This window comes from Pseudomonas sp. 2 (assembly GCF_056627435.1).
Map to the genome: position 1 here is coordinate 1 of NZ_JBWXNG010000027.1, position 43,863 is coordinate 43,863.

42 protein-coding genes and 1 tRNA gene are annotated in these 43,863 nt (G+C 58.1%); 23 read left to right on the forward strand and 20 right to left on the reverse strand.

Annotated elements, in window-relative coordinates; genetic code table 11:
• The first annotated feature begins 775 nt into the window (after positions 1-775).
• The 7 genes from AC1MEK_RS28850 (at position 776) to AC1MEK_RS28880 (ending at position 8,072) form a co-directional block, all read left to right on the forward strand.
• Positions 776-1,807: a ligase-associated DNA damage response exonuclease gene (locus tag AC1MEK_RS28850; protein ID WP_480399663.1), complete on the forward strand. Its 1,032-nt coding sequence runs from the start codon at positions 776-778 to the stop codon at positions 1,805-1,807.
• The gene (locus AC1MEK_RS28855; RefSeq protein ID WP_480399664.1) at positions 1,804-3,519 is read left to right on the forward strand and encodes an ATP-dependent DNA ligase; all 1,716 of its coding nucleotides are present in this window, start codon (positions 1,804-1,806) and stop codon (positions 3,517-3,519) included. The genes AC1MEK_RS28850 and AC1MEK_RS28855 overlap by 4 nt, the downstream gene beginning before the upstream one ends.
• A 344-nt stretch (positions 3,520-3,863) precedes the next feature.
• A complete protein-coding gene (locus AC1MEK_RS28860; RefSeq protein ID WP_480399665.1) occupies positions 3,864-4,646 on the forward strand; it encodes a transporter substrate-binding domain-containing protein in 783 nt (260 codons plus the stop codon).
• A gap of 85 nt (positions 4,647-4,731) precedes the next feature.
• Positions 4,732-5,460, forward strand: coding sequence for an ABC transporter permease (locus tag AC1MEK_RS28865; RefSeq protein ID WP_480399666.1), 729 nt, complete (start codon positions 4,732-4,734; stop codon positions 5,458-5,460).
• Positions 5,457-6,167, forward strand: coding sequence for an ABC transporter permease (locus AC1MEK_RS28870; protein ID WP_480399667.1), 711 nt, complete (start codon positions 5,457-5,459; stop codon positions 6,165-6,167). Before AC1MEK_RS28865 ends, AC1MEK_RS28870 begins: the two co-directional genes overlap by 4 nt.
• A gap of 9 nt (positions 6,168-6,176) precedes the next feature.
• A complete protein-coding gene (locus AC1MEK_RS28875) occupies positions 6,177-7,295 on the forward strand; it encodes a succinylglutamate desuccinylase/aspartoacylase family protein (protein ID WP_480399668.1) in 1,119 nt (372 codons plus the stop codon).
• A gap of 12 nt (positions 7,296-7,307) precedes the next feature.
• The gene (locus AC1MEK_RS28880; RefSeq protein WP_480399669.1) at positions 7,308-8,072 is read left to right on the forward strand and encodes an ABC transporter ATP-binding protein; all 765 of its coding nucleotides are present in this window, start codon (positions 7,308-7,310) and stop codon (positions 8,070-8,072) included.
• Positions 8,073-8,105: 33 nt separating this feature from the next.
• On the opposite strand, the gene AC1MEK_RS28885 is transcribed toward AC1MEK_RS28880, so the two are convergent.
• Positions 8,106-9,359, reverse strand: coding sequence for a hypothetical protein (locus AC1MEK_RS28885; protein ID WP_480399704.1), 1,254 nt, complete (start codon positions 9,357-9,359; stop codon positions 8,106-8,108).
• Positions 9,360-9,428: 69 nt separating this feature from the next.
• Positions 9,429-9,878 carry a YcgN family cysteine cluster protein gene (locus AC1MEK_RS28890; RefSeq protein ID WP_480399670.1) on the reverse strand — a complete coding sequence of 150 codons (450 nt, stop codon included), beginning with the start codon at positions 9,876-9,878 and terminating at the stop codon, positions 9,429-9,431.
• Positions 9,879-10,149: 271 nt separating this feature from the next.
• Between AC1MEK_RS28890 and AC1MEK_RS28895 the strand changes: the two genes are divergently transcribed.
• On the forward strand, positions 10,150-10,743 hold the full coding sequence (locus AC1MEK_RS28895) for a nitroreductase family protein (protein WP_480399671.1): 594 nt from the start codon (positions 10,150-10,152) through the stop codon (positions 10,741-10,743).
• Positions 10,744-10,898: 155 nt separating this feature from the next.
• Here the strand turns inward: AC1MEK_RS28895 and AC1MEK_RS28900 are convergent, their stop codons facing one another.
• The 5 genes from AC1MEK_RS28900 to AC1MEK_RS28920 form a co-directional block, all read right to left on the reverse strand.
• Entirely contained in the window at positions 10,899-11,831 is a 933-nt protein-coding gene (locus AC1MEK_RS28900; RefSeq protein ID WP_480399672.1) for a D-2-hydroxyacid dehydrogenase, read from the reverse strand.
• 135 nt (positions 11,832-11,966) lie between these two features.
• Complete coding sequence (locus AC1MEK_RS28905; protein WP_480399673.1) at positions 11,967-12,260, reverse strand: YcgL domain-containing protein; 294 nt, start codon at positions 12,258-12,260, stop codon at positions 11,967-11,969.
• The gene (rnd, locus tag AC1MEK_RS28910; RefSeq protein ID WP_480399674.1) at positions 12,257-13,390 is read right to left on the reverse strand and encodes a ribonuclease D; all 1,134 of its coding nucleotides are present in this window, start codon (positions 13,388-13,390) and stop codon (positions 12,257-12,259) included. The genes AC1MEK_RS28905 and rnd overlap by 4 nt, the downstream gene beginning before the upstream one ends.
• Before the next feature lie 137 nt (positions 13,391-13,527).
• On the reverse strand, positions 13,528-14,190 hold the full coding sequence (locus tag AC1MEK_RS28915) for a class I SAM-dependent methyltransferase (protein WP_480399675.1): 663 nt from the start codon (positions 14,188-14,190) through the stop codon (positions 13,528-13,530).
• Positions 14,183-15,832 (reverse strand): phosphoethanolamine transferase, encoded by a 1,650-nt coding sequence (locus tag AC1MEK_RS28920; RefSeq protein WP_480399676.1) that lies wholly within the window; start codon positions 15,830-15,832, stop codon positions 14,183-14,185. The genes AC1MEK_RS28915 and AC1MEK_RS28920 overlap by 8 nt, the downstream gene beginning before the upstream one ends.
• A gap of 281 nt (positions 15,833-16,113) precedes the next feature.
• On the opposite strand from AC1MEK_RS28920, the gene AC1MEK_RS28925 reads away from it, so the two are divergent.
• Positions 16,114-16,284 carry a hypothetical protein gene (locus AC1MEK_RS28925; RefSeq protein ID WP_480399677.1) on the forward strand — a complete coding sequence of 57 codons (171 nt, stop codon included), beginning with the start codon at positions 16,114-16,116 and terminating at the stop codon, positions 16,282-16,284.
• Between the two features lie 108 nt (positions 16,285-16,392).
• On the opposite strand, the gene AC1MEK_RS28930 is transcribed toward AC1MEK_RS28925, so the two are convergent.
• Together AC1MEK_RS28930 and AC1MEK_RS28935 are read right to left on the reverse strand one after the other, a co-directional pair.
• On the reverse strand, positions 16,393-18,045 hold the full coding sequence (locus tag AC1MEK_RS28930; RefSeq protein WP_480399678.1) for a GMC family oxidoreductase: 1,653 nt from the start codon (positions 18,043-18,045) through the stop codon (positions 16,393-16,395).
• A 211-nt stretch (positions 18,046-18,256) separates the two neighbouring features.
• The gene (locus AC1MEK_RS28935; RefSeq protein ID WP_480399679.1) at positions 18,257-19,945 is read right to left on the reverse strand and encodes an NAD-dependent malic enzyme; all 1,689 of its coding nucleotides are present in this window, start codon (positions 19,943-19,945) and stop codon (positions 18,257-18,259) included.
• Between AC1MEK_RS28935 and AC1MEK_RS28940 the strand changes: the two genes are divergently transcribed.
• From AC1MEK_RS28940 to AC1MEK_RS28950, 3 genes are read left to right on the forward strand one after another with little or no spacing between them, the layout of a single operon-like run.
• Positions 19,938-20,348 carry a hypothetical protein gene (locus AC1MEK_RS28940; protein WP_480399680.1) on the forward strand — a complete coding sequence of 137 codons (411 nt, stop codon included), beginning with the start codon at positions 19,938-19,940 and terminating at the stop codon, positions 20,346-20,348. The genes AC1MEK_RS28935 and AC1MEK_RS28940 overlap by 8 nt on opposite strands.
• Positions 20,345-21,442 carry a carboxynorspermidine decarboxylase gene (locus AC1MEK_RS28945; protein ID WP_480399681.1) on the forward strand — a complete coding sequence of 366 codons (1,098 nt, stop codon included), beginning with the start codon at positions 20,345-20,347 and terminating at the stop codon, positions 21,440-21,442. Before AC1MEK_RS28940 ends, AC1MEK_RS28945 begins: the two co-directional genes overlap by 4 nt.
• A gap of 28 nt (positions 21,443-21,470) precedes the next feature.
• Complete coding sequence (locus AC1MEK_RS28950; RefSeq protein WP_480399682.1) at positions 21,471-22,709, forward strand: saccharopine dehydrogenase family protein; 1,239 nt, start codon at positions 21,471-21,473, stop codon at positions 22,707-22,709.
• Between the two features lie 71 nt (positions 22,710-22,780).
• On the opposite strand, the gene AC1MEK_RS28955 is transcribed toward AC1MEK_RS28950, so the two are convergent.
• Positions 22,781-23,413 carry a TetR/AcrR family transcriptional regulator gene (locus AC1MEK_RS28955; RefSeq protein ID WP_480399683.1) on the reverse strand — a complete coding sequence of 211 codons (633 nt, stop codon included), beginning with the start codon at positions 23,411-23,413 and terminating at the stop codon, positions 22,781-22,783.
• A gap of 91 nt (positions 23,414-23,504) precedes the next feature.
• Here AC1MEK_RS28955 and AC1MEK_RS28960 point away from each other — a divergent pair, with 91 nt between their 5' ends.
• The 6 genes from AC1MEK_RS28960 (at position 23,505) to AC1MEK_RS28985 (ending at position 30,107) form a co-directional block, all read left to right on the forward strand.
• Positions 23,505-24,191, forward strand: a complete 687-nt coding sequence (locus AC1MEK_RS28960; protein WP_480399684.1) for an O-methyltransferase — start codon at positions 23,505-23,507, stop codon at positions 24,189-24,191.
• Positions 24,192-24,426: 235 nt separating this feature from the next.
• Positions 24,427-25,947, forward strand: coding sequence for a DUF6538 domain-containing protein (locus AC1MEK_RS28965; RefSeq protein ID WP_480399685.1), 1,521 nt, complete (start codon positions 24,427-24,429; stop codon positions 25,945-25,947).
• A gap of 1,487 nt (positions 25,948-27,434) precedes the next feature.
• Positions 27,435-27,596 (forward strand): hypothetical protein, encoded by a 162-nt coding sequence (locus AC1MEK_RS28970; protein WP_480399686.1) that lies wholly within the window; start codon positions 27,435-27,437, stop codon positions 27,594-27,596.
• 210 nt (positions 27,597-27,806) lie between these two features.
• Positions 27,807-29,054 carry a primase-helicase family protein gene (locus AC1MEK_RS28975; protein ID WP_480399687.1) on the forward strand — a complete coding sequence of 416 codons (1,248 nt, stop codon included), beginning with the start codon at positions 27,807-27,809 and terminating at the stop codon, positions 29,052-29,054.
• Positions 29,055-29,355: 301 nt separating this feature from the next.
• Positions 29,356-29,826 carry a hypothetical protein gene (locus AC1MEK_RS28980; protein WP_480399688.1) on the forward strand — a complete coding sequence of 157 codons (471 nt, stop codon included), beginning with the start codon at positions 29,356-29,358 and terminating at the stop codon, positions 29,824-29,826.
• On the forward strand, positions 29,826-30,107 hold the full coding sequence (locus AC1MEK_RS28985) for a hypothetical protein (protein ID WP_480399689.1): 282 nt from the start codon (positions 29,826-29,828) through the stop codon (positions 30,105-30,107). The genes AC1MEK_RS28980 and AC1MEK_RS28985 overlap by 1 nt, the downstream gene beginning before the upstream one ends.
• Positions 30,108-30,519: 412 nt before the next feature.
• On the opposite strand, the gene AC1MEK_RS28990 is transcribed toward AC1MEK_RS28985, so the two are convergent.
• Complete coding sequence (locus AC1MEK_RS28990; protein ID WP_480399690.1) at positions 30,520-32,133, reverse strand: restriction endonuclease; 1,614 nt, start codon at positions 32,131-32,133, stop codon at positions 30,520-30,522.
• A gap of 277 nt (positions 32,134-32,410) precedes the next feature.
• Between AC1MEK_RS28990 and AC1MEK_RS28995 the strand changes: the two genes are divergently transcribed.
• The gene (locus tag AC1MEK_RS28995; RefSeq protein WP_480399691.1) at positions 32,411-33,040 is read left to right on the forward strand and encodes a recombinase family protein; all 630 of its coding nucleotides are present in this window, start codon (positions 32,411-32,413) and stop codon (positions 33,038-33,040) included.
• A gap of 325 nt (positions 33,041-33,365) precedes the next feature.
• Here AC1MEK_RS28995 and AC1MEK_RS29000 read toward each other — a convergent pair whose 3' ends face one another.
• Complete coding sequence (locus tag AC1MEK_RS29000) at positions 33,366-33,659, reverse strand: hypothetical protein (RefSeq protein ID WP_480399692.1); 294 nt, start codon at positions 33,657-33,659, stop codon at positions 33,366-33,368.
• 316 nt (positions 33,660-33,975) lie between these two features.
• Between AC1MEK_RS29000 and AC1MEK_RS29005 the strand changes: the two genes are divergently transcribed.
• Entirely contained in the window at positions 33,976-34,167 is a 192-nt protein-coding gene (locus AC1MEK_RS29005; protein WP_480399693.1) for a DUF1508 domain-containing protein, read from the forward strand.
• An 84-nt stretch (positions 34,168-34,251) separates the two neighbouring features.
• On the opposite strand, the gene AC1MEK_RS29010 is transcribed toward AC1MEK_RS29005, so the two are convergent.
• From AC1MEK_RS29010 to dapA, 5 genes are all read right to left on the reverse strand, one after another.
• Positions 34,252-34,341, reverse strand: a tRNA-Ser gene (locus AC1MEK_RS29010).
• Between the two features lie 93 nt (positions 34,342-34,434).
• Positions 34,435-35,148 carry a phosphoribosylaminoimidazolesuccinocarboxamide synthase gene (gene purC / locus AC1MEK_RS29015; protein WP_480399694.1) on the reverse strand — a complete coding sequence of 238 codons (714 nt, stop codon included), beginning with the start codon at positions 35,146-35,148 and terminating at the stop codon, positions 34,435-34,437.
• A 57-nt stretch (positions 35,149-35,205) separates the two neighbouring features.
• Complete coding sequence (locus tag AC1MEK_RS29020; RefSeq protein ID WP_480399695.1) at positions 35,206-35,964, reverse strand: MBL fold metallo-hydrolase; 759 nt, start codon at positions 35,962-35,964, stop codon at positions 35,206-35,208.
• Positions 35,965-37,080: an outer membrane protein assembly factor BamC gene (gene bamC, locus AC1MEK_RS29025; protein WP_480399696.1), complete on the reverse strand. Its 1,116-nt coding sequence runs from the start codon at positions 37,078-37,080 to the stop codon at positions 35,965-35,967. It abuts the gene before it with no gap.
• 17 nt (positions 37,081-37,097) lie between these two features.
• The gene (gene dapA, locus AC1MEK_RS29030; protein WP_480399697.1) at positions 37,098-37,976 is read right to left on the reverse strand and encodes a 4-hydroxy-tetrahydrodipicolinate synthase; all 879 of its coding nucleotides are present in this window, start codon (positions 37,974-37,976) and stop codon (positions 37,098-37,100) included.
• A 326-nt stretch (positions 37,977-38,302) separates the two neighbouring features.
• Between dapA and AC1MEK_RS29035 the strand changes: the two genes are divergently transcribed.
• Complete coding sequence (locus tag AC1MEK_RS29035; protein ID WP_480399698.1) at positions 38,303-38,866, forward strand: glycine cleavage system transcriptional repressor; 564 nt, start codon at positions 38,303-38,305, stop codon at positions 38,864-38,866.
• 10 nt (positions 38,867-38,876) lie between these two features.
• Complete coding sequence (locus AC1MEK_RS29040) at positions 38,877-39,350, forward strand: peroxiredoxin (RefSeq protein WP_480399699.1); 474 nt, start codon at positions 38,877-38,879, stop codon at positions 39,348-39,350.
• A 43-nt stretch (positions 39,351-39,393) separates the two neighbouring features.
• On the opposite strand, the gene AC1MEK_RS29045 is transcribed toward AC1MEK_RS29040, so the two are convergent.
• Positions 39,394-40,464 (reverse strand): AI-2E family transporter, encoded by a 1,071-nt coding sequence (locus AC1MEK_RS29045; protein ID WP_480399700.1) that lies wholly within the window; start codon positions 40,462-40,464, stop codon positions 39,394-39,396.
• A 34-nt stretch (positions 40,465-40,498) separates the two neighbouring features.
• The gene (locus AC1MEK_RS29050) at positions 40,499-40,750 is read right to left on the reverse strand and encodes a sulfurtransferase TusA family protein (protein WP_480399701.1); all 252 of its coding nucleotides are present in this window, start codon (positions 40,748-40,750) and stop codon (positions 40,499-40,501) included.
• Positions 40,751-40,900: 150 nt separating this feature from the next.
• Here AC1MEK_RS29050 and AC1MEK_RS29055 point away from each other — a divergent pair, with 150 nt between their 5' ends.
• Positions 40,901-42,334 (forward strand): M48 family metalloprotease, encoded by a 1,434-nt coding sequence (locus AC1MEK_RS29055; protein ID WP_480399702.1) that lies wholly within the window; start codon positions 40,901-40,903, stop codon positions 42,332-42,334.
• 95 nt (positions 42,335-42,429) lie between these two features.
• On the opposite strand, the gene nadA is transcribed toward AC1MEK_RS29055, so the two are convergent.
• Positions 42,430-43,488 (reverse strand): quinolinate synthase NadA, encoded by a 1,059-nt coding sequence (gene nadA / locus AC1MEK_RS29060; protein WP_480399703.1) that lies wholly within the window; start codon positions 43,486-43,488, stop codon positions 42,430-42,432.
• Between the last annotated feature and the right edge of the window lie 375 nt (positions 43,489-43,863).

The window sequence follows — 43,863 nt, forward strand, 5'->3', positions numbered from 1 at the left end:
TGGGCCATCCATGGCCCCGCGCCTCGCGCGGCATCCTGCCGCTTGACCCACTCCACATCACCTCCGCTCGGCCTGCACCCAAGTCGCGTTTGGCGGCGTCTGGGCTATCGCGCATCAAGATCAAAAGCTTGAGGGCGATGCCCTCCGTAGCAGCACGGCTTGCCGGCGGTCTGGCGCGAAGCGGCAGTAAATCCGGTGCCCGCGGTGAATCTGACACGGCCAAGGCGCCCGATTTTACTGCCGCTGCGCGCCAGACCGCCGGCGAGCCGGGCTCCTACGCCTTTCGGGCAGAATCAAAAGCAGATCGCATAACATCATGCCGTTGCCGTTGCCGTTGCCGTTGCTTTTGATCTTCGTACGTAAATCTCACAGACACCACCAATCGCGACTTGGGTGCAGGCCGAACGCAGGTCTCGTGGAGTGGGCCAAGCGGCATGGATGCCGCGCGAGGCGCGGGGCCATGGATGGCCCATTCGCGCCGGGCCCACGGAGCGAGACCGGAGTGAGGGAACCTCGACGAAGTCGAGGCCAAACCAGGAGCAGGGCCTTTTTGGTTACTTTTTTGGCTCTTGAAAAAAGTGACCCGCCGTAAGGGCGGAACCATAAGCCGCCGTGACCGAAGAAACGGATATGCCCTCAACTCTGAGACTCAAAAAATATCTGCTCTTAACGTTAACGAACAAAGCAGCCAGCCTCACCACCACCCAATAAACCCCGAACTTCCCACCCCGAACAAAGCTCTACCTGACAAGCCCCCCAAAAGACCCGGTTAACCATGGATCTTGTCATCGCCCGTCCCGAAGGCCTGTACTGCCCGCCCGGAGACTTCTATATCGACCCGTGGCGCCCGGTCGAGCGCTCGGTCATCACCCATGGCCATGGCGACCACGCCCGCACCGGCAACCAGCACTACCTGGCCGCCGCCCCCGGCGAAGGCATCCTGCGCTCACGGCTGGGCCAGGACATCAACCTGCAAACCCTCGAATACGGCGAATCCATTACCCACCACGGCGTGAAACTGAGCCTGCACCCCGCCGGACACGTCCTGGGTTCAGCCCAGGTCCGCCTCGAATACCAAGGCGAAGTCTGGGTCGCGTCCGGCGACTACAAAGTCGAACCCGACGGCACCTGCGCGCCGTTCGAACCCGTGCGCTGCCACACCTTCATCACCGAATCCACCTTCGGCCTGCCCATCTACCGCTGGCAACCACAGACCGAAATCTTCACCGGCATCAACGACTGGTGGCGGGCCAACGCCGCCGTGGGCAAGGCCAGCGTGCTGTTCGCCTACTCGTTCGGCAAGGCCCAACGCATCCTCCACGGCATCGACCCGAGCATCGGCCCGATCCTGGTTCACGGGGCGGTCGAGCCGCTCAACCGCGTCTACCGCGCCGCCGGGGTGCGGATTCCCGAAACGCACTACGCCGGAGATTTCAAGAAAACCGACCCGACCCTGCGTCAGGCGTTGATCGTCGCCCCGCCTTCAGCCGGAGGCAGTACCTGGATGCGCCGCTTCGGCGATTTCAGCGACGCCTTTGCCAGCGGCTGGATGCTGCTGCGTGGCACGCGGCGGCGGCGTGGCGTGGATCGCGGCTTTGCGCTGTCCGACCACGCCGACTGGCCGGGGCTGTTGTGGGCGATCGAGAACACTGGCGCCGAACGGGTGATGGTCACCCACGGTTCGGTCGCGGTGCTGGTGCGCTATTTACGAGAAAACGGACTGGATGCCCAGGGCTTCACCACCGAATACGGCGATGAAGAAGACGATGCGCCAGCACCGAAAAGCGAGCAGGAGGCCACCTCATGAAGGCCTTCGCCGAGCTGTACGCGCAACTCGACGCCACCACTTCCAGCAACGCCAAGCTCGCGGCGATGCAGCACTACTTCGCCCACGCCGCCCCCGAAGATGCCGCCTGGGCGGTGTACTTTCTCGCTGGAGGTCGCCCTCGCCAACTGGTGCCGACACGTCTTTTGAGGGAACAGGCCATGCAGCTTTCGGCGCTACCCGAGTGGCTGTTCGAGGAAAGCTATCAGGCCGTAGGGGATCTTGCGGAAACCCTGTCGTTACTGTTGCCAGAGGCGCAACACAGCTCCGACGAAGGCCTGGCCAGCTGGATGGAAAACCGGCTGTTACCTCTGCGCGGCCTGCCGCCGGAGGTGTTGCAGGAGCGCTTGCCCACATTCTGGGCGCAACTGGATCGCCAGTCGCTGATGGTCTGCCTGAAGCTGATCACCGGTAGTTTTCGCGTCGGCGTGTCGAAGCTGCTGGTGACCCGCGCGCTGGCGGCCTTGGCGGATCTGGACAGCAAGCGCGTGGCCCAGCGGCTGGTGGGTTACACCGACCTCTCTCATCGCCCCAGTGCCGAGGGCTATCTGAGGCTGATCGCGGAAGAATCCGACGACGAACATGCGCAGCGCGGCGGCCACCCTTATCCGTTTTTTCTGGCCCACGCGCTGCAACAGCCGGTCGATCAACTCGAAACCCTGCTGGGCCCCGCCGACAACTGGCAGGTGGAGTGGAAGTGGGATGGCATTCGCGCCCAGGTGGTCAAGCGCGACGGACGGCTGTGGATCTGGTCGCGGGGCGAAGAACTGGTCACCGACCGCTTCCCCGAATTGCACAGCCTGACCCAGTCCCTGCCCGATGGCACCGTCATCGATGGCGAAATCGTCGTGTGGAAAGTCTCGGATCCTGCGCCGCAATCGGAAAATACCTTCGCCCTCACCACGCCCTCTCCTACAGAACAGAAAGAGTCCTCAGCCTCGGTGCAGCCCTTCGCCCTGCTGCAACAGCGGATCGGCCGCAAGACCCTGGGCAAGAAGATTCTCGAAGAAGTGCCTGTGGTGATCCTCGCTTATGACCTGCTCGAATGGCAGGGCCACGACTGGCGAACCCGGCCGCAGCATGAGCGGCGCACTCAACTGGAGCAGGTCATCGTCAAGGCCAGTGACCCGGTGCTGATGCCGTCGAAAGTGCTCAGCGGCAAGGATTGGTTCGATCTGGCAGAGCAACGTGAGGCGTCCCGCAGCCTGGGCGTGGAAGGCATGATGCTCAAGGCGCGGGACGCGATGTACGGCGTGGGCCGGACTAAGGACATGGGCGTGTGGTGGAAATGGAAGATCGACCCGCTGAGCGTCGATGCAGTGCTGATCTACGCCCAGCGCGGCCACGGGCGCCGGGCGAACCTGTACAGCGATTACACCTTTGCCGTGTGGGACGGCCCGCCGCAGTCGAGCGAGCGCACGCTGGTGCCGTTCGCCAAGGCCTATTCGGGGCTGACCGACGAAGAAATGCGCAAGGTCGATGCAATCATCCGCAAGACCACGGTTGAGAAGTTCGGCCCGGTGAGAAGTGTTACCCCGACCCTGGTGTTCGAGTTGGGTTTCGAGGGCATTGCGCTGTCCAAACGCCACAAGAGCGGGATCGCGGTGAGGTTTCCAAGGATGCTCAGGTGGCGGCTGGACAAGCCTGTGGCCGAGGCCGATACCCTGGCGACATTGCAGGATTTGCTGAGCTGAGCACCGTTTTGGTGCGCATCACCGGGCGCTGCACGGCGCATCTGCACCGGTGTTGCCCGGATTGTTACCGCCGGCAAGCCGGACTGCTACGGGCCTGCGCCGAATGCGTTTCTTATCGGATTTTTGCGCGCCCTTTGCGGTCATTTCCGCTAATCTCCCACTGCCTGCGGCGCCTGAAAAAATGACAAGAGATGGCTCAAAGTCATCATTGCGACAACTCCGTACATTTAAAACGCACGTTCGTCTCTTTGGTTCGGAAATTGCTGTCTTTTTTCAGTCTGGCACCTGCCGGTAGCAAGCCTTCGCGTGTTCACAACGCTCAATTTGGTTTTAAGGACTGAACGATGAAAAAAGCCTGGCTGACCCTTTCCGCACTCGCTCTGTGTATGGCCGCTGGCACTGCCATGGCCAAGGAATACAAGGAGCTGCGTTTCGGCGTCGATCCTTCGTACGCGCCATTCGAATCGAAGGCCGCCGACGGCAGCCTGGTCGGTTTCGACATCGACCTGGGCAACGCGATCTGCAAAGAACTGAAAGTGACCTGCAAATGGGTCGAAAGCGATTTCGACGGCATGATCCCGGGCCTCAAAGCCAACAAGTTCGACGGCGTGATCTCCTCCATGACCGTGACCCCGGCGCGCGAGAAAGTCATCGACTTCTCCAATGAACTGTTCTCTGGCCCGACTTCGCTGGTCTACAAGAAAGGTTCCGGCCTGTCGGCTGACACCGCATCGCTCAAGGGCAAGACCGTTGGCTACGAGCAAGGCACCATTCAGGAAGCCTACGCCAAGGCCATCCTCGACAAGGCTGGCGTGAAAACCCAGGCCTACGCCAACCAGGACCAGGTTTACGCTGACCTGGTGTCGGGCCGTCTGGACGCTTCCGTGCAGGACATGCTGCAAGCCGAGCTGGGCTTCCTGAAGTCGCCACAAGGCGCCGACTACGAAGTCAGCAAGCCGATCGACGACCCGCTGCTGCCCGCCAAGACTGCAGTCGGTATCAAGCAAGGTAACAAAGAGCTGAAAGCGCTTTTGGACAAAGGTATCAAAGCGTTACACGATGACGGCACCTACGCCGAGATCCAGAAGAAGCACTTCGGCGATCTGAATCTGTACAGCGGCAAGTAAGAAAACAACGCCCGTCGCGTTCAGAGGTTCATCCGAATCCCCCCTCTGAATTCGATGGGCGTTTTAACGACTGTATAGGTTCCACATGTTCGATACTCTTCTGCAAAACCTGGGACTGTCCGCCTTCAGCCTCAAGGGCTTCGGCCCGCTGCTGCTGCAGGGCACCTGGATGACCGTCAAACTCTCGGTGATGTCGCTGCTGCTGGCCATCGTGCTTGGCCTGCTGGGCGCCAGTGCCAAACTGTCCAAATCCGCCATCTTGCGTGTTCCGGCGCAGGTCTACACCACGCTGATCCGTGGCGTACCGGACCTGGTGCTGATGCTGCTGATCTTCTACAGCCTGCAAACCTGGCTGACGACGCTTACCGAAGCGATGGAATGGGACTACATCGAAATCGATCCCTTCGCTGCCGGTGTCATCACGCTGGGCTTCATCTATGGCGCGTACTTCACCGAAACCTTCCGTGGCGCGATTCTCGCGGTCCCGCGCGGTCAGGTCGAGGCCGCCACCGCCTACGGCCTGAGCCGCTGGCAACGCTTTCGCTTCGTGGTATTCCCGCAGATGATGCGCTTCGCTCTGCCCGGCATCGGCAACAACTGGCAGGTGGTGCTCAAGGCCACGGCGCTGGTGTCGATCATCGGCCTGGCGGACCTGGTCAAGGCCTCGCAGGACGCGGGCAAGAGCACCTATCAACTGTTCTATTTCCTGGTGCTCGCGGCGCTGATCTATCTGGTCATCACCAGCGTCTCCAACTTCGCCCTGCGCTGGGCTGAACGGCGTTACGCCGCAGGCAGCCGGGAGGCTCAACGATGATCGAACTGCTGCAAGAATACTGGCGCGCGTTTCTCTACACCGACGGCCAGAACATCACCGGCCTGGCCATGACCATGTGGCTGCTCAGCGCCTCCATTGCCCTGGGCTTCATCGCCTCGATCCCGTTGTCCATTGCCCGCGTCTCGCCCAACCCGCTGGTGCGCTGGCCGGTGCAGTTCTACACCTACCTGTTCCGTGGCACGCCGCTCTACATCCAGCTGCTGATCTGCTACACCGGCATCTACAGCCTGCAGGTGGTACGCGACCAGCCGATGCTCAACGCGTTCTTCCGCGATGCGATGAACTGCACCATCCTGGCGTTCGCCCTGAACACCTGCGCCTACACCACGGAAATCTTCGCCGGTGCGATCCGCAGCATGAACCACGGCGAAGTCGAGGCCGCCAAGGCCTACGGCCTGACCGGCTGGCGCCTGTACACCTACGTGATCATGCCGTCAGCCCTGCGTCGCTCGCTGCCGTACTACAGCAACGAAGTGATCCTGATGCTGCATTCGACTACCGTGGCCTTCACCGCCACCGTGCCGGACATCCTCAAGGTCGCGCGGGACGCCAACTCGGCCACCTTCCTGACCTTCCAGTCGTTCGGCATCGCCGCGCTGATCTACCTGACGGTCACCTTCATACTGGTGGGCCTGTTCCGCCTGGCCGAACGCCGCTGGCTGGCCTTCCTCGGCCCGACTCACTAGGAATCGCAGATGCGCCACCAGACTCACGATTTGCTGTCGCCGGTGCCAGGCACCGCGCGGCAGATCCACAGTTTTCACTACGGCCCGGAAAACGGCGCCTGCAAGATCTACATCCAGTCGTCACTGCACGCTGACGAGTTGCCCGGCATGCTGGTGTCCTGGTACCTCAAGCAGCGTCTGGCCGAGCTTGAGAACGCCGACCAGTTGCTCGGCGAAATCGTCGTGGTGCCCGTGGCCAACCCGGTGGGCCTGGAACAGGTACTCATGGACACCCCGCTGGGCCGCTACGAGCTGGAAAGCGGGCAGAACTTCAACCGCTGGTTCGTCGACATGGCGCAGCAGGTGGGCGATGAAGTCGAGCCGCTGCTGGGCGACGATCCGCAACACAACGTCACACTGATCCGCAAAAGCCTGCGCGCCGCGCTGGAAGCCCGCAGCGGCGCGACGCAGCTGGATTCGCTACGCCTGACCCTGCAGACGCTGGCCTGCGACGCCGACATGGTGCTGGACCTGCACTGCGATTTCGAATCGGTGGAGCACCTGTACACCACGCCTGAGGCCTGGTCGCAGGTCGAGCCGCTGTCGCGTTATCTGGGTGCGCAGGCCAGCCTGCTGGCCACGGACTCCGGCGGGCAGTCGTTCGACGAATGCTTCACGCTGGTCTGGTGGCAGTTGCAGCAGCGCTTCGAAAAACGTTTCCCGATCCCGCTGGGCAGCTTCTCGGTGACCCTGGAGCTGCGCGGCCAGGGCGACGTGAACCACGCCCTGGGCAGCCGCGACTGCCAGGCGATCATCAGCTACCTGATGCACTACGGCGCCATTGCCGGTGTACCCGCGCCGGCTCCCGAACTGATCTACCCGGCCACGCCGCTGGCGGCAGTCGAGCCTGTCGCCACGCCGGTGGGCGGGCTGCTGGTGTTCTGCACCCTGCCGGGCGAATACGTCGAGGCGGGGCAACTGATCGCCGAGGTCATCGACCCGATCAGCGATCAGGTCACCCCCGTTCACGCGACCAATGCCGGTCTTATGTACGCCCGCTCCTTGCGGCGCATGGCCACGGCCGGCATGGTGATTGCCCATGTCGCCGGCACCGTGCCGCTGCGCAGCGGCTACTTACTGTCTCCTTGAGGAATGCCTGACATGTACAAACTGACCATCGATGGTCTGCATAAAAGCTACGGCGACCACGAAGTGCTCAAAGGCGTGTCGCTCAAGGCCAACGTCGGTGACGTGATCTGCCTGATCGGCGCCAGCGGCTCGGGCAAGAGTACTTTTCTGCGCTGCATCAACTTTCTCGAACAGCCCAACGACGGCGCCATGACCCTGGACGGCCAGCAGATCAAGATGGTCAGCCACGCCACCGGAATGCATGTGGCCGACCCCGCCGAGCTGCAGCGCATCCGCACGCGCCTGGCCATGGTGTTCCAGCACTTCAACCTGTGGAGCCACATGACGGTGCTGGAAAACATCACCATGGCCCCGCGTCGTGTGCTGGGCGTGTCCAAGGCCGAGGCCGAGGACCGCGCGCGCAAGTACCTGGAAAAGGTCGGCCTGCCCGCTCGCGTTGCCGATCAATACCCGGCGTTCCTCTCCGGCGGCCAGCAGCAGCGCGTGGCGATTGCCCGGGCGCTGGCGATGGAGCCGGAAATCATGCTCTTCGACGAACCGACCTCGGCGCTGGACCCGGAGCTGGTGGGTGAAGTGCTGAAAGTGATTCAGGGCCTGGCCGAGGAAGGCCGGACCATGATTCTGGTGACCCACGAAATGGGCTTCGCACGCAAGGTGGCCAATCAGGTGGTGTTCCTGCATCAGGGCCAGATCGAGGAAATCGGTCACCCGGACGAAGTCCTGGGCAACCCGAAGAGCGAGCGCCTCAAGCAGTTCTTGAGCGGCAACCTGAAGTAAGCGACTCAGGGCCCGCTCTAACAGGAGCGGGCCTTATTGCAGCAATGGACTCTGCAACACCTTCGACGGCTCGCCAATCACCCCGCCCGCGAGCTGCACGAAATCCTCGGTACTCACCGCGCCCATCCGCACCAACCCGGCCACCACATCATCCAGCGACTTCTGATCGCGGGTCTGCTGACGGATTTCCTGATCCAGCGCCGACAGCAGCATCGCTGCGCGGGCGGTCATGGCCGGGTCGACGTGCGCGGCACGCAGCGTGCTGACCTTGCGCCCCACGCGGGTGAGGATCGATTGCCAGTCCTCGAAGCGATCCTGAGTCATCCCGCCGGCGCGGCGCAGCAACTCGACGGAGTAATACTCGGCGATCCCGGCGCGAATCCAGTCACTGCGGTCACGCACCTGAATGCGCCCGAACACCTGCACCAGCTCGCGCAGCAAAGGGCTTGCGCCGCTCTCGCTGATCAACGGGCGGTTGGCATTCAGGTAGATCGAGTCGTGCCCGGCGCAGGCATTGCGCGCCATGGATTCGCTGGCGCCGACCACCAGCAGCTTGTCCGGTGTGCGCGGGAAAACGGCCTGCAATTTGGGCCAGACAAACGTCAGCAAGGTCAGGGTTTCCATGCGCCGCATGCCCTGGCCTTTCGGCGCGCTGACCGTGACATCGGTTTCACCCAGGCGCGCCCGGCGATTGATCAGATTGCCCGCGAGCATCCAGCCGGTGGGCCGGTCGAACAGGCGCGAGACGTCATCGATGCGAAAGCGGTTCTTGCCGATGCGCGGCCACGAGGTTTCGACGTTCTTCCAACCGGTGGGCAGGTCGACCGTCATGCGGGTCTGCAGGCGCACGCCGTCCTGTTGGTTCAGGTGCGCCCGGGGCACCAGGTCCTCGCCGCGGAGCAACGCCCAATCGGACGTCATGCGGGTTTCGAAGCGCGGCTTGCCGGTGAGCGGGTCGGGCAAGTGGCGGTCGATGTGCACAAGGTAGGTCAGCGTCGCCTTGCCACTGGCAGGCTTCCAGACGCCACGCAGTGCGTTGCCGGAACGGGCCGCAGCGGTCGACCACTGGCCGTCGGCGCTGAAATCGCTGTAGCGGCCCTGCTCACCCAGGTCCAGGTCCAGCGCGCGTACGGCGCTGCCCTGCTCCAGCGTCAGGCGCACCTGGGCCTGATCGCTCTGGGGCAGCAAGGTGATGTGGTAATCCAGATCGACTTTCTTCGCCGCCCAGACGGGCAGGCTCAAGGCGAGAAAGACGGCACACAGCGGCAGTTGATAACGCACGAGCAGACCACTCCTGAAACGACAGGCTCTTGGATCGGGTTACAGGCAACAGCGGCAAGCGATGCGCCGAGTGAATCAGCCGGCGCGGAAGATCAGGTAATCCTCCCAGTCGTCCTCGGCCACGCTCTTTTCGCTGAGCATGCGGCCTGACTGGGAAATGCGTTCCTTGTGCACCTGCTCGCGATCGCCACAGACCAGGTGGTGCCACAACGGCAGGTCCTTGCCTTCGCTGACCAGGCGGTAGCCACAGGTCGGTGGCAGCCACTTGAATTCATCGGCTTGCCCTGGCGTTAGCTGAATGCAATCGGGCACCAACGCCTTGCGATTCGGATAGTCGGTACATTGGCAGGTTTTCAGGTCCAGCAACTGACAGGCGATGCGGGTGTAGTAAACCGCGCCGTCGTCCTCGTCTTCGAGCTTTTGCAGGCAGCACAGGCCACAGCCGTCGCACAGGGATTCCCACTCGACCGGGTCGAGTTGATCGAGGGTTTTGCGCATCCAGAACGGTTCGACTTTGGCGGCCATGATTTCGCGAAGATCAGTATCGGGTGATGAAAAGGCCGCCAGTCTAGTGGCACATCGCAGCGGGGCCAAGCGTTGGCGACTGTCGGTACGAGCGGGCTTGTCAGCGGCGGTGCCGCGCAGTAGCTTTATGCCCTCGCAAGCCCGCGCCAGAGGGCCGCGCAGCACCCGCAACTTCTCTTTGATTGATGCCTGCCGTCCACGGCCCATCCGAATGTGTTTTCGCAGGCCGCAACCAGCGCTGCGATCCCGTCAACTTTCAGGACTTTCAAGCATGAGCGCCAACCCACGCGTTGCCGAGTACGCCATTCACCCGCAATTCACCGATCGCTGGTCGCCCCGCGCCTTCACCGGCGAAAGCATCCCGCAGGAAACGCTGCTGAGCTTCTTCGAAGCCGCGCGCTGGGCGCCATCGGCCTACAACTCGCAGCCCTGGCGCTTTCTCTACGCGCGCCGCGACACGCCGAACTGGGAGCGTTTCCTGGGCCTGCTCAATGAATTCAACCGCGGCTGGGCACAGCACGCCTCGGCCTTGGTGATCGTGATCTCCAAGACCACCTTCACCGCCCCAGGCGCCAGCGAGGAAACCCCTGCGCTGTGGCACACCTTCGACACCGGTTCGGCCTGGGGCCACCTGGCGCTGCAGGCGAGCCTGAGCGGCTGGCACACCCACGGCATGGCCGGATTCGATCAGGAACTGACCCGCAAGGAGCTGAAGATTCCGGAAGGCTATGCGCTGCACGCGGCGGTGGCGATCGGCAAACTGGGCGACAAATCGACCCTGGCCGAGTACCTGCAGGCCCGCGAAACCCCAAGCCCACGCCGGCCGTTGGCGGAATTGGCGGCTGAGGGGGATTTCAGTCTGTAAGGCTGCCCACAAGCCCGGCTCGCTGACTGATGAGTCACCTGTGGGAGTGAGCTTGCTCACGAATGCTGATGATCATCCGCTACCGACTTGGCGGATGTACCGACCGTTTCGTGAGCAAGCTCACTCCCACCCAGGCACAGCTGTGGATTCGAGAATCAATACCCTTTGACGAAATCCACTTCCCCGCGCAGCGCCTGGCCTGCGGTGTACGCCGCAAGGTTGTCGACGAACAACTGCGTCATCGCTGTTGGCGAGGTCGGCGCCGAGCTGTGGCCGGTCAGCAGCAGCCCCCAGGCGGTCCAGAATGGATGGCGCTGCGGCAGCGGCTCCTGACGGCAGACATCGATCACCGCGCCCGCCAGATGCCCTTCCTTCAAGGCATTGACCAGATCGGCATCCACCACCGCCACGCCCCGGCCGACGTTGATGAACAACGCCGAGGGCTTGAAGCTGGCGAACAGTTTGGCGTCGTACAGGTCGTGGGTTTGCGGGGTGTTGGGCAGCAGGTTGATGACGAAATCGACCTCTCCCACCAGCCGCGGCAGGTCCTCGAGGGAGCCGACTTCCTTGAATGGCGCCTGCTCCCGGGCAGAGGACGCGACGCCGTACAGCTCGACGCCAAACGGCAGCAGAAACTGCGCAACGCTCAGGCCGATGTCACCGGTGCCGACGATCAGCGCCTTGCGTCCGGCCAACCCAGGACCTGTGCGGGTGTCCCATTTACGCTCGACCTGGCTGACCAGCCGCGCCAGCACTTCGCGTTCGTGGACCAGCATGTAGGTCAGCACGAACTCGGCCATGACCTGGCCGAAAATCCCCACCGCGCGGGTCAGCCGGTAGTCGCGCTGCAGCCCCTCGGCCAGCAGCGGCGTGATGCCCGCCCAGGTCGATTGCAGCCATTGCGGTTTGTGGCCCTGGCGCAGCAGGGTCGCCAGCAGGTCGGGCTGGCCCAGCCAGATGGGCGTTTGAGCGGCCATTTTCGAGAGTTCGGCAGAATCGCCGCTGCTGAGGATTTCGATCTCGGGAGCGGCCTTGCTGAGCAATTCGGTGTAAAGGGCGTAATCGTGTTCGGCAATCAGAACGCGCATGAAATAAAGACTCGAAAAAAGCAGGACATGCGACCGCACGGCGTCTGATACCCACGCAGCGTGAAAAGCGCAGGCATCGAGAGGCCTGACGCGGTCCGGTATACCCCCGCGATGAACGGCAGGGGCAATAGTCGATCAGACCGGGTCGTTGCGGCGCAGCAACTCTTCGGGCAGGTGCTCGATGTACTCTTCCTCGGCGGGCGGCATCTGCAGGTGGTAACCCTGCGATTCCAGATTGGCCAGCACCGTGTGAATGTCCTCACGGGCCAGCGTGCGCTCGGGGGTCAGGACCAGATCGAAGGCGTGCACCGGCTTGCCGAAGACCGTGAGCAGGCCTTCGGGGACGCGCTCGAGCGCTTCGCTCTTGAGCACGTAGAGGTACATTTCGTTCTTGCGCGGGCTGCGGTAGATGGAGCAAATCTGTTTCAAGGCTGTTCTCCGGCATTGGCCAGGCTGTCGAGCAGCATCTGGCCCATCAATTCGCGGCGCCAGCCACGCAACGAATCGGGCAGTTGATAAGGACCGTCAGGGAATCCGGTCTTGAGCAGGGCTTCCAGAGTCTTCTTGCGCAGCATCAGCTCCGGCGCCATGTCCAGGCGCTCGGCTTGCTGCTGGCCGATGGCGCGCAGGCTCTTGAGTACATTCGAGGCTTCGATCGGCAGCGGCTCGGGCAACGCCGGCGGCCACAGATCAGGGGACACGCTCCCGGCCTGCTTGATCAGTTCGAGCAGAAACTCGCCGTCCTGACGCACGGTCTTGGGGTGCATGTCTTCGATCCTCGCCAGGGCGACGAGGTTGTCCGGCTGGGTCTTGGCCAAGGGCCACAGCGACTGCTCGCGCAACACCCGGTTGCGCGGCTGATTGCGCAGGCGCGCCTGGGTTTCGCGCCAGGCGCACAGTTCACGCAGCACCGCCAGTTGCGCGCGGGACAGCTTCCACGCCAGCTTAGCCTCGCGATAAACCTCGTGAGGATCGGTCTCGCGGCGCAGGTTGGCGACCAGCTCGGCGCCGTCTTCCAGCACCCAGGCGTATTTCTCGTCCGACAGGCGCGGGCGCAGCACTTCATAGACCTCGGCCAGGTGCACGGCGTCTTCGGCGGCGTAGCTGATCTGGGTCTCCGACAATGGCCGCTGCAGCCAGTCGGAGCGGGTTTCGCCCTTGGGCAGTTCGATGTTCAACACTTCCTGAACCAGACGCGAATAGCCCATCGAGAACCCCAGGTTCAGATAGGCGGCGGCCAGTTGGGTGTCGAACAGCGGCACCGGCAGGCTGCCGGTCAGGCGCAGCAGCACTTCGAGGTCTTCGCTGCAGGCGTGAACCACCTTGATGACGTCGGCGTTTTCCAGCAGTTGGGCCAGAGGCTGCCAGTCGCTGATCAGCAACGGGTCGATCAGGCAGGCTCGCGTACCGTCGCCGATCTGCAACAGCCCGGCGATGGGGTAGAAGGTGTCGACCCGCATGAATTCGGTGTCGAGGGCGACGAATGGCAGCTTCTGCCACTCTGCGCAATGAAGGGCGAGGCTGTCGTCGTCGCGAATCCAGTGAATATCGATGGCCACACGGCTCTCCCTTGAAGAATGGCGCGCAGTATATATCGCTATGGGCGTTTACCGGGCATCCGTCCTGCAAGTCTCGAACAACTTCATGTGGCGTGTTTATCGATTACTCAGCGGATTGCGACCGTTCATCGGAACGATCAGCCGTTTTTGCGCAGCACGTACACCCGCCACATGGCGTAGCCGGGAAGGAAATCGTGGTGAGAGACGATGCGAAACCCCGTCGCCAGAAACTCCGACTCGACTTCGGCGCGACAGGCCACGAAGCGATTGCGCAGCTGCGGCAGGCCATCGGCCCCAAGGCGGCAGCCCTCCTGGCGCTTGCGCCGCCAGGACTTGATATTGCCGTCGACCCACAAGGCAACGATGGCCGTGTCGCGGGTCACCCGGTAGAACTCCTCGAGGATCGCCATGCGCCGGTCGGCATCGGCGACGTGGTGAAACAGGCGCATGCAGAAGATGCAGTCCACCGCGTTGGAGGGCAGCCCGATCGACAGCGGCGAACTCTGAAAGGTGCGGATGCGCTTGAGTACTCCCTGGGGCGACTGAGCCTTGGCAACTTCGAGCATGTCGCCGGACGGGTCGGCCGCCAAGATCACTCGGTTGGCGTGCTCGGCCAGCACCGGCCAGAACCGCCCCGCCCCCGACGGCACGTCCAGCACCAGCCCCGGCTCGCCGGCATCACGCAGGGCATGGCGGGCCAGCTGCGCATCCCGCCACAGGCTCAGGCGCCGGGCCAGCCCCTGCTCATGGCGCTGCACGTACTGCTGCACCTGTTCGCGATCGCTCACCTGCTCATTCATTGGCCAGTACCCCGTCCGTATAAATCCCTCGGCAACCGGCAAACATGTCCAGCGACGGGTTATAAACATGGGTCTGAACTTTCAGCAAGCCCAGCATGGAGTGGAACAGATTGTCCTGACTCAGCGGCGCATTACGCTCTTTTTGCAAACAATGGGTATCGACGGCAAATGATTGCTGATAGTTGTCCGAGAACCAGGCGATCATCGGCACATGTTTCTGTTGGTCCGGCGCCAGCATATAAGGTGTGCCGTGCAGGAACAGGTTGTATTCACCCAACGACTCACCATGGTCGGACAGATACAACATGGCCGTGTCCACCTTGTTCTGGTTGTTGCGCAGAATGTCGATCAACGATGCCAATACATGGTCGGTGTACAACAGCGTGTTGTCGTAACCATTGATGATACTTTCCCGCGAACAGTTGTTCAGTGCATTGCTCTCGCACACCGGGGTGAACTTCTCGAACGCTTTCGGATAACGCTTGAAGTATTCAGGACCGTGGCTGCCCATCTGGTGCAGCACCAGCACGGTGTCCTTGTCCAGATGGTCGATGAAACTCTGCAGGCCCTGCAGCAGGATCTCATCACGGCATTCGTTGTTGGCACACAGCACCGGGTCCTTGAGGTTGCTGACATCCTGCAGCGTCACGCGATCGCAGGTGCCCTTGCAGCCTGACTGGTTGTCACGCCAGATCACGTCCAGCCCCGCGCGCTTGAGCACGTCGAGCATGCCTTCCTGGTTCTTCGCCTGGCTGGCGCTGTAATCCTTGCGGCCCATGTTGGAGAACATGCACGGCACCGACACGGCGGTTTCCGTGCCGCAGGAATGCACATCGGTGAAGGTCAGCAGGCCCCGTTCCTGCTTGAGTTGCGGGGTGGTGTCGCGATTGTAGCCCAGGATGCCGAAGTTCTCGGCGCGGGCACTCTCGCCCACCACCAGAACGGTCAGCGACTTGCGCGTGTGCTGCTGCCAGTCCGTGGCCAGCTTCGCGTCCTCACCGATGCTGACAAACGGCTGCTGCGCCGATTTGACCTGCTCGCTCAGGTAGCCCAGCGACGCTCCGATGTAGTTGCTCGGCACCACCATCAGGCGCAGTTCGTGATGATTGCGAAACAGCGACGACAAACCCTGATAGTTCAGCAGCGCCACACCACCGATCGCACCCGCGCACACGGCACTGACCAGCACCTTGCTCAACACCTCACGGGGCCAGCGACGATAGTTGACCGGCACCTTCCACAGCATCACCGAAGGCAATACACCCAACAGCAACAAATAAGCTGCCAGTTTCAACGACAACAGGCCTTGAACTTCCGTGGCGTTGGTTTCGGCAAAGTTGCGAAACATGCCCGAATCAATCAATACACCGTATTCGCTCATGAAATAAGCGACACCGGCACTGATCATGAACAGTGCGATCAACACCGGTTTCAATACTCTCTTGAACGCAAACAGCGTCAGGAAAATATTGAATACGCAAAACACCATCAACGCAAAAGCGCCGCGCAACAACAAGCCCTTACCGCTGAAGTCGGTAATGGTGAAAAGGTGCTGCCACAGCGTCAGGTTAAACCCGAGCAACAGGAAAACACTGGCGAGCACAGTCACAAGCTCGGGACGAACTGCTTTTACGTTCAACATGAGGGTCTGCTTGGCTAAAAGGACAACGCCGGTCAAGCGTCACGGAAAACACTGCCGACATCGCAAACTTTAGGCAGTTGGCTATCAATTTTTCGTGAAAAGGATGCGAACAAATGGTGGGGTTTGGCTGTTTTGGTTGTAGGAGATTTCTACGCACTCACGATCTGAAGCGTCTCTTCGACTGCTGAATGAAAAAATGGGCAAAAGATCAGCCGCAAGACCTAAAATCGCTGTCGCCACGCTCCTCCCGAGCTCTCGGAACGCTAGTCACTGGAATGAAAATGATCAAACGACGCGATTTGTTCGCCGAAATGATGCAAGGCGTGGATGACATGGCTGCGCATCGAAAAGAAAAGCAACCCCCACGCAGCGCGGGCCTCGAAGACAAGCCAGAAATCAAAACTCAAAACACAGGCGACTCTGCTGATCAGGCTGGTGGAAAAATTTCCTGACATGGTCGACCGCCTCAACGCCGTATAAGCCTGGACGCCCAGATCCGTAGCAGCCGGGCTTGCCCGCGGGATCGGTGTTGAGCACACCGCCGCGGGCAAGACTTATTGTTACGTGACCGATTCGGGCATCACGGCTTCCGACGCACTGGTTTCCCTCACCGCATCTTCGATGATCATCTGCGCCGCCTTCTCGGCGATCATCACCGTTGGCGAGCAGGTGTTACCGCTGGTGATGCTGGGCATGATCGAGGCGTCGACCACTCGCAGGCCGGGCACGCCGTGCACCCGCAGGCGCTCATCGACCACGGCATCAACGCCCTGGCCCATCTTGCAGGTGCCCACCGGGTGAAAGATGGTGGTGCCGATGGTGCTCGCTGCCTGGCGCAGTTCTTCCTCGCTTTGCAGGCTGGCGCCGGGCAGGTATTCCACCGGTTCGAAGCTAGCCAGTGCGGGCGCAGCGGCGATGCGGCGGGTCAGGAGGATGGCGTCGGCGGCGACTTTCAGGTCCGTTTCGTGGCTCAGATAGTTGGGTTTGATGATCGGCGCGGCATCGGCCTGGGGCGAGCGAATCTGCACCGTGCCGCGGCTTTGCGGACGCAAGTCGCACACCGAAGCGGTGAACGCCGGGAAGCCATGCAAGGGTTCGCCGAAGCGCTCCAGCGACAGGGGCTGGACGTGGTATTCGAGGTTTGCGCTGGTCTGCTCGGGGCCTGAGCGGGCAAAGGCTCCCAGCTGGCTCGGCGCCATGGCCAGCGGCCCGCTGCGATTGAGCGCATAACGCAGGCCCATGTTCATCTTGCCCCAGAGGCTACCGGCCATCTGGTTGAGGGTGTGGCCGTTGCTGACTTTATAGATCAGGCGCAACTGCAGATGATCCTGCAGGTTTTCCCCCACGCCCGGCAGCTCCACGCGCACGCCGATGCCATGCCTTTCCAGCAAGGCTCGCGGGCCTATTCCCGAGCGCTGCAGTACCATCGGCGAGCCAATCGAACCGCAGCACAGAATCACCTCACGACGCGCGCGCAAGGTCTGCTCCTGATCGCCGACGCAGGCCAGCACACCACTGGCCCGGCCGTTCTCGAAGGCGACTCGCGACACTTCGACGCCGGTCATCACCGTCAGGTTAGGACGCTGGGCAACGGGGCGCAGAAACGCCTTGGAGGCATTCCAGCGCACACCGCGTCGCTGGTTCACCTGAAAGTAACTGCAGCCTTCATTGTCGCCGCCGTTGAAGTCGGGGATGGAAGCAATTCCGGTCTGCGCCGCCGCTTCACGAAAAGCATCGAGCAAGGCCCACGACAGCCGCTGCTGCTCGACCCGCCACTCGCCCTGGGCGCCATGCAGGTCGGTGTCGCCGGCGTAGTGGCTTTCCGAACGTTTGAAGATCGGCAGCACGTCCTGCCAGCCCCAGCCCTTGTTGCCTTGGGCAGCCCACTGGTCGTAGTCACGGGCCTGGCCGCGCATGTAGATCATGCCGTTGATCGACGAACAGCCACCCAGCACCTTGCCCCGCGGATAGCTCAGGGCACGGCCATTGAGGCCTGGTTCGGCTTCGGTCTTGAAACACCAGTCGGTGCGCGGATTGCCGATGCAGTAGAGGTAACCGACCGGCACGTGAATCCAGGGATAGTTGTCCTGCCCGCCCGCTTCGAGCAACAGCACGCGATGTTGCGGGTTGTGCGACAGTCGATTGGCCAACAGGCACCCGGCGGGGCCTGCGCCGACGATCACATAGTCGTAGAGCACACTGTCCTTTTGCATGCGTCCCTCGATGATCTTGTTGTTTTCTATCGAGGGCTCATCCTGAGGTCTTTTGCCGCAAAACAAAAGACCGCCCCGTGTTGCCATGGGGCGGTCTCTTGAAATCGCTGAAAATCCTGTAGGAGCGAATTTATTCGCGAAGATCGTACAGCCGACAAACATGCGTCGTTTGTACGGGCCATTCGCGAATAAATTCGCTCCTACAGAGGCCTTACACCGCGCTACGACGATAGCTGCGGTAGTTCGGCATCCAGAAGTTGCGCTCGATCGCTTCCAGCAGCATCTCTTCGGTGGTTTCCAGCGCCACGTTCTCGGCTTGGGCCTGTTTGGCCACGGCCAGGGCGATCTTCTTGCTCACCGCCTGGATTTCTTTCAGTGGCGGCAGCACCGCATCGCCTTTACCGGTGACCATCGGCGAGCACTCAGCCAGGGCGTTGGAGGCCGCCATCAGCATCTTGTCGGTGATGCGCGTGGCTTTTGCCGCGATCACGCCCAGGCCTATCCCTGGGAAGATGTAGGAGTTGTTGCACTGTGCGATGTGGAAGGTGCGATCGCCTACGGTCACCGGCGCAAACGGACTACCGGTAGCCACCAGCGCATCGCCGTTGGTCCAGGTCAGGACTTCCTGCGGCGTGACTTCGACTTTCGAGGTCGGGTTGGACAGCGGCATCACCAGCGGCTTGGCGCAGTGTTTGTGCATCTCGCGGATGATTTCTTCGGTGAACAGACCGCGCTGGCCCGACACGCCGATCAGCACGGTCGGCTTGCCGTTCTTCACCACGTCCAGCAGGCCTGGATAGTCTTCGGCAGACGCCCAGCCCGCAACATCACCGGCTTTCTGTGCGAGGTTCTTCTGGAAGTCCAGCAGGTTGTCCATGCTGTCGGTCAAGAGACCAAAACGGTCGACCATCATCACGCGCTTGCGTGCTTCGGCCTCAGACAGGCCTTCGATCACCATCGCCGCAATGATGTGCTCGGCGATGCCGCAACCGGCGGAACCTGCGCCGAGGAACACCACGCGCTGCTGGCTCAGCGGCTCGTTCTTGGCCTTGCAGGCGGCGAGCAAGGTGCCCACGGCCACCGACGCGGTGCCCTGGATGTCATCGTTGAAGCAGCACAGCTCGTCGCGGTATTTCTCCAGCAGCGGCATGGCGTTGGTCTGGGCGAAGTCTTCGAACTGCAGCAGCACATCCGGCCAGCGGCGCTGTACGGCTTCGATGAACAGCGCGATGAAGTCTTCGTATTCCTTGCCGGTGACGCGCTCGTGGCGCCAGCCCATGTACATCGGGTCGTCCAGCAGCTCTTTATTGTTGGTGCCCACGTCCAGCACGATCGGCAGGGTGTAGGCCGGGCTGATGCCGCCACACGCGGTGTACAGCGACAGCTTGCCGATCGGGATGCCCATGCCGCCGATGCCCTGGTCGCCCAGGCCGAGGATGCGCTCGCTGTCGGTCACCACGATGATCTTGATGCGGTCCTTGGTGGCGCTGCGCAGGATGTCGTCGATGCGGTCGCGGTCCGGGTAGGAAATGAACAGGCCGCGGTGGGTGCGGTAGATCTTGGAGAATTCCTGGCACGCCTGGCCGACGGTCGGGGTGTAGATGATCGGCAGCATCTCTTCCAGATGCGAGTCCAGCAGGCGGAAGAACAAGGTTTCGTTGTTGTCCTGGATCGAGCGCAGGTAGATGTGCTTGTCCAGGTCGCTCGCGCATTGCTGGTACTGGTTGTAGACGCGGGTCACCTGCTCTTCGATGGTTTCAACGTTCTGCGGCAACAGGCCGATCAGGTTGAAATCCACACGCTCCTGGGGCGTGAACGCACTGCCCTTGTTGAGCAGCGGCATCTCCAGCAGCGAAGGGCCAGCGTAGGAAATGTACAAAGGTCGCGAAGTCTTGGTCATCAGTAATCGCCTTTTCTCTATTTGCTCTATCAATACAGGATCGAACGGTTCCCCCAAGGTCGGTCTTTCACGACGCTCGACGCAGGATCCGTGCGAAGAAAATGAGGTGATGTCAGAAAATCAGGGGGCCCATCTTACTCGCCCCGAAGCGATTGCGACATTTTGTCACGCTTTTGATTGCCAAATGATGGCTGAAACATTAGCCGCTTACAGTGAAGAAGTTGTCAGCCAGGGAGCGGATCGGGGCAGCTTATCTGGAGTCAAAATGTTTCAGCCATTGCCAAATCAAGCCACGAACGTCGCATATCCATGCAAAAAATCCGTTTCGCCCTTTCGATCCCCTGCGAGTGAAGGCACAATCGCCGTCCTTTTTCGGCTGGCATTGCTGGAGGCCACGAAATGATCAAAACCCCGTACTACCTCATCGACAAACAGAAGCTGCTTCGCAACATGGAAAAGATCGCCTACCTGCGCGAGAACTCCGGTGCGAAAGCCCTGCTGGCCCTCAAGTGCTTCGCCACCTGGTCGGTGTTCGACCTGATGGAACAGTACATGGACGGCACCACCTCTTCTTCTCTTTATGAGCTGAAACTGGGCCGCCAGAAATTCAAGGGCGAGGCGCACGCCTACAGCGTGGCCTGGGCAGATGACGAGATCGAAGAGATGCTCGAAAACTGCGACAAGATCATCTTCAACTCCATCAGCCAGCTGGAGCGTCATGCCCCGGCCTGCGAAGGCAAGGTGCGCGGCCTGCGCGTCAACCCGCAGGTGAGCAGCTCCGACTACCTGCTGGCCGACCCGGCGCGTCCGTTCAGCCGTCTGGGCGAGTGGGACCCCGAGAAGATCGAAGCGGTGATCGATCAGGTCACGGGTTTCATGTTCCACAACAACTGCGAGAACGGCAATTTCGAGCTGTTCGACAGCATGCTGTCGCGCATCGAAGAGCGCTTCGGCCATCTGCTGCACAAGGTCGAGTGGGTCAGCCTGGGTGGCGGCATTCACTTCACCGGCGACGACTACCCGCTGGACGCCTTCTGCGCCCGCCTGAAGGCCTTCTCGGAAAAATACGGCGTACAGGTGTACCTGGAGCCGGGCGAAGCGGCGATCACCCAGAGCGCCTCGCTGGAAGTGACCGTGCTCGACACCCTGTACAACGGCAAGAACCTGGCCGTGGTCGACAGCTCCATCGAAGCGCACATGCTGGACCTGCTGATCTACCGCCTGAACGCGAAACTTGCGCCAAGCGAAGGCGATCACACCTACATGGTGTGCGGCAAGTCGTGCCTGGCCGGAGACATCTTCGGTGAGTATCAATTTGATCGTCCGCTGGCCATCGGCGATCGGCTGTCGTTCGTTGACGCAGCGGGCTACACCATGGTCAAGAAAAACTGGTTCAACGGCCTGAAAATGCCGTCCATTGCAGTGAAACAACTCGACGGTAGCGTCGAGGTGGTTCGTGAGTTCGGTTTTGACGATTACCTGTCCAGCCTCTCGTAAGCTGGCGGATTAAGGAGAGAGAAACAAATTGAAGAAGAACGTTCTTATCATTGGTGCGGGAGGTGTCGCCAAGGTGGTGGCCCACAAGTGCGCGCAGCACAACGACGAACTCGGTCGTATTGCAATCGCGTCGCGTAACATCTCCAAGTGCCAGGCCATCATCGACAGCGTGAACGCCAAAGGCAGCCTCAAGGTGCCGGCAGAGATCAAGGCCTACGCCCTGAACGCGCTGGATATCGAAGCGACCAAGTCGCTGATCCGGGAGACCGAATCACAGATCGTGATCAACGTCGGCTCTTCCTTCCTCAACATGTCGGTCCTGCGTGCCTGCATCGACACCGGCGTGGCTTATCTGGACACCGCGATCCACGAAGAGCCGGGCAAGGTCTGCGAAACGCCGCCCTGGTATGGCAACTACGAGTGGAAACACCTCGAGGAATGCCAACAGAAGAACATCACCGCCATTCTCGGCATCGGTTTCGATCCGGGTGTGGTCAATGCCTACGCCGCACTGGCGCAGCAGGAATATTTCGACCGCATTGATTCGATCGACATTCTCGACGTCAATGCGGGCTCGCACGGCAAATACTTTGCCACCAACTTCGACCCGGAAATCAACTTCCGTGAGTTCACCGGGCAGGTGTGGAGCTGGCAGAACAGCCAGTGGACCAGCAACACCATGTTCGAAGTCAAACGCACCGACGACCTGCCAGTCGTAGGCTCGCAGGACCTGTACCTGACCGGCCACGATGAAGTGCACTCGCTGTCAAAAAACCTCGACGTGCCCAACGTGCGTTTCTGGATGAGCTTCGGCGCCCACTACATCAACGTCTTCACCGTGCTGAAGAACCTGGGCCTGCTCTCCGAGCAACCGGTCAAGACCGCCGAAGGCGTCGAGATCGTCCCGCTCAAAGTGGTCAAGGCCGTGCTGCCTGATCCTGCCTCGCTGGCGCCGGGCTACACCGGCAAGACCTGCATCGGTGATCTGGTCAAGGGCACCAAGGACGGCAAGCCGCGCGAAGTGTTCATCTACAACGTCGCCGACCACGAAGAAGCCTTCGCCGAAACCGACAGCCAGGGCATCTCCTACACCGCAGGCGTGCCGCCTGTGGCCGCCGCCCTGCTGGTCGCCCGTGGCGAGTGGGATGTGAACCGCATGGTCAACGTCGAAGAACTGCCTGCCCAGGCGTTCCTCAAGGCGCTGGACGTGATGGGCCTGCCGACTCGTATCAAGGACGAGAACGGCGATCGCGCCTGGGACGCGTAAATCCCGAGAAAAAGGTGCGCCCGCCCGGGCGCACCTTGTTGCTAAACATCCCCGTCCCCTCTACTCATGCCCTACTCCCCACCCAGCCGCTGAAGATACGCCTCAAACATCAGCGCCACCGCAGCCGCATATTCTTCGATCTCAACCTCGGTTCTCGGCTGCTGCGAAAACTCCTTGCCGACGCTGCTCATGGTGGTGGTGATCAATTCGCCTGCGAGTGAGCGCGTTGCGTCGGCAGCCTCAGGCAACACTTCCTTCATGAACAGGGCAATGGCCTGCCTTCCCGTTTCTCGGGTCTGTTGCGCCTCGGGGGCGTAGCGATAGAGCGGCGCGGCATCGTCGAGGGCGATGCGCATGTCGGCCTCCTCGCATTCGGAGCGAATGAAGGCGTGCACGAGGTGACGCAACCTCTGGAAAGGTGGATAGGCGGTATCGCCGAGCAGGCGGGAAAGCATTTCAGTGGTCTGTTTCCATTCATCGCTCTGCAGGCGGAACAGGATGGCCGCCTTGTTCGGGAAGTACTGATAAAGCGATCCGATGCTGACGCCCGCCTTTTCCGCAACCCGGGCAGTGGTGAAGCGGCTGGCACCTTCCTTGGCCAAAACCTGAGTAGCGGCTTCGAGAATCACCGCAACGGAGGTTTCGGAGCGGGCCTGTTTGGGCTTTTTACGCAGGGAAATCGTGGGGTTGCGGGGATCGGTCATGACGGCTCGGGAATGCGATTATCAAATGTGAGGGATTCGTCGCATTCTATTTCGGCGTTGCGATTGACGCATCCCCCTATCGGAGAAATTCATGAATACCCTCACTACGCATCCCGTTGCGCCCCTCGTCGAGCGTCTGTTCAACGAAGCTGCCGAGTGCCTCCCTTCAAACAGCGCGGAGCTTTCCGGGGTTTCGCAGGAAGAAATTGGCCGGCTGATGCGCAGCAAGACCGAATACCAGGATCTGTACGGACGCTTGAAGAATTTTCCGCTGGCTGTCTCCAGAGACACTGGCGCACTGCTGTACATGCTGGCGCGTAGCTGCAAGGCACGCACCATCGTCGAGTTCGGAACGTCATTCGGGATCTCCACCCTGCACCTGGCTGCCGCGCTGCGGGACAACGGCGGCGGCCTGCTGGTGACCAGCGAGTTCGAGTCGTCCAAAGTCGCCAGGGCGCGAGACAATCTGCTCGCTGGCGGGCTGCTGGACCTGGTCGAGATTCGTGAGGGCGACGCGCTGAAGACCCTGGGGCAAGACCTGCCCGATGCCATCGACCTGGTCCTGCTCGATGGCGCCAAGGCGCTATACCCCGAGATCCTGGCGCTGTTGGAAAGCCGATTGCGACCGGGCGCGCTGATCATTGCCGATAACGCTGATTACGCTCCCGACTATCTGGCCAGGGTCCGCTCTGTCGAGCAGGGCTATATGTCGATTCCCTTTGCCGAGGATGTCGAATTGTCGATGCGTCTGGACACAGGCGTCACCGTCGAGAAGTGATCGCCCAGCGGCTTTTGCCCCAAATTTGCCCTAAACCGGATTTCAGAAACGAATAAGCCCCTGAAATGTTCAATCATTTCAGGGGCTTATTCGTATCTAATAATGGCGGAGAGATAGGGACTCTCAGTTTAACCACTCAAACCCCAACAAACGCCGTGATACGGGCATTTAATTAGCTTTTTGGGTAGAAATTCTGGGTAGAATCAGCCTTTCCTCCAATGGTTGAGATGGTCTCATGGCTGACAATCTGGTGCAACGCGGTGGGACGTGGCACGTTCGTTTCGACATTCCTAAAGATGTACAGGCAGCGTTCGGCAATCGCAAGATCCTCAGTCAAAGCCTAGGCACAGGTAGCAGGGCTGAAGCTATGCGGCTTCGCTTGTCCTATCTCTCCCAGTGGAAAACGCAGGTAGAGGACATCCGCAATCAGAAACTCGCTACGGGCGATAAATGGCGTGAGAAGCTGGCCTACGAGGCTGTCCTTTCAAAGGACGCCCGCGAGAGAAAAGTAAAGCAAGCATTAGATGGTGTAGGTCAACTCTCCCAGCGTGGTCCTGAGTACATGGAAGGCTTGCTAAAAGCGCTTGAACCGGGATTCGCTGAAAGCATGGCTGACTATATAGCCGCTGGGGTCGAACCTGAGAAAGCTGCGGGCATTATCGAGTCGATTCGCAAAGGATTGGCGACTACAGGCATCGAAAGCGTTGCGCACCATCAGGCGGTGTATGAGGGACTGCGAGATGTACGACTAAAGTACGCCGTACAGGACAATCACCTTTCAAAGTCAGAAGCGAGCGAGGCGCAAGCAATCCTTACAGACCCGTCTACGTTCAAGCCCAAAAGCCCCATCACGAAAGGAATGCTCTTTCAATGGCATAAGCAGCTTGAGCATCAGGTGAAGTCCGAGAAGACAAGGGACAGTCATCTCAGCAGGGTCCAGCGCCTATCTGACTTCATGACCTCTGAGGGCAAGCCCCTTACGTTCGACACCGTGCATGATTTCCTCGAATCCGTATCTGAATCGCGTAAAACCCGTCAGCAGTACCTTTGGAGCGGTAGAGATTTTTGGCAATGGGCGTGCAAATATCACTCAGATTTCCGTGATCGATACGCCAAGGCTCAGTCACCATTCGAAGGCCACACTCTGCCGAAAGTAGGTAAGGCAGCAGGTGAAAGCTACCTCCCGTTCAGTAAGGCGGAAGTCGAATATCTTCACGCGCAGGCAATAGACAGAGGCGATATTCCGCTGGCCCATTTGATAGTGTTCGGAGCATTCACGGGTTGCCGTATAGAGGAGATTGGTAGGCTCAAACCTGAAGACACCATATTTGCCAAAGGTCAGCCTGTAGGATTCAAAATCAACGAGGCCAAAACGGCAGCAGGGGTTCGAGAGGTGCCAATTCACCCTTCCCTGCTTCCCCTGTACGAGCACCTATGTTCCCAGGCATCCGGGAATGACGGGTATCTGTTTGCAGGTGGCAGTAACAAATATGGAATCAGGCTCGACGCTCTATCCAAGCGATTCGGCAGACTGAAGAAACCGAATTTTTCCGAGCTTCACACCTTCCATAGCATTCGAAAGACTGTCGTCACGGAACTACATCAGGCTGGCGTAAAGCTGGAAATCCTTCCCTACCTTGTAGGCCACGAAACCAAAGCGTTCACTCTCGACGTCTACAGCGCTGGGCCAAGCTTCAAGCAGAAAGAAAACGCCATACGTAAGCTGAACTTCAATTTCAGGGAGTCGCTGGCTTGAGTTAAATTACTCGGCCATGAAGCCCCAGTGGATAGCCCTTTAAAGCGACGTTGAAGGGCTATTTGTTGCGGAAAAACATCCTTGGAAACGACAATCTCAGTTTATCCGTGCCCCTCACTTATTTTTCTCACGCGTCTATTGCAGCAACCTAAACGCCTAATACTTTACTTACAATCACCAACTTATACGTATCCATTGATAAAGCTAGACTATAAATAAACTTACCTATATACTTCTAAAGTACCTTGATAAAAAACGCTAAGTTTGTCGGTGAAAACCACTCGGCTTAGCGTTGATGTATGTGCAAGAGGAATGGTATTAGGCACAAGCCGTAGCTCGCAATCTATAATCGGCATACTGGCTCCCGGTAAGGGGAGAATGATAGATAAAAACAGCAGCTTACTCTGATCTGTTTTCTGGCGTGAGAGTCTACCTATGGATTCTTGCGGATTGCCTACATTGCAATCATCTCACCTCGTCTGAATTAGGAAGGGACATTACGTCTTTTCATAGGCCAGTGCAGGTAGGATCAGATATTGAGCCTATAGCGAATCTTATGCAGTGTTAGTCGAAGGACTAACTGGAAACCAAGCGTTATCAAGCGCTTTGTTTCAAACTGTTTGATTGGCTATAGGGTAGCTCTATCTGGTTCTTCCTGAACTGATTAGGAAGTATATAAACACTTATTAAATATATTCGTAGATATGTGACGTTTAAGCATGACCAACGCGTCTAATTAGTACAAATACAAGCATATTAAATATCAAAAAAACAAACCAATTACCATTCGTCTGAATAATACAATTAATTACTCCAGCTAGTTATAAATTAGTTGCAAAAATCGCACTAACTTTGTATAATTAATCAAGGGAAATGAAAATAGCCCCCCCGTATTTAATACCTGCTCCCTTTATACAAACTCTTCAGACTTGCCCGTTTTGGGCCAAAGCTATTTCAGCACTTAAAGTTACACAGTGCTTGAAATGGCTTTTTTATTAACATTTTTTAGTTATTCTAACATCCAACAATAATATGGAAGATATCTCGATGCCCTTAACAATCATTAAAGACTGCATGTGGTGCGGTTGCTTAATGGAGACCAACAGATCTTCAAAAAAACTTTGCTCTCAGGTATGCCATATGCAGTTTCACAGATGGCATCAAAAGCACGAACCTGGACAAGGCCCGAATGTAGGTTTTGCTGTAATACAGAAAGCCTTAGATGAAAACGATCACCCTAATCCTAAACACAATATCCATATCACTACCGAGGAAAATAACGATGAATCAATGCCCAGTATGTAATACCGAGTTTGAACCCACTAACGCAAATCATAAGTACTGCTCTAATCTCTGTGTAGTGCGTGTGTATGGCTCTCGCAAGAAAGTCAGAGAACACATCAACAGCATACTGAAGACATTTAAAACCCCAGAACAAGTAAAGGAGTTCCATCAATCTCTGATGTTGCTAGAAACAGGAGCACACAATGCAAACTAAAATTATTAAAATTGCAATGCCGCTTGACCTCATTGCCCTGCTGGAGGAGGAAGCCACCCAATACGACAGCTTTACTAAGATGATGAACGCAGTTGTAAGACGGTATTTTCTCCATCGCGAACTGAAAGATGAATTTGCCAGACTTAAATAGTTAATGAGCATTCAAGCCCATTTCACAACTCTATCCAAAAAGGAAAATATCCGATGAGAGTACATCTCAATGAACGGTCTTCGTCTGAACTCTTGAAGATCATGCAACATTATGGCAATACCAGCACCAACCATCAACTCAACTTAATGATCAGCGGCCTATATAAAGCACTGTTTGAAAATAAAAACCCATCTATCGAGGTAAACACAAATGACCAACGCAGCAATTCAGAACACTAATACATCTGCCCTCCAAGCGGTCCAGACCCGATTTGTTCGTGTCCCGTCACAAAACTCATATCCACGATTCAGAGACTTGATTACTGGCATCGATCAAGGCGACGCAGGCATCGTCGCCCACTACTACAAACAGCAGGGCGGGAGTGAACATGACGCCGCCTACCTCCTCGGCTGCTTGCCTTGGGCATACGGTGAAGGGTTTGAGCCTAATGGCGAGCCTATGCTGGCTGGTGGACTCATTAACCTGTGGAAGCCTCCACTGATTCAGCCAACAGGCCAAAAGGTCACACGCGAGCAGGTGGCCCCTTTCATTGAGTTCCTGGAGCGCTGGTTCCCTGATGATCTTGAACGTAGGTATTTCGGATGGTGGCTCTCACACGCAGTACGTAAGCCTGAACAACGAATCATTGCGACACCTGTTCTCCGAAGCCAACACGGTGTCGGAAAAGGATTCCTAGTCGAGACACTGCTGTCTGGTCTGCTGGGTCGTTCCTCTGTCTGCGTTTGTGCGTTGAAGGACGTGGTAGGTGACTTCAACGATGTGATTGAAAGCAAGACGCTGGCGCTGATTGATGAAGTTTATAAAAGTAAGAAAAGCACAACAGATGCGCTGAAGAGCTTTCAAGGTAACGCGACAATTCCTCTTCACCGAAAGCATAAACCCACTGTAACAATTGACAATTATCTAAACTTTATTATCACCAGCAACGATCACTTGCCGCTGGTCCTTGAGAAAGGGGACCGTCGCTTTTGGATTCCTGGATTCATCCGCCATAAAGCTTCAGTGGGAGAAACAGCCGACTTCCTTAATGACAAACTCAAACCTTGGTTGATGAATGGCGGTTTCCAGCTAGTCCGTGACTATCTAGAGCAAGTGGATCTAACAAAACATCGGGCAACAGACGCTCCGCCTATGACTGTAAGCAAACAGGAACTCATGGGGTTTTCAACATCCGACAAACTCGAAGAGGTAATATCCTCAACGGTGGAAACCAACAAGGTGCTGACATTGAAATGGGTCAAGACTAGATGTGCAGATGATTTTGAGCACGGGCTTTCAGATATGGCAATTGCTAATGCCCTACTCAACATGGGATGCAAGCAACGGAAGACCAAGCTACAACGCTACTATATAACACCAGTTGGATTTGAATCGGGCCTGTCACTGACCTCTACAGCCAAAGAACTTGAGAGCGAAATGCCGAAAGGTACATTTTAAGGGTGACAGGTAGACGCCTTGGTAGACACCCTTAAGCGGAGGTCGTCTACGCTGCAAAGCTTATAGTTGACGGGGTTCAGCAGCAGGTAGACAGGGTGACAGCCTTACATGACCTTTTTTATAAATGTTAAGGTTAGTCAAGAGAGCGAAGCGAACTTGACGATAGCGTAACGCAGTGTAGCGCGAAGATGCTTCTCCCGCCTTTGCAAAAGGCATCAATTAATACTCAAATGAATTTGCTCACAAGAGCAATCAGCGGGTAACTATTACCCAAATAAAACCATAAGAAGGAAATAATATAATGACCAAACAAAATGTAAGCATCACCGAATTTGTCTTCAATCAAGAAATTCTGGACCAGCGTATCGCACAGGCTGTCTACCACTTCCACCGCAGTCACGCATCAGTGGACCGGGTAAGCAAACCAGCAATCTTGCTGATCCCTGAACTTCAAGAACTATTCGCAGCAGGCCGTAAGCTATCTGAACATTTTCCTCCTGATTCCTTTGGCACGCTCACGGTCTTCCTTGTGAAAGAGAATATTGCCGCGTTGGAAGAGGAAGTGGTGAAAGCAACCACCGAAAAATATCTGGCAGAACTTGAAGCGCTGAAAGAGAAAAACAAACTGTTGCTGGCCGAACAAATCTACCAAGATAAGAAGCGGAAAGAACAAAAGGCTATTGACGCCAAGGAACAAAAGGACCGAGATCAAGCATTGGCAGAAGCAAACACCTACTTCGCTAATCTTTCTTCTGAACAGGGAGTAGCGTAATGCCCATCACTACGGACGTTTTCAATAAACAGCTTGAACGTGCGCTGGCCCGTAATGCTGCCAAGCAGAAGGCACCAGCAACATCAGTGAAGAAACCATCATACGCTGAACCGGCTAAGACTAAACTGTCTGAAGAGGAAATCCAGCAGTATGTTGATATCTTGCTGGAAGCAACGAAACCAGATCCAACATCAAAGCTAGAGCGCCTGATGAATGACAGTGCCGATATCACCCATAAGATTCTTGTGGAAAAGTACAAGGATCATCAACAAGCAGGATAAGTAAAAGCCAGAGAAAGAGGGTCTAATCCGCCCTCTCCATCTCTCTAACCCCGATATATGCTGTATGTTTGACGTCAAATGTTTAACACGATAGCTTTTCGCTCTGCAATAACGAGAAATCACGATTAACACGAAAATAAATTTAATAATCAGCGCGACAATGACGCTGATGACAGTTTCGACACTGATTTTCACCATTCACACGATCAACCTCGATAACGATGCATCCAAGCAGGTGGCCCGGCTGTCAAGCCATATAGATCAGGTGCAGACGATCCAACTGTCACATGCCAGCTACGCCGAACAGAGGTTGAACAGTCTGTCTGAGCGATTAGACACGACCACGAGCAGGCTTGAGGGTCGTATGAGCGTGATTGAAGCCCGTCAACGATTGTCGCCCTTATCTCCAGCTTCAGTCCTCAGGCATGACAATGCGTGCCTCGATGCCAACAGCATCCAGGTAGTGAAGTAAGCCCCCTCCATCTATCAGTTCGATGGGCAATCCTTTTATGAAGTTGAATGCATCAGGTCCATAGCCACTTGTAGTTACCAGAATTCCTTTGTTTGCCCCCTCTTTCATCATTGTGCCAAATAGGTCTCGTACCGCTGACACGCCTACCGTATGCCGGTAACGCTTAGCTTGGATGACGACCTTGCCTCCAATGATGGGTCGGGTGTCAAATGCAACGCAGTCAACTCCACCGTCACGTGTTGACTGGGTTTGTTTTGCATCCAAGCCTAGCTCCTTAAAGAGCTTGGTTATTAACCTTTCAAATTCATAGGGATTCAGATCCATCAGGTTCAGAGCGGTACTGAGAAACGACATATCACCTTCGCCTACGAAGCGACGATCGTTCGTATTGAATTCGATGATTGGCTTTACCGCCTGAAGCTCCGATGCGCTTCGGGAGACATGCGAACCTAGATCACGAACACACAGCCGTGCGTCCACGTGCTCCAGATCGATTGCTTCCAGCTTTTCCTTGGTCGCCCTTGTCGAGATGAGACACGGCCTCACCTTCATACCGGTCGCCCTATCAATGGTGTCTAGGTAGCCATTGAAGCAACACACCTGAATCACGTCGCCAACGTCTGACACAAAGACCTCATACAAGACCTTCAATGCGATTGCGGAAATTAGACGAGTGTAGTCGTCGTCTATATCCTTAGGTTTGCGACGCTTACCCGCAATTCGGTCACTTGCTTTTACATACCGAAAATCACATTCATTTGGGATGACCTCCAAAGCTGGTAGCTCAAAATCCACTATCAATTGTTTGGATGAGCCAGCATAGGTCGCTTTGACCTTCCGCTTCAGCGATTTAGGGTACGGCGACATCTCCAATATCTTTTTGACGTAAGCTCCGACGACGAATTCATCACCAGCAAGATAGTTATCCCTAAGCCTGCTCTGCTTTTGGGTAATCCGTTCATTGTGCTCAAGTGCTTCATCGTATGAGCGCTGAAAATCGGCTTTGACATTCTCAAGCTCTGCTAACCGAGTTTGCTCCGATGCTTCCCAAGCACTCAAAGCATGTTGATACAGATAGGATTGCTCTTCTTCCGCATTCATCAGGCGCGCCACATGACCGGGGTATAGCCTGCTAACCCATTCCGCCCATCGGCTTTGGCGGAAGGTATCTACGCTAGGGCATTCGGACGCCAATGCTAGGTGTGGCGGTATATCGAGTACTGGTAGCGCCAACGGCTCATAAAGCTTATTGAAATCAAGGCTATGATCTGCCTGAAGGCTGTCGTGCAGGACTCTGTCATAGGCTTGAAACACCTGCTCAATACGCCGGTTCTCCGCATCAGCTTGCGCCTCGCGTCGCTTGACGTGCCTTTCCCGCTGTTCCCTTATCGACAGTGCTTGCCTTGGGACGTCAGCCTGCGCCAAGCCTGGAGCGTCCATCTCGAGGGAATCGTGCCTCACGAACGGCCATGGCTTTCTGCCCTTGTACATGCTCCAGAAATCAACGGCGTAATAGCCAATCAACACCACAAGAAACAGATACAAGAATTCCATTTCACGCCGCCTTGCAGATAAGTCTCAGGTTAGATTCTTTGCAGAAGCATATTGCTATCACTATGGCTAGGCATCAAGGGGTGCAAGCCCCACCCAGTCAATTGGCACAACGCCAAGCCCCGAACGGGTTTAGCACACCATCGAAGACTATCGTTTAGGTCTACTTATACGGTAGTCCGATAACCGCTCGTCGTTATCTATCAAAAAGCACTGGTGGATAGCTATCTGATCGTATTATCATTTGTCTATCGAAACGAAAGATAAAGGATAGACTCACATGAACGCCCATCTCTACCTTCGTGCATCAACCAAAGATCAAGACGCCAATCGTGCCAAGGTTGCATTGGAGGCGTTCGCCGCTGACAAAGGACTGACCATCATCGGTGTGTACGCCGAGAACGTTAGTGGCACGAAACTGGATCGTCCCGAATTGATGCGTTTGCTCGATACCGCAAGACCGGGTGAGATCTTGCTTTGCGAATCCGTGGATCGTCTTAGTCGTCTGTCCCAAACAGATTGGGAAACATTGAAATCAGCAATCAAGGCAAAGGGGTTGCGTCTGGTTATCGCTGACCTGCCAACGACACACATGCTGATCGAAGACAAAGGCATCACAGGTCAGATCATGGAAGTGATCAGCAACATGCTGCTGGACCTGATGGCGACCATGGCCCGTCTGGACCAAGAAAAGCGCGTTGAGCGCATCAACCAAGGTTTGGCGAACAAGCGTATTGCTGAAGGCTGGACTCCCCCAGGCAAAGCTAAAAATGCTGACCTATGGGCCAAGGTTCAAATCCTGATGATCAAGCATCCAACAATGGCTGCTGATCAGATTGCTAAGCTCGCAGATTGCGGTGTTGCTACGGTGTATCGCATCAAGCGTGAAATGAGGACTGCTGAAGCATGACATGAATACCTTTAGGCAATTGTTGGAATGTGTCTCTCGCCTTAACATGGCACCAAGCCACCACCAACAATGCAAGGGACGCCATATGGCTCATGAAGTGAAGATCAATCTGCAATCCAAATTAGTGCATCGTCAGGATGTCGAGATTGAAGTCAAAAAGGATGACAGCAAGCTCGGAACGATACTGGTCAGCAAAGGTAACATTGAGTGGGTGCCATCCGGCAACAGCGCAAACAAACGACGACTGACATGGGTAAAGTTTGCTGAGCTAATGGAGACTGAAGGTACACTCCATAGGATGAAGTAACATCCCGATTCCTTGAAATCAGCCCTGCGAGTCAGGGCTGGTTCTTGCAGTTGCCGCTAACCCGTCAGCTCTGAGCTTGTCGCTCAATTCCCACTTCAGCCTGATCACCTCAAGCGCCAGTACATCACGATCCTTAGCGGCCTCTGTGTGCATTCTCACTAACTGATGCACATTCCGCCGTGCCTTGGACAATTCCTTCTGTAGGTCTCCTACTTCACAGGCCAGCATGTGCGCCTGTTGCTTCCAACATTCCAGCGGACTCGGAACACCAAGGTCTTCAAAGCCAGTGCAGTCAATCAGATCGTTATCCATGTCAGCATCACCAAGAGTACAAATGTTCTCCGGCAAGGTTAAACGCCAACACTGGATGAATCAACAGTATTCCGTCAGATCAGCCCCCCTTTGATGAGAATGCTTCTCATATTTGATATTCGTATCAGCCCTGCGCTGTGGGGATGCTGTATGTGCTTGATTGTCCAGAACGCCCGCTGAGGATATTTAGTTTTGGAGGGAGCAGATGCAAGCCGCCAACAAGCGGCACCGTAATGTCGGGGAAGATGATTCACGCAATATTCGCCTATGCTTCATCGGGGACATGGTGTCCATAGGGAAGACAGGAGCGTAAGAAATGGCTGAAGTCACATACCCATGCTACTGGCAGAAGAAAGACAATTCCGGGCAGTGGTACTGGGTTTACTACGCGAGTAATGCGAAGGCGATTGCTCGCAGCAGTGAGAGCTACATCAACAGAACAGACTGCACCCACTCAATCCAGCTACTAAAAAACTCATCAACATCCGAGATTTTCTACAGCGAATAGGACATTTTTTTGGGTAGAAAGGCTGGGTAGAATCAGAAAGTAAAAAGCCCCGTAACTCATTGAATTACAGGGCTTTTCAAATAATGGCGGAGAGATAGGGATTTGAACCCTAGGTACCCGCGAAGGTACAACGGATTTCGAATCCGTCCCGTTCGGCCACTCCGGCATCTCTCCAACGGCGCGCATCATAACAGCTTGTGATTAAAACGCGAATCTTTTTTTCGAAATTTTCGCGTTTTTTCAGATGCTTGCGGCGTTTCTCCCGGTTTAGAGAGGCACGCCCAGACGGTTGGCGACTTCTTCGTAGGCTTCGATGACGCCACCGAGGCCCTGACGGAAGCGGTCCTTGTCCATCTTCTTCATGGTGTCCTTGTCCCACAGGCGGCAGCCGTCCGGGCTGAATTCGTCGCCCAGGACGATGGAGCCGTCGCTGAACACGCCGAATTCCAGTTTGAAGTCGACCAGCAGCAGGCCCGCGTCGTCGAACAGTTTGCTCAGGACGTCATTGACCTTGAGCGACAGTTCTTTCATGCGCGCCAGTTGCTCGGCGGTGCCCCAGCCGAACGCCACGACGTGGGATTCGTTGATGAACGGGTCGCCCTTGGCGTCGTCCTTGAGGAACAGCTCGAAGGTGTACGGGTTGAGCTTCATGCCCTCTTCGACGCCCAGGCGCTTGACCAGGCTGCCGGCGGCGTAGTTGCGCACGACGCACTCGACCGGGATCATGTCGAGCTTCTTGACCAGCACTTCGTTGTCGGCCAGCAGTTTGTCGAACTGGGTCGGGATACCGGCCGCTTCGAGTTTCTGCATGATGAAGGCGTTGAACTTGTTGTTCACCATGCCCTTGCGATCGAGTTGTTCGATGCGCTTGCCGTCGAACGCCGAGGTGTCGTTGCGAAACAGCAGGATCAAGCGGTCAGCGTCGTCGGTCTTGTAAACCGACTTGGCTTTGCCGCGGTAGAGTTCTTCACGTTTTTCCATGATGGGCTCCGCTTGCAAAAGTATCCGGGCCAGATGCCCTTTGAAAATATCGGGACGTCAGGCGATTTCGCGCCAGTCGAGCCCACAATCCTGATCGGCCAATTGTAGCCAGTCCGGGTCGCACCCGAGGGTGTCGACGAAACATTGCCGGGCCAGATGCGGCAGGTTGTTCTTGCTGGAAAGGTGGGCCAGCACCAGGTGCTGCAGGCCTTGCCATCCCAGCTCGCTCACCAGGCTTGCGGCCTGATGGTTGTTCAAATGTCCGAATTGCCCGCCCACCCGCTGTTTCAGGAAGGTCGGGTAATGCCCTCGCGCCAGCAGGTCGCGACAGTGGTTGGACTCGATCATCAACGCATCCAGCCCGCTGTAGCTGGCCAGCACCGTCGGGCAGTACGAGCCCAGGTCGGTCAGCAGGCCAAAGCGGCGACGCCCGTCGTTGAAGACGAACTGCGTCGGCTCCAGCGCATCGTGGGCCACCGAGACCACGTCGATGTTCAGGCTGCCGATCTGCACGCCCTGCCCCGCCACCAGCCGCGTACCGGCCTCGACCGGCTTGCGCATGCCACGCAGGGTGCCGTCGCTCAGGTACACCGGGACATCGTAGCGCCGAGACAGCAAACCCACGCCATGCACATGATCGGCATGTTCGTGGGTTACCAGAATCGCGCTCAGTTGATGACCGCTGACGCCCAGCCTGTTCAGTCGACGTTCGGTTTCCTTGAGGGAAAAACCGCAGTCGACCAGGACATACGTGTCGTTGCTCGCAACCAGCGTGCCGTTCCCCCGGCTGCCGCTGCCAAGAACCGCGAAACGCACTTAGCCGAGGTTGTCTTGAATGACGCTCAACACGCGACGGGCCACATCGGCCGGTGCCACGGTATTGATGTTCTTCTCGACGGTGACCTGAACGTTGTCGCCGACCTTGCTCAGGCGAACCTGATAACGCTCGGCGCGGGCTTCTTTCTGCTCTTTGGTCTCTTCGCTGCCAAACATGCGGGAGAAGAAGCCTGGCTTGTTCTCGGGCTTGTCGGCTTTTTCCGCAAGGTTGATGTAGTACAGCCCCAGGCTGCGGTTGATGTCCTCGACGCGCCAGTCACCCTGGTTCAGCGCACGGCCCACGCTGGACCACGCGCGGTCCAGGTCGGCGCCCAGGTTCAGCACCGGGTTGCCGCTGCCGTCTTCGGACAACGAAACGCGGCTTGGCGTGTCGTAGTCACGCGCGGCCAGCAGGGACACCGAACCGCCTTTCTCGGCAGTACGGCTCAAGGCGGCCAGCATGTCGTCGGTCAGGACCGAGTCCAGGCCGACGTTGGTGCTGCGCGACGGGAACGCCGGCTCGTCGCTGCTGCCCGCCGGGCGCTGGACGCTGACCACGTAGATTTCGCTGGTGTTGCGCTGCACGCCCGGCTCGATGCGAACACGCACGCGGGTTTCAGTGCTGGCGCTGTCGCCTGCCCCGCCCATGCGCTTGGCGACCGCAGCGGACAGTTCATCGACGCGCTGCCAAGTGGTGTTGAATTCACCGGTCTGCGGACGGTCTTCGGCGATGCGGAAACCGTTGTCTTCGAAATACTGGTGCGCCACCGGCCAGACTTCGGCTGGAGCGCGCTGGGCGAGGATCCAGCGGTTGTCGCCGCTCTTCTGCAGCGAGTAATCGCTGGACTCGGCCACCGAGGATAGCGGCTGCGGACGCGGCACGGTGAATTCACCCTTCTGGGTGTCATCGGCGACGTTGCGCGGGATCGGCAGCAGCGGGTCCAGGCGCTTGGACTCCTGGATGCCCTCAGGCAGTTGCATCGGTGGTTTCTGGGTCGCTTCCAGGTAATCGCTGCTGCGATCACGGAAGTAACCGTCCTGTCCGAACAGCCAGCTGCAACCGCTGGTGCTGGAAATGACAAGGGCTAGTGCGGAAAGTCCGGCCAGTCGCTTCATTGCGTAGTGCTTCCTCATTAAACCAGAACGCCGGACTGGCGCAGGGCCTGACGTACCGGCTCGTGGCAGGACTCGCTGAGCCAGGTGAGCGGCAGACGGATACCGTCCGGCATCAAACCCATTTCATGCAAGGCCCATTTCACGGGGATGGGGTTCGATTCGATGAACAGGTTCTTGTTCAGCGGCATCAGTTTTTCGTGGATGGCGCGGGCAGTGACGGCGTCACCGGCCATCGCAGCCTTGCACAGGTCGGCCATCGCCCGCGGAGCGACGTTGGCAGTGACGGAAATGTTGCCCTTGCCACCCAGCAGGATCAGTTCGACGGCAGTCGGATCATCGCCGGAGTACACCAGGAAATCGCTGTCGACGCCGGCCAGGATGTCCTTGGCGCGCTGCAGGTCGCCCGTAGCTTCCTTGATGGCGATGATGTTCTTGATCTTCGACAGGCGGATCACGGTCTCAGCCTTCATGTCGCAGGCGGTGCGGCCTGGCACGTTGTAGAGGATCTGCGGGATGTCGACGGCTTCGGCGATGTGCTTGAAGTGCTGGTACAGGCCTTCCTGGGTCGGCTTGTTGTAGTACGGGGTCACCAGCAGGCAGGCGTCGGCACCGGCGTTCTTGGCGTTGCGGGTCAGCTCGACCGCTTCGTGGGTGGAGTTGGCACCGGTACCGGCGATCACCGGAATGCGGCCCGCGACCTGCTTGACCACGTGGGAGATCACGGCGATGTGCTCGTCGACGTCCAGCGTCGCGGACTCACCTGTGGTACCGACGGCAACGATGGCGTCGGTGCCCTCTTTCAGGTGAAAGTCCACCAGTTTGCTCAGGCTGTCCCAGTCAAGACGACCCTGTGCATCCATAGGTGTGACCAGTGCCACCATACTGCCCGCAATCATGCAAACCGCTCCTGCCGGAAAAAGAGAGCGGTAATGGTACTGGCGCCATCAACCTTGCACAAGCGAAGTACCACGGTTTCAGCCGCCGAGAGCATTCCCCTCGGCGCCGGTTTTCGCTACCCTTCGGTCTTTGATCGGTACCGGTCATCTGCGCAGCTCGTCCGACAGTTCGTTTTCTTCGCCACAAGCCCCGTTCCAGCAGTGTCGCCGCCCAATGAGGCCGGCTGCATGCAGCGCGGGTTCAGGTCCGGATCACGAATCCTGCGGTCATCAGGCATGACGCACCGACCCACCATGTACCGACCGCTCATCGTTTAGGAATCTGCATGTCGTCCATCCCCACAGTTCGCGAACAATTCCTGGTCATCAGTGCCCTTGGCGCCAATCCAATGGAGCTGACCAACGTCCTGTGCCGCGCCAGCCACGAAAACCGCTGCTCGGTGATCAGCTCGCGCCTCACTCGCCACGGCGAATGCAGCGCGCTGGTGCTGCAGGTGTCCGGTAGCTGGGACGCCCTGGCCCGCCTGGAAAGCGGGTTGCCGAACCTGTCCAAGAAACACGCCTTCACCGTCAACGTGGTGCGCAGCGCTTCGCTGGAAAACCGCCCGGAAGCCCTGCCGTACGTGGCCTATGTCAGCTCGGCCTACCGCCCTGACATCATCAACGAGCTGTGCCAGTTCTTCATCGACCACCATGTCGAGCTGGAAAACCTGATCTGCGACACCTATCAGGCGCCTCAGACCGGCGGCACCATGCTCAACGCGACGTTCACTGTGACGCTGCCGGCCGGCACCCAGATCAGCTGGCTGCGCGACCAGTTCCTGGATTTCGCCGACGCCCTCAATCTCGATGCGCTGATCGAACCCTGGCGCCCGCAAGCCCCTATGTAAGGAAAACACCATGGCCGTAGAACTGGACAAACCCGTTGCCGATTTTCAGGTACAGGCCACCAGCGATCAGATGGTTTCGCTGTCTGCGCTAAAGGGTCAGCAGGTCGTGATTTATTTCTATCCCAAGGACAGCACGCCGGGCTGCACTACCGAGGGTCAGGGGTTTCGCGATCACTTCGCTGATTTCAAGGCGGCTAATACCTTGGTGTTCGGCGTGTCGCGCGATGGGCTGAAATCCCACGAGAATTTCAAGGCCAAGCAGGAATTCCCGTTCGAGCTGATTTCCGACAAGGACGAGGCTCTTTGCCAGCTGTTTGACGTGATCAAGCTCAAGAAGCTGTACGGCAAGGAATACATGGGCGTGGACCGCAGCACGTTCCTGATCGACAAGAACGGCGTGCTGCGCAAGGAATGGCGCGGCGTGAAGGTGCCGGGCCATGTGGCGGCGGTGCTGGAAGCGGCTCAGGCGCTGAACAAGGCTTGATCATTGATCGTTCCCACGCTCCGCGTGGGAACGATCATACGCATTACAACAACGGTGCCACCGTCGGCTCATTGCGCGGCCAGGCATCCAGCACCGCCTTGAACAGCGTCGCCAGCGGGATCGCGAAGAAGATTCCCCAGAACCCCCACAACCCGCCAAACAGCAGCACCGCACAGATAATCGCCACCGGGTGCAGGCTCACCGTTTGCGAGAACAGCAGCGGTACCAGTACGTTGCCATCCAGCGTCTGGATGATCCCGTAGACAGCCATCAGGTAGATGAACTGGTCGCTCCAACCCCACTGGAACAGCGCAATGAACGCCACCGGCACGGTCACCACCACCGCGCCCACATAAGGCACGACGACAGAAATCCCCACCAGCATCGCCAGCAGCGCCGAATAGTTGAGCCCCATGGTCACGAAGGCGATGTAGGTCACTGCGCCACAGATAAAGATCTCGATGACTTTTCCGCGGATGTAATTGGCGATCTGGCGGTTCATTTCCTCGGCGACGCGGGTAATCAGCGTACGCTCGCGGGGCAGATAGCCTCTGACCCAGCGACCAATCATCCGACGGTCCTTGAGGAAAAAGAACACGAGGATCGGCACCAGCACCAGATAGATCATCATGTTGACCAGCAGCGGCAGGCTGGACAGCGAGAAGGTCAGTGCCCACTGGCCGAACTTGCCGATTTCGCCGCGCGCCGCTTCGATGGCCTGCAGCACTTGCTCATCGGAGACCAGATGCGGGTAGCGCTCTGGCAGAAGCAGCAGCAGGGACTGCCACTTGGCGAGCATGCCCGGCAGCTCGTTGAACAGGGTGATCATCTGATGCCAGAGCAGCGGCACCAGTACCAGCAGGAACAACGCCAACGCCCCCATGAACAGGGCGAAGACCAGCCCGACCGCGCCGCCTTCGGGCATGCGCAGCCGCTCCAGTTGAACCACCATGCCCTGCATCAGGAACGCCAGCACCAGACCGGCGAGCACAGGGGCCAGCATGCCGCCCAGGGTGAGGACGATGGTGAACGCCAAGACCAGCAGCACCGCCAGCACCACGGCTTCTTCATCCGAGAAGTAGCGCTGCATCCAGTCGCGAAGCACTTTGAACATCAATGATCCTTTTGAAGCGAGGGGTAGGAAACCGTCAGGCCTTGCGTAGCCAATACCGATAGATGCCATCGGACATTTCTTCATGTAACAACGCATGTCCCGCCAGTCTGGCGAAGGTGCGAAAATCCCGTTGCGAACCGGCGTCGGTAGCGGTGACTTTGAGCACCGCGCCGCTGGCCAGACGGTTGAGCTCCATCTTGGCCTTGAGCAGCGGCAACGGGCAGTTCAGGCCACTGGCGTCCAGTTCGGCATCACAGGTTGCAGGACGACCTACAGCGTCAGACATCGTTTCTCTCCGGGTAGACACATCCAATTACACATAATGCGAAAACAGGATGAAGAAGAACATTCTTACAGGTTTTCAAGAATACCCCACTCTGGTCAGCAAGCCATTGAGCCAGCTACAGTAACCCCTTTCTGCCTCAGAGTTTTGTGCATGACTTTTTTGCGCCCCGCACTGCTGACGCTCGCTTGCCTGATGGCAACCCCGACTTTCGCGGATGACCTGCCTTCGCTCGGCGACGCCAGCTCTGCCGTGGTCTCGCCACAACAGGAGCACGACCTGGGCCGTGCCTGGCTGGGGCTGTTGCGTGCGCAGGTTTCGCAACTGTCCGATCCACAGCTCAAGGACTTCGTTGAAACCTCAGTCTATCGCCTGGCCGAAACCAGCCAGGTGCAGGACCGCCGACTGGAGTTCATCCTGATCAACACCCCGGAAATCAACGCCTTCGCGGCGCCCGGCGGGATCATCGGGGTCAACGGCGGGTTGTTCCTGCATGCCGAAACCGAGGGTGAATACGCAGCGGTACTGGCCCACGAACTGGCTCACTTGTCCCAACGGCACTTCGCGCGCGGCGTGCAGGCCCAGCAGCGCATGCAGGTGCCAGTAATGGCAGCCATGCTCGCCGGCATCGTCATGGCCGCTGCGGGTGCGGGTGACGCCGGTATCGCCGCCATCGCCGGCACCCAGGCTGCGGCGATCCAGGAGCAGGCGCGCTTCTCTCGGCAGAACGAGTCCGAGGCGGACCGCATCGGCATCCTCAATCTGGAAAAAGCCGGTTACGATCCACGCAACATGCCGACGATGTTCGAGCGTCTGGCCCGTCAGTATCGCTATGACGCCAAACCGCCAGAATTCCTCATGAGCCACCCGGTCACCGAGTCGCGGATCGCCGACACCCGCAACCGCGCCGAGCAGGCCAAGCCTGGCGGCAAGGAAGACAGCCTGGCCTATCAACTGATGCGCTCGCGGGTGATCCTGATCTACGAAGAAACCCCGGGCGTGGCTGCCAAGCGTTTCCGCGCGCAACTGGCTGAGAATCCGAAGAACGATGCCGCGCGTTATGGCCTGGCATTGGCCCAGACCAAGGCTGGCCAGCTCAATGAAGCCCGGGAAAGTCTGAAACCGCTGCTGGACAAGGCTCCGGACAACATCACTTACAATCTGGCCGCCATCAATCTGGACATCACCAACAATCGTTTCCCGGACGCCCAGCAACGGGTAAACCGGATGCTCGACCTCTATCCGGACGATTACCCGCTCAATCAGGCCAAGGTGGACGTGCTGCTCAAGCAGTCCAAGGCACCGGAAGCGCTGAAGGCCCTTGAGACGATGCTCAAGAGCCGCTCCGACGATCCGGATGTCTGGAATCAGGTGGCGGACGCTCGGGGCCTCTCAGGCAACACGATCGGCTCACATCAGGCCCGCGCCGAGTACTTCGCCCTGATGGGTGACTTCAAACAGGCCGTCCAGCAACTGGAGTTTGCCAAGCGGCGGGCGAACAACAATTTCCAGCTGGCTTCGCGGATCGATGCACGTCAGCAGGAGATCATCGCTCAGGAGCGGGCGGTGAAGGAAATGATGAACTAGAGGCAAATATAAACCCCGTAGCAGCACGACTTGCCGGCGGTTGGGTTCTTCAGGCCGCCACCGCCGGCAAGCCGTGCTGCTACGAAGCGCAGAATTCAGGCATTGCCTGAAAGCTTCATCCGCGCCGCCTGGGTGAAGTCCAGCATGCGCTGCAGCGGGCGCACGGCCTGGGGAATGATCGCCGGGTCAACAAAGATCTCGTTGCTCCCTTCACGCAGGCACTGCAGGGTGCGCGCCAGGGTATTCATCGCCATCCAGGGGCAATGCGCACAGCTGCGGCAGGCCGCTCCGTTACCAGCCGTAGGGGCCTCGATGAAGACCTTGTCCGGGCACAGCTGCTGCATCTTGTAGAAGATCCCGCGATCGGTCGCCACGATGAAGGTCTTGTTCGGCAACGTCTGAGCCGCTTTGATCAACTGGCTGGTGGAACCGATCGCATCGGCCAGGTCGATCACCGACTCGGGCGACTCCGGGTGCACCAGAATCGCGGCATCCGGGTACAGGGCCTTCATGTCTTCGAGCTGGCGCGACTTGAACTCTTCGTGAACGATGCAGGCGCCGTCCCACAGCAACATGTCGGCACCGGTCTGTTTCTGGATGTAGCGCCCCAGGTGCTTGTCCGGCCCCCAGATGATCTTTTCGCCGTTGTCCATCAGGCTTTCGACGATCTCCAGCGCACAGCTCGAGGTGACGACCCAATCCGCCCGGGCCTTCACGGCTGCCGAGGTGTTGGCATACACCACCACAGTGCGCTCAGGGTGCTGATCGCAGAACGCGGTGAACTCATCGACGCCGCAGCCCAGGTCCAGCGAGCAGGTCGCCTCCAAGGTCGGCATGAGGATGCGCTTTTCGGGGGTCAGGATCTTTGCGGTTTCGCCCATGAAGCGCACACCGGCGACCAGCACGGTCTTGGCGGGATGGTTCTTGCCGAAGCGAGCCATTTCCAGCGAGTCCGATACGCAACCGCCGGTTTCCTCTGCCAGCGCCTGAATCACCGGATCGCAGTAAAAGTGTGCAACCAGAACCGCGTCCTGGGCCTTGAGCTCAGCAGCGATCAAACGCCGGTATTCAGCTTCTTCTTCCGGGGTCAGGGTCTTGGGCTGCTTGGCGTCTAAGTGCGCCTGTACCAGAAGGCGTTCGGAAATCTGTGTCATGTTCGCAGGACCTGAATGCGCGCGAGCGCGAACGTCGATTTTACACCTGAACAACAGGCAACAATAAAAGCGGGAAACCCTCACGGTCATGAAGTTTCCGGCCTGGGCGCGCCTCTCCGGGCGCGCATCGATACGCGGCTCGCCTGTGGGCAGGGGCTCGCGCAAAGCGGCGGCGAATGTATCACGTAACGTGTTGAGCGATCACTTACCAACAACAGCCCAGCCCTCCGTAGCAGCACGGCTTGCCGGCGGGACGGTGTGTCTGTGATGAAGAGGTTGCCTGACACGGCCGCTCCCGCCGGCAAGCCGTGCTGCTACGGGGGCAGTATGGTGATCTTTTTGGAAACGCCGAAAATACAAAACCCCAACCGCTTA

Coding starts and splice junctions, on each gene's coding strand:
- AC1MEK_RS28875 (WP_480399668.1), top strand. CDS start 6,177: ATGCGCCACCAGACTCACGATTTGCTGTCGCCGGTGCCAGGCACCGCG.
- AC1MEK_RS28965 (WP_480399685.1), top strand. CDS start 24,427: ATGGCTGACAATCTGGTGCAACGCGGTGGGACGTGGCACGTTCGTTTC.
- AC1MEK_RS28930 (WP_480399678.1), bottom strand. CDS start 18,045: ATGCAAAAGGACAGTGTGCTCTACGACTATGTGATCGTCGGCGCAGGC.
- AC1MEK_RS29005 (WP_480399693.1), top strand. CDS start 33,976: ATGGCTGAAGTCACATACCCATGCTACTGGCAGAAGAAAGACAATTCC.
- AC1MEK_RS28985 (WP_480399689.1), top strand. CDS start 29,826: ATGCCCATCACTACGGACGTTTTCAATAAACAGCTTGAACGTGCGCTG.
- AC1MEK_RS28925 (WP_480399677.1), top strand. CDS start 16,114: ATGATCAAACGACGCGATTTGTTCGCCGAAATGATGCAAGGCGTGGAT.
- AC1MEK_RS28880 (WP_480399669.1), top strand. CDS start 7,308: ATGTACAAACTGACCATCGATGGTCTGCATAAAAGCTACGGCGACCAC.
- AC1MEK_RS28980 (WP_480399688.1), top strand. CDS start 29,356: ATGACCAAACAAAATGTAAGCATCACCGAATTTGTCTTCAATCAAGAA.
- AC1MEK_RS28870 (WP_480399667.1), top strand. CDS start 5,457: ATGATCGAACTGCTGCAAGAATACTGGCGCGCGTTTCTCTACACCGAC.
- AC1MEK_RS28920 (WP_480399676.1), bottom strand. CDS start 15,832: ATGTTGAACGTAAAAGCAGTTCGTCCCGAGCTTGTGACTGTGCTCGCC.
- purC (WP_480399694.1), bottom strand. CDS start 35,148: ATGGAAAAACGTGAAGAACTCTACCGCGGCAAAGCCAAGTCGGTTTAC.
- AC1MEK_RS28935 (WP_480399679.1), bottom strand. CDS start 19,945: ATGACCAAGACTTCGCGACCTTTGTACATTTCCTACGCTGGCCCTTCG.
- AC1MEK_RS28995 (WP_480399691.1), top strand. CDS start 32,411: ATGAACGCCCATCTCTACCTTCGTGCATCAACCAAAGATCAAGACGCC.
- AC1MEK_RS28975 (WP_480399687.1), top strand. CDS start 27,807: ATGACCAACGCAGCAATTCAGAACACTAATACATCTGCCCTCCAAGCG.
- AC1MEK_RS28850 (WP_480399663.1), top strand. CDS start 776: ATGGATCTTGTCATCGCCCGTCCCGAAGGCCTGTACTGCCCGCCCGGA.
- nadA (WP_480399703.1), bottom strand. CDS start 43,488: ATGACACAGATTTCCGAACGCCTTCTGGTACAGGCGCACTTAGACGCC.
- AC1MEK_RS28990 (WP_480399690.1), bottom strand. CDS start 32,133: ATGGAATTCTTGTATCTGTTTCTTGTGGTGTTGATTGGCTATTACGCC.
- AC1MEK_RS28955 (WP_480399683.1), bottom strand. CDS start 23,413: ATGACCGATCCCCGCAACCCCACGATTTCCCTGCGTAAAAAGCCCAAA.
- AC1MEK_RS29045 (WP_480399700.1), bottom strand. CDS start 40,464: ATGTTCAAAGTGCTTCGCGACTGGATGCAGCGCTACTTCTCGGATGAA.
- AC1MEK_RS28945 (WP_480399681.1), top strand. CDS start 20,345: ATGATCAAAACCCCGTACTACCTCATCGACAAACAGAAGCTGCTTCGC.
- AC1MEK_RS28970 (WP_480399686.1), top strand. CDS start 27,435: ATGCAAACTAAAATTATTAAAATTGCAATGCCGCTTGACCTCATTGCC.
- AC1MEK_RS28960 (WP_480399684.1), top strand. CDS start 23,505: ATGAATACCCTCACTACGCATCCCGTTGCGCCCCTCGTCGAGCGTCTG.
- AC1MEK_RS28855 (WP_480399664.1), top strand. CDS start 1,804: ATGAAGGCCTTCGCCGAGCTGTACGCGCAACTCGACGCCACCACTTCC.
- AC1MEK_RS29035 (WP_480399698.1), top strand. CDS start 38,303: ATGTCGTCCATCCCCACAGTTCGCGAACAATTCCTGGTCATCAGTGCC.
- AC1MEK_RS28915 (WP_480399675.1), bottom strand. CDS start 14,190: ATGAATGAGCAGGTGAGCGATCGCGAACAGGTGCAGCAGTACGTGCAG.
- AC1MEK_RS29000 (WP_480399692.1), bottom strand. CDS start 33,659: ATGGATAACGATCTGATTGACTGCACTGGCTTTGAAGACCTTGGTGTT.
- AC1MEK_RS29055 (WP_480399702.1), top strand. CDS start 40,901: ATGACTTTTTTGCGCCCCGCACTGCTGACGCTCGCTTGCCTGATGGCA.
- AC1MEK_RS28900 (WP_480399672.1), bottom strand. CDS start 11,831: ATGCGCGTTCTGATTGCCGAACACGATTACGCCCTTTACACCGAATTG.
- AC1MEK_RS29050 (WP_480399701.1), bottom strand. CDS start 40,750: ATGTCTGACGCTGTAGGTCGTCCTGCAACCTGTGATGCCGAACTGGAC.
- AC1MEK_RS28890 (WP_480399670.1), bottom strand. CDS start 9,878: ATGGCCGCCAAAGTCGAACCGTTCTGGATGCGCAAAACCCTCGATCAA.
- AC1MEK_RS28895 (WP_480399671.1), top strand. CDS start 10,150: ATGAGCGCCAACCCACGCGTTGCCGAGTACGCCATTCACCCGCAATTC.
- AC1MEK_RS28860 (WP_480399665.1), top strand. CDS start 3,864: ATGAAAAAAGCCTGGCTGACCCTTTCCGCACTCGCTCTGTGTATGGCC.
- AC1MEK_RS29040 (WP_480399699.1), top strand. CDS start 38,877: ATGGCCGTAGAACTGGACAAACCCGTTGCCGATTTTCAGGTACAGGCC.
- bamC (WP_480399696.1), bottom strand. CDS start 37,080: ATGAAGCGACTGGCCGGACTTTCCGCACTAGCCCTTGTCATTTCCAGC.
- AC1MEK_RS28865 (WP_480399666.1), top strand. CDS start 4,732: ATGTTCGATACTCTTCTGCAAAACCTGGGACTGTCCGCCTTCAGCCTC.
- dapA (WP_480399697.1), bottom strand. CDS start 37,976: ATGATTGCGGGCAGTATGGTGGCACTGGTCACACCTATGGATGCACAG.